Origin of the sequence: Herminiimonas arsenitoxidans (assembly GCF_900130075.1) — a bacterium.
GTDB lineage: Bacteria > Pseudomonadota > Gammaproteobacteria > Burkholderiales > Burkholderiaceae_D > Oxalicibacterium > Oxalicibacterium arsenitoxidans.
Window position 1 is genome coordinate 3,108,102 of record NZ_LT671418.1, and the last position, 57,671, is coordinate 3,165,772.

Genomic DNA, 57,671 nt, shown 5'->3' on the forward strand with positions numbered 1-57,671 from the left:
ACCTAGGCTCAGCTTATCGGTTTACATGCAAATAGCGGATGAATGGATCTGCTTGTGGTGCGCGATGGTGCGCATGCGCACTTTCCGGGTGCGTGTGATAGATGAAAAATATTGATCTGCACCGGCATTTGCACCGAGCGACTGATCCGTTACGTAGAATGACGGAGCCGGTATATTCCATATCGGCATTTGTTTTTGAGTGTTTCTTGCTTTTTCTTCAATCGAATTCTTCTTACTCCCTGTTCATGCTGAATACGCTACTTACCCTGTTGATTTTTCAAACGATGGGCGAAGGTTTGGTTTACGCCTTGTCGCTACCGGTTCCCGGCCCTGTCATCGGCATGCTTTTGTTGCTGCTCTATTTGATAGTGAAGAAGGGTGTGGCGACCAAGTTGGCACCGAACACTTCGCAATTGTTGTCGCACATGGCTTTGCTGTTTGTGCCGGCCGGCGTGGGGATTAGCGTGCATGTGCACCGGATTGCGGATGAGTGGCTGGCGATTTCGATCGCGCTGATTATCAGTACGGTCGTCTCCATCGTGGTGACGGCGGCCGTGATCAACAAGCTGAGAAAAAGGACTCAGCCATGATGCCGCACTTCAATACAGTCTGGGTTTATCTGGCCGGCTCACCACTGTTGTGGCTGACGGCAACCTTGCTGGCGTATCGCATTGCGACCACGATTTATGAAAAAACAAATCGCAGTCCCTTGGCGAATCCGGTAGCGATTTCGGTGGCGATACTGGTGCTGGTGCTCTACATCAGTGACACGCCGTACAAAACCTATTTCGACGGCGCGCAGTTTGTGCACTTCTTGCTCGGGCCGGTTACGGTTGCGTTGGCGATTCCCTTGTATATGCAACTCGATAAATTGAAGCGCAACTGGTTTCCCTTGCTGGCTGGTGCTTTGATAGGCGGTGCGGCAGCAATTACTTGCGGGATGGGAGTTGCGTGGCTGTTGGGTGCGTCGCCGTTGACGGTCTTGTCTATGGCGCCGAAGTCGGTGACGATGCCGATTGCGATGGGGGTGACAGAGAAGATTGGTGGCCTGCCGACCTTGACGGCGGTGATGGTGATGCTGACCGGTATTTTCGGTTCGGGTATCGCGCATTACATTTTCAAGGCGATGAAAATCACCGACGACATTACCTGCGGCTTTACCTTGGGCGCAGCGGCGCACGGCGTTGGAACGGCACGCGCATTTCAGGTCAATCAGGAAATGGGGGCATTTGCAGGTTTGGCGATGGGGTTGTCTGGAATTTTGACGGCATTGCTGGTGCCCTTCGTGCTGAAATTACTGGGCGTAATTTAGAAAATATTGCTAGCCGTAAGCGCCGCCGGTCAGAAACAGATCGGTGGCGCGCGCCATACTGATAATCACCGCAGTAAAACCGCAAGCGAAGGTCAGTACCAGCAGCAAAACAATCGGCCAGCGTGATGCAGATGTGCGCGCTGAGTGAGGGTTGTGTTTCGCATCCCACTTCTCATCTGACGTTAAACCTATCGTCAATGCTTCTATCCATCCGGCAAAAATTGAGAGCGGAAACAAGGCCAGCAAACTGATGATCAGCGAGTGCGGCGCTCGCGTCAAAACGACGGCGCCGACGAAAAGCGCAAACGCACACAAATAAATCCACGCCCAGAAGTCTTTCGCACCATACAAATAAAAACGATGCGCGCCTGTGCCACCGAGCAGGACCGCCAATAAAGTGGCGACAGTCTTGCCCTTGTGTTTGCTGCTGGCTGGGTGATTGATAACGGCATCCATTAGTAACTTGGCGCATTAGCGCGAGCGGTAGCGGTTGACATCGTTAGGCGAGACAGCCGTGCCCTGATTGCCCCACGCATTGCGTATGTAAGTAACGACGGAAGCGATTTCCTCATCCGTCATCGATTGACCGAATGGCGGCATGCCGTATGGACGCGGATTGCCGGCGGTACTCGGTGCGTAACCACCGTGCAAGACCATGCGTATCGCATTGGTTGCGATTGGTGTCGTGATGGCGCGACTGTTGGCCAGTGCAGGATAAATCGATGGCACACCTTGGCCGGATGCCTGATGGCAGCTGGCGCATTGATTCTCGTACAGCTTCGCGCCGGCTGTGATCATGTTTTTCTTGGTGTTGTCGCTTACGCTTTCTGCCGTTGCGACTGGCGCAGCGATTTGTTGCGGCAAGGACTTCAGATAAACAGCCATCGCATTGATGTCTTCATGCGTCGCATATTGCAAACTATTGAAGACGACTTCTGCCATCGGGCCGCTGACTGAGCGACGCGGTGCGACGCCGGTTTGCAAGAGCGCAGCAAGATGTTCTGTTTCCCAATTACCGAGACTGGATTCTGCATCGCTATTCAATGGCGGTGCGTACCAGTTCAACATCGGGATCATGCCGCCCCCCAATTCTGCTTTCAAGTCCATACCGCCCAGCGTATCGCGTGGCGAGTGACAGGCACTGCAATGACCCAGGCCTTGCGTCATATACGCACCACGATTCCATTCCATCGATTGTTTGTCGTCATTGACGTATTGGCCAGGACGGAAGTACAGGGCGCGCCATACATAGAGCGATGCGCGATTGTCATAAGGGAAGCGCAAATCCGGCGCACGATTCTTTTGACTGACTGCCGGTAATGTTTGCAGGTAGGCGAAGATCGCATCCGAATCGGCACGCGTGACCTTGGTGTAATTCGTGTACGGGAAGGCCGGGTACAAGAGGCTGCCGTCTTTCGATTTGCCATTGTGCATGGCTTGCCAGAAATCGCCGTTTGTCCATTTGCCGAGACCGGTTTCTGCATCTGGCGTCAGATTGGATGTGTAGATATTGCCGAAAGGTGTAGGCACGGTGCGACCACCCGCATACGACTCGCCACCGCGTGAGGTGTGGCAGCTCATGCAGTTGCCGACACGTGCCAGATATTCGCCTTGTTTCAGTTGTTGCGCAGGGTCGGCCGGTGGCACTGATGGCTGGTCGATATCAGGATTTCTGTTTGCCAGAAACAGCCACGCGACGAAGATGGCGATGACGGCCAGCAGCAGTGCGAATAGGCGCGATAAGTATTGTCGTTTCATGGGTATGCGTCTTCGTTTTTCTTTTTAAGGTGCGAGATTGCCGCACTCGAGAGGAAGCTTCGTGGTGATGGCGGGCGCGGGTGTCGCATCAGCCGGCACGCGCTGTTCGGATAACCATGATGCGGCGGCGGTGATATCCGCTGCGCTCATTTTCATGACGATATCTGCCATGCAGTCTGGTTTGGCAGCGTGACGTGTACCGATTTTCCAGGCACCGATTTGCCCCAACAGGTAATCGCGTGGCAAGCCGATCAGGCCGGGAATGGCTGGCGCTGTGCCGGTCATTTTTGCGCTATGGCAGGCGACGCAGGCGGGGATACCTTTTTCCTTGTCGCCGTGATGCACCAGCAGACGGCCGCGTTCCAGTTCGGCTGGATTGGACTGAGTGGGTTGCGGTTCTGGATACGGTGGATGCTGATCAGAGAAGTATTGCGCGATCTCGCGCAGATAGGCGTCCGACATGTTTTCCAGCATTGCGGTCATGACGGGATAAGTGCGCTTGCCGTCGCGGAAGTTGATTAACTGGTTATATAGATAGCCGGCTGGTTTGCCAGCTATGCGCGGGTAATAGCCATCACTGCCGGCGCGACCTTCCTTGCCGTGGCAGACCACGCAAGCGGCGACGCGTTGTGCGATGGTATCGGGAACCTTGCCTTCATCGGCGGCGCTGGAGATGCCGGCAGTGAGCACTAGGCAACTAGCGGTGAAAAGTCGGACGAAACGAAAACACTTACTGAGCATAGCGTGCAATGCACTCATTTTTATAGGTCTCTTGGCCGGTTAGCGTCGACGTACAGAGATGTCCTCTCTGTAACTTGTCGGAAGTTCCACATGATACTGCAAGGGTAAGAGCTAACCTCCGCTTTAGCCAGCATCAGAAGGCGGAGAAAAAACCGGAGCAGTTTGCAGAAGTGCAGAGAAAAACAGTATTGCGATGGTTAAAAGGGCAATGCAGGCATGAAATTTTTTCAAGCCATCTGTTTGGCCAGTTGTCCCAGCGTTGCCAGCGCGGCTTCCATGCGTGCATCCCAGATGTGACCGTAATTCAATCGGATGCAATTGGTAAAACCGTGGTGCGCAGAAAAAATCGGTCCTGGCGCGATGCTGATGCCTAGTGCCAGCGCTTGCCTATGCAATTCCAGCGCATTCACTTTATGTGGCAATTCGACCCACAGAAAATAACCGCCTTTAGGTCGTGTTGCCTGCGTACCGAGTGGGAAGTGGCGTGCAATCGCTTCCATGAATAGTGTTTGCTGCACCGACAAGGTGTGACGCAATTGGCGCAGGTGACGGTCATAACCGCCTTTTTCCAGATAGGCAGCGAGTGCGGCTTGTGCCGGAGCGGATGCGGCCAAAGTCGTCGTCAGTTTGTGGCGTGCGACGGCGCGTGTATAACGCCCGGGCGCGGCCCAGCCGACGCGATATCCGGGTGCGAGACATTTGGAGAAAGACGAACAGTGCATGACCAAACCTTTGGTATCAAAGGCTTTGGCCGGCATAGGGCGTTTGTCACTGAAATATAGTTCGCCGTAGACATCGTCTTCTATCAGCGGGATTTCATGCTGTGCGAGTAGTGCGACCAGGTCGCGTTTCTTTTCATCCGGCATCAGGCTGCCAAGCGGATTCTGGAATGTCGTCATCAACCAGCAGGCTTTTGGTTTATGACGCTCGATAGCACGTGTCAGCGCCGCCAGATCTATTCCTTCGCGCGGATGCGTCGGCACTTCTATCGCATGCAAGCCATTGCGTTCCAGCGATTGCAGCGCTGCGTAAAAAGTTGGCGATTCAACCAGCACCGCATCGCCGGGACGCGTTACTGCGGTTAGACAAAGATTCAGCGCATCGAGCGCACCGTTGGTGATGACGATTTCATCAGTATGTATATGCAAGCCATCGGTCAGATAACGCAAGGCGATCTGGCGGCGCAATTGCGGATTGCCCGGCGTCAGGTCATCGACGGCGCTCCACGGATCGAGTTGCTGCACGCTGGATGCCATTGCGCGTGCGAGTCGCGCCATCGGGAATAGCAAAGGGCTGGGGAAGGCTGAGCCTAGCGGGACGACGTCGCGCATCTTGGCTGACTCCAGTACTTCAAACACGCGCTCGCTGATATCGACTGGTGATGAGGCCTCATCCGGTTGCGATGCCTGTTCTGGCTCCGGCGGCAGCTTCTGCGCGCCGCCTGCAACGTAATAACCGGAGCGTTCACGTGCGCGTATCAGGCCGCGCGCTTCCAGCAGGTAATAAGCCTGGAAGACAGTAGACGGACTGACATTGCGGCTGATGCTGGCTTGTCGCACCGAAGGCAGACGATCACCTAAACGCAAGACGCCATCCTGTATGGATTGCGCGAGTTCGGCGGCGAGCGTTTCATACAATTTCATGTAATGGGTCTCTGCGTACGGGGAAAGTGGGGCGAACCTGTGAAATATCGCGCACGCGCATGATAAAACATTATTCGCGCTTCCTACTGCGTGGTGGACTACAATGACGCCTGAAGTAAGCCAAGACAACCGCTGGCTGTCATTTCGGTGATGGCGGGAGGAAGGTCCGGACTCCATAGAGCAGGGTGACGGTTAACGGCCGTCCGCCGTGAGGCGAGGAATAGGGCCACAGAGACGAGCGTATTAAGTTACGGTGAAACGCGGTAACCTCCACTCGGAGCAATTCCAAATAGGCACGCGTTGACGTTGCTCGCGGAGCGTGCGGGTAGGAAGCTTGAGCCGTGGAGTAATTCACGGCCTAGAGGAATGGTTGTCATAACGAATAAGCTTGCTTATTCGTCGTAACAGAATCCGGCCTATCGGCTTGCTTCAACTTCTTTCTAAAGCGGTGCGACTATCTGTCGCGCCGCTTTTTCTTTTTGTGCGCGATATTTTCATCGCAGCAATGTTGCTGCCTGAATAGGCATGTCTGCGCCTACGTTCAGCATGCAGATAATTGAATCTGTTCCAGCAGGCCCTCCGTATATCACTACGCAATCTTGCAAATAGCCTGTACCGAAAGGAACGATCATGCGCAAACTCTCTTACGCCTTGCTACTCTCTGCCTCACTCGCATCCGTATCATTCGCTTATGCCGCCGATGCTGTGATGGTTGGTGGTCAAAGCATGTTGCCTAGCAAGGATATTGTCGACAACGCTGTTAACTCTGCCGATCACACGACTTTGGTTGCTGCAGTTAAAGCCGCTGGTTTGGTTGATACATTGAAAGGAAAAGGTCCGTTTACTGTATTTGCACCAACCAATGCTGCCTTCGGTAAATTGCCAGCAGGCACAGTAGATACCTTGGTCAAGCCAGAAAACAAAGCAACGCTGACAAAAATCCTGACCTATCACGTCGTGCCAGGAAAATATGACTTCGCTGCATTGGAAAAAGAAATCAAAAAACACAAAGGCACAGCACAATTGGCAACTGCCAATGGCGCAAAACTGACCTTTGTGATGAATGGTAAACACAATATCAATGTGAAAGATGACAGCGGCAACACTGCCAGCATCAGCACATATGATGTTTATCAGTCGAATGGTGTGATCAACGTGATTGATACGGTGTTGATCCCTAAATAATGGGTGGTGTTTGATGGGTGAACGACTGCCGTCACAGTCGTTCAACGCGCGAGTCTTAGGCTCGCGCGTTTTTTATTGGTGCGCTGATTAGCATTGCATGTGTGGGTGACTATCTGTGTTGTATGGAGAAATGCTTCTTGCGTGAACTAGCTTGCATGCGGCACGATCTATCTTTTATCGTCATTCCACACAGGAGTTTGCAATGAATCTGCACATTACACTTGGTCCACTTCTCGCCTTGATCGCCGGCATCCTGATTTTGTTGATGCCACGTCTGCTGAATTTTATTGTTGCCTTGTATTTGATCGTGATCGGCTTGATCGGTTTGTTCGGAACGGGTTCATTTCTGAGGTAGAGCAGGGCACGCGCATACCCTGGACGGACATGCTATAACAGAACAAATCGCCCTCCCGAGACCAAGGCAAATCATGAAAAACAAGATAGCCGTCTTCATCAGTTGCGTCTTATTGACTTCAGTCGTGTATGCCGCAGATATCTACCGTTGGGTTGATGGGAATGGCCGTGTCTATTTTTCTGACACAGTGCCTGAACGCTACAAGGGCGTAGCAACCAAGGTCGATACCAGTGATTCTGAGCTGACCGCGAGCCAGCGCCAGGATGCCGCCGAACGTGCCGCGCGTGAGAAGGCCATTGTTGAGCGTGCTGAGGATGAACGCAGTGCTCCCGCAAGACCGAGTGGCGCAATCATGGGTGAACCAAGTAGCGTCTCCAAGAGGCAGTTCGATTGTGAGCGCATGCAGAGGGAATACCGGGAAAGTCAGGAGTGCTTTGCTCCTTATGTCATACGTGGGCGCAATGGCAAACGCCGTCCTGGTGCCGTGCGGGAAGAGGCTTTCTTGTACTGTAAATCGGTTCCCGATCCTTCAGTGCAGTGCGGATCGCAACCACAATATATTGGGCAGTAAGGGTTCAAGCCTAGTGCAGGACATGCGTTTGGCGTTCGGTGCTTTTCTGTCTCGGCTGTTTTCTTTCACCTATCTTCGGTACACATCTTAATCGCGCTTTTTTTCATGATTTGGCATGAAGTGAATTGTTAAAAACGAATCAATTTTGTAGCGTTTAACATTTTTCTGTCATCGCTTGCGTTTCGTCGGCACAGAATTTCCGACTTCTGCCCAGAAATCGTCATAAAGCAGAGCTTTCAGCGATATTGACGACAAGTCACACCAAAATCCCCACAGCTATTTCTCCCTTTGTGAAGCAGGTATTACTGGATAAACACATGTGTTTATCTGATGTGCCACTTTCACTATCAATCATAAGTGCTTAATTCTTAGAGATATTTAACAAATGTGTTGCGTTAGCGTAATGCGCTAAGTCATTGACTTCATTGAAAAAAACCTTGTTTTTACCCCTGAATATCGCTTGACCGGCAATGGTGCATCCTCTAAAGTGGGCAACAGTGTGAAAAAGTGTTTATTTGTGGGGTTTTTAACCGCGAATTTCACCCAATTCAGCATGTAAAACCTACAAAAAAGGATTTCAGGGTGTTTCAAGGCGCGTCTTCTCTCAATCTCGATGCTAAAGGCCGGATGACTATTCCAGCTCGGCATCGCGACGCATTGCTTTTGCAATGTGAAGGCCGCGTGACCCTGACCAAACATCCGCACGGCTGTCTTCTGTTCTTCCCGCGCCCGGTCTGGGAAAGTCACCGCGAACAAATCGCTGCGTGGCCTATGTCTGCGCGCGCGTGGCAACGTATTTTCCTTGGTAATGCTTCCGATGTGGAGATGGATGGCGCTGGTCGCATCCTGATTGCACCGGAGTTGCGCTCGGCAGTGGGCATGACACGTGATGTGATGTTGCTCGGGATGGGTAGTCATTTCGAAATCTGGGATGCAGCGAAATTGGCCGAAAGCGAATCGGAAGCGGTCGCTTCCGGCATGCCCGATGTATTAAATAATTTTTCTTTCTGACGCCGTGATGAGTGAAGAATCGGTGCCGCAATACCAGCACCGTACGGTGTTGCTGGATGAAGCGGTCGATGCGCTGGCGTTGGATGGTGAGCGTGCAAACGGCATATACGTTGATGGCACGTTCGGACGTGGCGGTCATAGCCGCAAGATTTTGCAGCAATTGGGTGTTAGCGGTCGTTTGCTGGCATTCGACAAGGATACGCAGGCGATAGCGAATGCCGCAACGATAGACGACAAGCGCTTCGATATTGCGCACGACAGTTTTGCAACGTTGGGTGAAGCTTTAGCAGTACGCGGTATCAAGCAGGTGGATGGAGTGTTGCTGGATCTTGGGATTTCGTCACCGCAAGTTGACGATGCGACGCGAGGTTTCAGTTTTCGCGCAGACGGGCCGCTCGATATGCGTATGGATACAACGCGCGGCTTGTCGGCAGCAGAGTGGCTGGCGACGGAAACTGAACAAAAAATCGAGAAAGTGATACGAGAATATGGGGAAGAACGGTTTGCTTTTCAGATTGCAAAGGCGATTGTTGCTCGCAGGGCAGTCGAGCCAATTTCAAGCACACGACAGCTTGCCGAGATCGTGGCACGCGTCGTTAAAACCCGCGAGAAAGGCAAAGACCCGGCCACTCGTACCTTTCAGGCTATCCGGATTTTCATCAATCAGGAGCTTGAAGAACTCGAAGTAGTACTGAACGAGGCATATCGGCATCTGGCCCCGCATGGGAGATTAGTTGTGATCAGCTTTCATTCTTTGGAAGATCGCATCGTCAAACAGTTCATGGCTAGTAAAGCCAATGTGCCGCAGCCAGACCGTCGCCTCCCGATTCGTGCCATCGATTTGCCGCAACCTGAAATGAAGCTGTTGTCCAGAATCAAACCTTCGGCCGCTGAAATTAGCGGTAACCCACGCGCGCGTTCTGCCGTCATGCGTGTGGCCGAGCGTCTGCAACCGACTAGCAAGGCGGCGCTATGAGCGGCCGCATCTGCTTTGTTCTCAGTTTTATCCTCGTGGTCTGCGCCTTGTCGGTCGTCAACGCGCACTATCAATTCCGTCGTTTATTCATCGAACTCGAACGCGCGCAAGCGCAAGCGCGACAACTCGATATCGATTGGGCGCAATTGCAGCTCGATCAATCGACGTTGGGCAAACACTCCCGTATCGAATTCAATGCGCGCCGCGATTTGCGCATGGTGCCGGTATCGCCAGCCAGTACGCAGTACTTAACGACGGGGGCTAAATGACGCGTAATACGTCACGCACCGCCGCATCGAAGGGCGTACCTTTCTCTTCCAATCCGGTCTTGGCGACCAAGTTGCCGGCGTGGCGTTCGCGTGTCGTGTTGTTCCTGATTTTTGCAGCCTTCCTGGCTTTGGCTGGCCGTGCGCTTTGGCTGCAAGGCATGTCGACCGAATTTTTGCAAAAGCAGGGTGCTTCGCGTTACGCGCGTACGCTCGAATTGCCGGCCACACGCGGCAAAATTACTGATCGCAATGGTCAGGTATTGGCATCGTCGATTCCAGTGCGCGCGGTATGGGCGATCCCGGAAGATGTACTGGAAGCGCCAGCGGATAAATTGCAGGCATTGGCCAAGTTACTGGATATGCCTGAGCGCGAGTTACGCCGCAAACTGGATTCGGATCGCAGCTTTGTTTATCTGAAGCGTCAAGTTGAGCTCGATACCGTCGACAAGATACTCAAGCTTGGCATTGCCGGCATCGATACTCGTAAAGAATACAAACGTTACTACCCTGAAGGCGATGTGATGGCGCACATCGTTGGCTTCACCAATGTGGAAGACAAGGGGCAGGACGGTATGGAGTTGGCGTACCAGAAGACCTTGGTCGGTGTTACCGGTAATCGTCGCGTGATCAAAGATAGACTCGGCCGCATCGTCGAGGATATCGAATCGGTGCGCGAGCCGCATGACGGCAAAGATTTGACCTTGTCGATAGATAGCAAGATTCAGTACATCGCTTTTTCAGCATTGAAGGAAGCGGTAGAAGTCAATAAAGCAAAAGCTGGCGGGATCGTTGTACTCGATGCCAAAACAGGTGAAGTGCTGGCATTGGCAAATCTGCCTACTTACAACCCGAACAATCGCTCGGTGCTGACTGGTGCGCAGTTACGTAATCGTGTGATTACCGATACGTTTGAACCAGGTTCCACGCTCAAACCATTCGCAGTTTCGCTGGCACTGGAAACCAATCGTGTGACACCGAACACGATGATCCAGACCGCGCCGGGAAAAATGACCATCGGTACTGCCACCATCGGTGATGCGCATGCATCCGGTTTGTTATCAGTGGCACAGGTGATTGAGAAATCCTCCAATATCGGCACCGCAAAAATCGCGCTGCAAATGGAACCGCATGAAATGTGGGACATGTTCACCAGCGTCGGTTTCGGTCAGCAACCCAAGATCAATTTCCCTGGCGCTGTTGCCGGACGCGTGAGGCCCTATAAATCCTGGCGGCCGATTGAGCAGGCAACGATGAGTTACGGGCACGGTATATCCGTGTCTTTGTTGCAATTGGTGCACGCGTATACGATCTTTGCGCGCGATGGCGATTTGATCCCAATTACCTTCCAACGCACAACGGATCAACCGATCAGCCAACGCATCATCAGCCCGAAAACAGCGCGCGAGATGCGCAGCATGCTGGAAATGGCAGCCGGCCCAACTGGTTCCGCGCCTAGATCACAAGTGCCTGGTTATCGCGTCGCTGGTAAAACGGGTACCGCATACAAAATTGAAAAGGGTCAGTACGTTAAAAAATACGTATCGTCCTTCGTTGGCTTCGCACCGGTTTCTGATCCGCGCATCATCATTGCTGTAATGATCGATGAGCCATCCGCCGGCAAGCATTACGGTGGTCAGGTCGCCGCACCAGTGTTTGCGACTGTCACTGCGAATGCCTTGCGTGCGTTGAACGTTGCGCCTGACTCCACCGTCACCAACATCATTATTCCGGCCGGGTCCGAGCAGGAGAATATGTAATGTCGGCCCTGACCATGACCGCACTCACGACCATACTCGACTGGTTGAAAACAAACGCGCCGAGAGCCGAGCTGGCATCCGATTCGCGCAGCATAGCCGTGGGTGATGTATTCGTTGCCTATCCGGGTGATGAGGCTGATGGTCGTACCTATATTCCGAACGCAATCGAACGCGGCGCACAAGCTATCTTGTATGAAGCTGCTGATTGCGAGTGGCATGCAGATTGGAATGTGCCACATCTGGCCGTAGACAATCTGAAAGCGCATGCAGGCGAAATCGCCGCTGCGTATTACGCACATCCTGATCAGTCCATGTTTACTGTTGCCATCACTGGCACCAATGGCAAAACATCCTGCGCGCAATGGTTGGGTAATGCCTTGTCGCGCTTGGGGCAACCGACTGCAGTGATCGGTACGCTCGGCGTCGGCATATTCACGAATGGTGGACATGGTGCATTCGATGCGACTGGTTACACCACGCCGGATGCAGTTTTGTTGCAACGCTCGCTGGTGAATGTACGCAATCTGGGCGCAACTGCATTGGCAATTGAAGCGTCTTCCATCGGTTTGCATCAAGGACGTTTGTCCGGCATGCATTTCGATATGGCCTTGTTCACCAATTTCACCCGCGATCATCTGGATTATCACGGCGACATGGCTGCTTATGAAGAAGCCAAGGCGATGCTGTTCGACTGGCCGGGTTTGCGTCATGCGGTGATCAATCTGGACGATGCGATGGGCATGCGTCTGGTTGATCGTTTGAAACGCACACAGGCAAATACCGGCATCACCGGTTATACCTTGTCGAATCAAAAAGTGGACGGCATTGCCATGCTGCGTGCCACCGATGTTCGCAGCAACCAAAACGGCACCGTATTCCAACTGGAATCCGAGTTTGGCAACGTACAAGTTAAAACGCAGTTGGTTGGCCAATTCAATGTCAGCAATGTGCTGGGCATTATCGGCATCCTGCTGGCAAAAGACGTTGCCTTGAGCAATGCTATTGCAGCCATCGAAGCGTTGACAGCGGTGCCAGGTCGTATGCAACAACTAGGCGGCGGCGAAGCACCATTGGTTGTGATCGATTACGCGCACACACCGGACGCTCTGGAAAAAACTCTGGCGACCTTGCGCAATGTCGCCAACGATAGAAGCGGTGAATTGTGGTGCGTCTTTGGTTGCGGTGGTGATCGCGATCCGGGCAAGCGTCCGCAAATGGGTAAAGCGGCATTGGCCGCCGATCACGTGATCGTCACAACAGACAATCCACGCTACGAAGAACCTGCCGACATCATCGCCAGCATTGTTGCTGGTATGGATGGTGCAAAACAGGCGCCGCACATCATTGAAGATCGTGCGACCGCAATTTTGTGGGCCGGTCGACATGCGGCGAAACAAGATGTCATTTTGCTGGCTGGCAAAGGACATGAAGCGTATCAAGAAGTGAAGGGTAGAAAATTACCTTTCCTTGATGCTGATCACGCTGCACTGGCTTTGTCTACACGCGTCATGCAGGGAGCGAACTGATGAAATCCTCATTAGCCCAACTCCAATCCGCCCTTAAAGGTGCGCGCATGACGGTTGATGCTGCATTCGACGGCGTGTCGACTGATAGCCGCGGCGTTGCTGCCGGCAATCTGTTCGTTGCCTTGCGCGGCGAACGTTTCGATGCGCATGACTTTTTATCGAAGGTTGCAGAACGCAAGGTGGCAGCAGTAGTGGCGGAAGAAATTCCAGCCGGATTGAACGTGCCTGCATTGATAGTGCCGAATACGCGTCTCGCACTCGGTGAAATCGCACATTACTGGCGTCAACAATTCAGTTTGCCGCTGATAGGCGTTACCGGTAGCAATGGCAAGACCACAGTCAAGGAAATGATCGCAGCGATTCTGGATGCAGCTTTTGGTGCAGACAACTATCTGGCAACGCGCGGCAACTTCAATAACGACATTGGTGTGCCACTGACCTTGATGCGTTTGGATGCTGCAAGCAAAGCTGCGGTGATTGAACTGGGTATGAACCATCCGGGCGAAATCGCCGTGCTGTCTGCTATTGCGCAACCAACAGTAGGACTGGTGAATAACGCACAGCGCGAACATCAGGAATTCATGGAAAGCGTGGAAGCTGTCGCCAAGGAAAATGGTGCAGTACTCGCCAACTTGCCGGCTGATGGTACTGCCGTGTTCCCCGCAGATGATGAATTTACGCCGCTGTGGCGTGACTACGCAGCGCAGCGCAAGACATTGACTTTCGGTTTTTCAGACGATGCCGATGTACGTTGCACTTATACCGCCAATGTTTTCGGCAACGATATGTTGGTAACTGCAGGAAAACAGCAATTCGCCATCGCCTTGTCGGCGGCTGGTGTGCATAACGTGCGCAATGCCTTGGCTGCGATTGCCTGCACCTTGGCTATCGGTATTGCGCCGGATGCAATCGTGCGCGGCTTGCAAGCTTTTGCGCCGGTCAGTGGTCGCTTGCAGCGCAAGATCTCGCCTAATGGCGCATTGGTGATCGACGACACCTACAACGCAAATCCAGATTCTGTACGTGCTGCGATCGATGTGCTGGCGCAAATGGCTGCACCGCGGATTCTGGTGCTGGGCGATATGGGTGAAGTCGGTAATGACGGTCGCCAATATCACGAAGAAATCGGTGCTTATGCACGCGCAAATGGAATTGAACACGTACTCACGCTGGGCGATCTGGCTCGTCATACGACTAGCGCCTTTGGTACGCACGCAAGTCATTACGACAGCGTAGAAAAATTAAACGATGCACTTGCAGCGATCTTTGCTGCAGATGCGACGGTGCTGGTAAAGGGATCTCGCTTCATGAAGATGGAACGTGTGGTTCAGCATCTACTCGGACAACAAACTCAGGAAGCTCACTAATATGCTGCTCTGGCTAGCACAACATTTTCAAGATGAAATCGGACCATTACGTGTCTTTAATTTCATTACCTTTCGCGCGGTATTCGCGACATTGACGGCGCTCGCCATCGGCTTGTTCTTCGGCCCGGCCGTGATCCGCATGCTGACACGTCTGAAAGTTGGACAAGCAGTGCGTACCGATGGTCCGCAAACACATTTGATCAAAAGCGGTACGCCGACTATGGGTGGCGTGCTGATCTTGCTGGCGATTGGTATCTCGACCTTGTTGTGGACCGATCTCAGCAATCGTTTCATCTGGGTGGTGTTGATCGTGACCTTGGGTTTTGGCGCGGTTGGTTGGGTCGATGATTATCGCAAGGTGGTCTACAAAGATCCTAAAGGCATGGCCTCCAAGGAAAAATATTTCTGGCAGTCGGTGATTGGTTTGTTCGCTGCGATCTATCTGGCTTTCTCGGTTTCTGCGCCTAGCAATTCACAATTTCTTGATTTGTTTATAGCGTGGGTGCAATCCGGTTTTAGTATGGATTTGCCACCTAAGGCCGATTTGATCGTCCCGTTTTTCAAAACCATCAGTTATCCGCTGGGTGTCTGGGGTTTTATCGCTTTGACTTACTTCGTCATCGTCGGCACCAGTAATGCTGTCAATTTGACCGACGGTTTGGATGGTTTGGCGATCATGCCGACGGTGATGGTGGGTACTGCGCTTGGTCTGTTTGCTTATCTGACCGGTAGCGCGAACTACGCTAAATATTTATTCATTCCACATATTCCAGGCGCTGGTGAGTTGATCATTTTCTGCGGCGCGATGGCGGGTGCAGGTTTGGCCTTCCTCTGGTTTAACGCACATCCGGCGCAAGTGTTCATGGGCGATGTTGGCGCGCTGGCATTGGGCGGTGCGCTCGGCACCATCGCAGTCATCGTGCGCCAGGAAGTCGTGCTCTTCATCATGGGCGGCATCTTCGTGGTCGAAACCCTGTCCGTCATGTTGCAGGTTGCTTATTTCAAATACACGAAGATGCGCACCGGGATCGGCAAGCGGGTCTTGTTGATGGCGCCTTTGCACCATCACTTTGAACAAAAAGGCTGGAAAGAAACGCAAGTTGTTGTGCGCTTCTGGATCATCACGATGATTCTGGTGTTGTTTGGTTTATCTACTTTGAAATTACGCTAATGAATTACGCAGGAAAACACGTTCTGGTTTTAGGGCTCGGGGAATCCGGGCTGGCGATGGCACAGTGGCTGGTCCGCTGTGGCGCATCGTTGCGTGTTGCCGATACGCGTGAACAACCGGATCGTTTGCCGCAATTGCGCGAGATCGCCGCAGATGCCGAATTCATCGGTGGTGCGTTTAATGCTGAATTGTTGGACGGCATCGACTTTGTCGCTGTCAGTCCAGGCTTGATGCCGTCGCGTGAGTTGGCCACCATCATCCCTGCTGCGCAAGAAAAAGAAATTCCGCTCTGGGGTGAAATTGAATTGTTCGCGCAGGCATTGGCTGCGTTGAAAGAAGAAAAAGATTACACGCCGAAAGTGATCGCGATCACCGGCACCAACGGCAAAACCACAGTTACCAGCTTGGTTGGTTTGTTATGCCAGCGCGCAGGCTTGACGGTGCAAGTGGCTGGCAACATCAGCCCGGCAGCGCTGGATCGTCTGCATCAAGTTGTCGCTGAGGATCAATTGCCGCAGGTGTGGGTATTGGAATTGTCCAGCTTCCAGTTGCATGCGACTTACAGCTTGCAGGCAGATGTCGCGGCTGTGTTGAACCTGACGCAAGATCATCTCGATTGGCATGGCGACATGACTTCCTACGCAGATGACAAGGAACGCATTTTTGGTAGCAACACGATACGCGTCTTGAATCGCGACGATGCGCTGGTGATGCAGATGGCAACACCGTTGGCGCGCGTCATTACTTTCGGCGCAGATGAAGCGGAACAGGCTGATTGCTTTGGCCTGGTTGATGAAAACGGTATGCGCTGGTTGTCCGTCGCGGTAGAGGAAGAAGAGCCGCAGAAAAAACGTCGCAAGAAAGATAACGTTGAGCTGGCCATTTCAACCAACAAGTTGATGCCGGTCGATGCACTCAAGATCCGTGGTCAGCACAATGCGATCAATGCCTTGTCGGCGCTGGCCTTGTGCCGTGCGATTGGTTTGCCATTTGCACAGTTGCTGCATGGCTTGCGCGATTATCACGGTGAGCCGCATCGCGTTGAACACGTGATGACTATCGGTGGTGTGGATTATTACGATGACAGCAAAGGTACCAACGTCGGTGCCACGGTTGCTGCATTGAATGGTTTAGGCGTAAGCCAGGATGGCGCTTCCAAACATCTAGTCTTGATTGCCGGCGGCGATGGCAAAGGTCAGGATTTTTCGCCGCTGTCTGATCCGATTGCCAAGTATGCACGTGCAGTATTGTTGATCGGTAAAGACGCCGACAGCATACGTGCAGCGGTAGAAGCGACAGGCGTTGATTTGATCAATTGCGCAACGCTGGAAGAAGCGACGCAAAAAGCCGCAGAACTGGCGAAGTCGGGTGATGCAGTCTTGTTGTCGCCAGCGTGTGCCAGCCTGGATATGTTCAAGAACTATGCGCACCGCGCGCAAGTATTTGTCGATACCGTACGTGAAATCGGTTTGTCGCGTGGTGAGGTAGCGGCATGAAATTCGCCTTCCCATCATTCTCCGGCGCATCGGCTAAAAAGGCCGTGAACAGTCTCGACCAGCGTTCGAAGATGATGGCGTACGACCAACCTTTGGTATGGGTCGTATTGTTGCTGATGCTGTTCGGCATGGTGATGGTGTATTCGGCCTCGATCTCTTTACCTGATTCGCCTAAGTATGCGCGTTACGACAATGCGCACTTCTTGACGCGTCAGGCGATGTTCATCAGTGTGTCGCTGATCGCTGGTTTGCTGACATTCCGCGTGCGGATAGAAACCTGGCAAAAACTCGCACCGTATCTGTTCGTCGCGACGCTGATTCTGCTGGTGCTGGTTTTGGTTCCTGGTGTTGGTAAAGGCGTCAACGGCGCACGTCGCTGGTTGTCGTTCAAGGTCTTTAACTTGCAGCCATCCGAGTTGATGAAGTTGTTCGTCGTCTTGTACGCAGCGGATTACACCGTACGCAAACAGCAAGTGATGCACAAGTTGACCAAAGGCTTTATGCCGATGACGCTGGCGATCGGTTTTGTCGGTTTGCTGCTGTTGCTGGAGCCTGATCTCGGCGCATTCGGCGTGATCGTGTGTATCGCGATGGGTATTCTGTTTTTGGGTGGCATCAACGGCATCTGGTTCGGCGGTATCGGTGCGACGCTGGTCGGTATTTTCAGTATGGTGATTTTGCTGTCGCCATGGCGACGTGAGCGGATTTTTGCTTATTTGAATCCATGGCAAGAAGAGAACGCATTGGGTAAGGCGTATCAGTTGTCGCATTCACTGATCGCATTCGGACGTGGCGAATTATTCGGCGTCGGTTTGGGCGGCAGTGTAGAAAAGCTGCACTACTTGCCGGAAGCACATACCGACTTTTTGCTGGCGGTCATTGGTGAAGAACTTGGATTCGTAGGTGTATTGGTCGTCGTCATGGCGTTCTACTGGATCATCAAGCGCGCATTTGAAATCGGCCGTCAGGCGATAGCGATTGATTTGACCTTTGCCGGTTTGACGGCCAAAGGCATCGGCATCTGGATAGGCGTGCAGGCCTTTATCAATATGGGTGTGAACCTCGGTTTGTTGCCGACCAAAGGTTTGACTTTGCCTTTGATGAGTTATGGCGGTTCGGGTGTGCTGATCAACTGTATCGGTCTGGCGATTTTGCTGCGTATTGATTACGAGAACAGAGTTCTCATGCGCGGAGGCCGGATATGAAAAAGCTGTTAATCATGGCGGCTGGAACGGGCGGACATATTTTCCCTGGTCTCGCCATTGCTGAAACGATGAAAGCGCGCGGCTGGCAAGTCACGTGGTTGGGAACCGAGCACGGCATGGAACGTGATCTGGTGCCGAAGAGCGGTATCGAGATGGATACGATAGCCTTTGCCGGTTTGCGTGGCAAAGGTTTGCTCCACACGGTGAAGGGTGTATTCCGTTTGGTTGCGAGCTTCGGCACTTGCTTCTCGATACTGGCACGACGTAATCCTGATGTTGTATTGGGTATGGGTGGTTATGTGACGGTGCCGGGTGGTTGGATGGCGAAATTGCGTAGCGTACCGCTGGCCTTGCTGAACGCTGATGCTGCCTTGCTGTTGTCGAATAAAACGCTGACGCCGATTGCACAGCGCGTGCTGTTCGGTTTCCCTGCGGATTTCGGTAGCGCTGCCGATAAAGCGTTGGTGACCGGTAATCCGGTGCGCAAGGAAATCACGGCGCTGACGCCACCGGCAGAACGTTATGCGCAACACACAGGTGCATTGAAAGTGTTGGTTGTTGGCGGCAGTCTCGGTGCGAAAGCATTGAATGATGCCTTGCCTGCAGCGCTGGCTTTGCTTCCTGTGGAGCAACGCCCGGTGATCACGCATCAATCGGGCAAAAAGAATATTGATGCTTTGCGTTCCAATTATGCGCAGGCGAATGTGGATGCAGAAGTGGTCGATTTTATCGATGACATGCCGCGTCGTTATGCAGAAGCCGATCTGGTGATCTGTCGTGCTGGTGCGATCACGGTTTCTGAATTGACGGCAGCCGGCGTCGCCAGCGTTTTGGTGCCGCTGTTGGTATCGACGACAACACATCAGCGTGATAACGCGCTGTGGATGGAACAACAAAATGCGGCGATACATTTGCCGCAAAGTGAATTAAGCGCGCAGGGTTTGGCCGATCTGTTGCAAAACATGACGCGCGAAAAATGCAAACAAATGGCCGAAGCAGCATATGCCAACGGTCGCCGCGATGCGAATGCCGCTATCGCCGATGTACTTGAAAAGTTAGTGAAGAACACATGAAGCACAAAGTCAAAAATATCCATTTCGTAGGCATAGGCGGCAGCGGCATGAGCGGCATTGCCGAAGTGCTGCTGAACCTCGGCTACACGGTATCAGGCTCAGATCTGGGCAGCAATGCTGCGACCCGACGCTTGATCGAGCTGGGCGCAAAAGTGACCTTGGGTCATGCAGCAGAGAATATCGACAAGGCCGATGCGATTGTTACGTCGACTGCGGTCAAGGAAGACAATCCTGAAGTGATCGCCGCTCGTGAGAAGCACATTCCTATCGTGCCGCGCGCAGTCATGTTGGCCGAGTTGATGCGTTTGCGTCGCGGTATCGCGATTGCCGGCACACACGGCAAGACTACGACCACTAGTCTGGTTGCCAGTGTTTTGGCTGAAGGCGGTCTGGATCCGACTTTCGTCATTGGCGGTTTGCTCAATAGCGCAGGCGCGAATGCCAAACTGGGTACCGGCGAATTCATCGTGGCAGAAGCTGACGAGTCAGATGCGTCCTTCCTGAATCTGTCGCCTGTGATTGAAGTCATCACGAATATCGATGCCGATCACATGGAAACCTATGACCATGATTTCGAAAAGCTGAAACAGGCTTTCGTCGAATTCACGCAGCGTTTGCCATTCTATGGTGTCGCAGTGCTGTGCATGGATGACGCAAACATACGCGAAATCATGCCGCGCATTTCCAAGCCAATCACGACGTATGGCTTCCATGAAGACGCACAAGTGCGTGCCATCGATGCCAAGGCAGTCGACGGTCACATGCAATTTACCGTGATTCAAGATGGTTATGCGCCTATGAGCGTGAGTCTGAATCAGCCCGGTATGCATAACGTACAGAACGCTTGCGCCGCGATTGCGATTGCACGCGAATTGAGTGTCGACGATAAAGCGACGCAAAAAGCGCTGACCGAATTCAATGGTGTTGGTCGTCGCTTCACACGCTATGGCGAAATAAACATTCCTGCTGTCAACGGCAAGCCTGCTGGCTCGTTTGCTCTGGTGGACGATTACGGTCATCACCCGGTGGAAACTGCAGCGACGATTTCTGCCGCACGTGGTGCGTATCCGGGACGTCGTCTGGTACTGGCATTTCAGCCGCATCGTTATACGCGTACGCGCGATCTGTTCGAGGATTTCGTCAAGGTGTTGTCGACGACAGACATGCTGGTGCTGGCAGAGGTATATGCCGCCGGCGAGCAGCCGATAGTTGCTGCAGACGGACGCACATTGGCGCATGCGCTACGCGTAGCTGGAAAAGTTGATCCGGTGTTTGTAGAACAAATTGCAGATATGCCGGCGACGATCATGAACATCATCAAGGATGGCGATGTAGTGATCACGATGGGTGCGGGATCGATTAGTGGCGTACCGGCCAAGTTGGCACAGGCCTGATTGAAGATGACGATGAATACGACAACGCAGGAAATGAAAAAAGAATTTGGCAAGGTCGGCGTGCTGTTCGGCGGTCGCTCGGCTGAGCGCGAAGTATCGCTGATGTCGGGCAAAGGTGTGTTGGCGGCATTGCAAAGCAAAGGCGTTGATGCACATCCGTTTGATCCGGCTGAGCGCAGCCTGGCAGAACTGGCGGCAGAGAAGTTTGATCGCGTCTTCATTGCTTTGCACGGCGCTTATGGCGAAGACGGTACTTTGCAAGGCGCATTGGAGCAATTGGGTATTCCGTACACCGGCCCTGGCGTAATGGCATCGGCGATTGCGATGGACAAGGTCATGACCAAACGTGTCTGCCTGAGTCATGGTGTGCCGACGCCAAGATTTGCAGTACTGGATACCGAGACGACAGATGCCGCGCAGTTGCAGGCAGTGGCACAGGAATTCGGTTTGCCTTTGATGTTGAAGGCGCCACATGAAGGTTCGACTATCGGTATCGCCAAGGTGGAAGCAGCCGATGGCATGCAAGCCGGTTTTGATTTGTGCGCAAAGTATGACGATGTGGTGCTCGCTGAGCAGTTCATCCGCGGACGTGAATTGACGGTGCCAGTCATCGGTAATGGTCGCAGTGCGCGTGCCTTGCCTATCGTCGAAATACGTGCGCCGCAAGGAAACTACGATTACGAGCACAAGTACTTCAGCAACGACACCGAGTATCTGTGTCCTGCGCCTTTGGATGAAGCATTTACCAAACGTGTTCAGGCCTTGGCGGTTAGCGCATTCAATGCAGTAGGTTGCACTGGTTGGTCGCGTGTTGATTTCATGGTGCGTGCATCGGATAACGAGCCGTTCTTGCTGGAAATTAACACCTCGCCAGGTATGACCAGTCATTCGCTGGTGCCGATGTCGGCCAAGGTGGCGGGTACTGATTATGAAGATTTGTGTGTCGAGATTTTGCGTTTGGCAAAACTCGGTTTGAAACCAGCGCAACACAAGTAAAACGGAACGATAGATAAAACTATGTGGCAAGACATCAGAACCTTGAACGCAACAGCCAATGCCTTATTCGGCCTGGTTGCGGTCGCCCTGATTTCTGCTTGCTTGTGGTGGATTGCGCAACGTCCGTACTTCACGCTGAAAGTGATACGGGTAGAAGGTGCCGAGCAGGCACAGTTGCGTCACATCAATCCATTGACGATACGTAGTGCAGCTCTGTCGCGCATCAAGGGTAATTTCTTCACCGCGAATCTGGATACGGTGCGTCAAGCGTTTGAATCGGTACCGTGGGTGCGTAAAGCAACAGTGCGTCGCGATTGGCCGAATCAGTTGACGGTCACGCTGGAAGAGCACACACCGCTCGGTACCTGGGGTGAAGACGGGCGTTTGCTGTCAACCAAGGGCGATGTGTTCACCGCCAATCTGGCTGAAGCGGAAGAAGATGCGGATCTGCTGGCGTTCAATGGACCGCTAGGTAGTGAAAAAGAAGTTGTCGCCAGATTGAATGATTTGAATACATGGTTTGCGCCGATGAATGTAACGGCTGAAGGTGTGTCTTTGTCTGGACGTTACGCGTGGACTGTGAAGTTGAGCAATGGCGTGACAGTGGAGTTGGGTAGGGAGAAAAGCAGCACCACTTTGAAGGAACGTGTAGATCGATTGGTGGGGATTTATCCGCAATTGCTCGCACGCTTGCAGGACAGAATTGAAAGTATTGATATGCGTTATCCGAACGGACTGGCTCTGAAGGCACAGGGCTTGAAAGTCGGATCGGACAGTAAAAAAAAGTAAGCGGAAAAACATGACAAAAGACGCAAAAAATCTGATCGTCGGTCTCGACATCGGCACCTCGAAAGTGGTGGCTGTAGTGGCAGAAGTAATGCCCAACGGTCGTCACGAAGTGATCGGTTTGGGACAGCATGAATCCAAGGGATTGAAAAAAGGCGTTGTCGTCAATATTGAGGCAACGGTCGAGTCCATCCAGCGCGCGCTGGAAGAAGCCGAGTTGATGGCGGACTGCAAGATACGCAATGTGTATACCGGCATCGCCGGCAGTCACATCCGTAGCTTCAATTCCAGCGGCATGGTGGCGATCAAGGATAAAGAAGTTACGGCAACCGATGTTGCACGCGTGATCGAAACCGCGAAAGCAGTCAACATCCCGACCGATCAGCAATTGCTGCACACCGTGCCGCAGGAATTCATTGTCGATAATCAGGAAGATGTGCGTGAACCAATCGGCATGAGCGGCATCCGACTCGAGGTGAAAGTTCACATCGTGACCGGCGCTGTTTCTGCAGTACAAAACATCGTGAAGTGCATCCGTCGTTGCGGGCTTGAAGTATCCGATCTGATTTTGCAACCGATGGCGTCTGCTGATGCTGTATTGACGGCGGATGAAAAAGAATTGGGTGTGGTGCTGATTGATATCGGTGGTGGCACGACAGATGTTGCGATCTTCACCGAAGGTGCGATCCGTCATACCGCAGTGATTCCGATTGCTGGCGACCAGATCACCAACGATATCGCGATGGCAGTGCGCACACCGACCGCAGAAGCGGAAGAAATCAAGCTGCGTTACGGCATGGCGAAACAGGTATTGGCCGATCCGGGCGAAACGCTGGAAGTGCCGGGCCTGGGCGATCGCGGTACGCGCTCTTTGTCGCGTCAAGCATTGGCTGCAGTGATTGAGCCACGTATCGAAGAATTGTTTTCGCTGGTGCATCAGGTGGTGCGCGAATCCGGTTACGAAGAAGTGCTGTCATCCGGCATCGTGTTAACCGGTGGTACCGCGATGATGCCGGGCATGGTGGAGTTGGCAGAAGATATTTTCTTGAAGCCTGCGCGTTTGGGTACGCCCGAATACAACGGTCAGTTGGCAGATGTAGTCCGTAGTCCGCGGTATGCAACGGTATTGGGTTTGTTGTTGGAAGCGAAAAAGCAGTATCTGCGTGGACACATCGTCACGCGTCAGGATGGATCGACGGTAGCAATTTTCCGTCGCATGAAGGAATGGTTTTTAGGTAATTTTTAATTTTATTTATTTTTTGCATTAACCCGCAGTTAGCAGTTGCTAGTTGTCACACCGCGTGAGAACTATCAACTGGAAACTGCATCTTCTTTAAGGAACTATCATGGAAATCGACATGCTCGAAAATGTGGCACAGGGAACCGTGATCAAAGTGGTGGGCGTTGGTGGTGCTGGTGGCAACGCTGTACAACACATGATCAATAAAGGCGTGAACGGCGTGGAATTCATCGTCGCCAACACCGATGCGCAAGCATTGCAATTATCGAAGGCACATAACATCATCCAAATCGGTGAAACCGGTTTGGGCGCTGGTATGAAGCCGGCGGTAGGTCGCCAATTGGCAGAAGAAACACGTCCACGTATCGAAGACGCATTGCGCGGCGCGCACATGGTCTTTATCGCAGCCGGCATGGGCGGCGGTACCGGTACCGGCGCTGCACCTATCATTGCGCAAATCGCAAAAGAACAGGGCGCGTTGACGGTGGCGGTAGTTTCGAAGCCATTCTCATACGAAGGCAAGAAGTGCATGGACATCGCCGACGAAGGTCTGGAAGCCTTGGGCCAGCACGTCGATTCCTTGATCATCATCCTGAACGAAAAACTGGAAGAGATCTACGAAGACGACAGCATGATCGAATGGCTGCAACACGCTGATGACGTATTGAACAATGCTGTTGCCGGTATTGCAGAAATCATCAACGTACCTGGCCATATCAACGTCGATTTCAATGACGTGAAAACGATCATGGGCGAACAAGGCAAGGCAATGATGGGTACCGCAACTGCACAAGGTATCGATCGTGCACGCATCGCTGCGGAACAAGCAGTTGCATCGCCATTGCTCGACGGCATCGATTTGTCCGGCGCGCGCGGCGTGTTGGTTAACGTCACTGCCAGCCGTGGCCTCAAAGGTAAAGAAATCAAGGAAGTCATGGCAACTGTGCGCGCTTTCGCCGCACCAGACGCATCGATCGCGCAAGGTATTGCGTACGACGATACGATGGGCGACGACATCCGCGTTACCGTGGTGGCGACTGGCTTGGGTCGTTCGCGTAAAGGTGTACAACTGGTGCAAACACCAATGTTGCGTACCGGCACACATAACGAACCGATGATGGCTAACACCGGCATGATGCAAGGTTCCGCACAGCCAGCAGCTTCGTTCGACGGTTTGAAAGCGCCAGCAGTATGGCGTCGTGAATCGGCGTCCGATACGGTACGTGCGCTGGAGAAAAATGGCATGGAAACTTACGATATTCCAGCGTTTTTGCGCAAACAAGCCGACTGATTTCCCTTTGTTCCGCGCAGGTAGGGCGACAGAAATTGTCAAACTACCTGCAAAATTGAACGGAACAAGGCATACTTCGGTTTCTACGCCGCGCCACGTGCGCGGCGTTTTCTAGTCGGCACTGCCGTTAAAACTAATCAAAGGAATTCGCAATGACAATCAAAGTTGGTGATCAGCTGCCAGAAGCGCGGCTCGCAGAATACGTAGACGTAGCAACAGAAGGTTGCTCCGTTGGCCCAAGCAAAGTCATGGTGCACGAAGCAACCAAAGGCAAGAAAATCGCAATTTTCGCGGTTCCTGGCGCATTTACGCCAACTTGCTCCGAAACACACGCGCCAGGCTACATCAAGGCTGCTGACCAATTCAAAGCCAAAGGCGTTGATGAAATCTGGTGCATTTCGGTTAACGATGCATTCGTCATGGGCGCATGGGGCCGTGATCAAAAAGCAGTCGGCAAAGTACGTTTCATCGCTGACGGTAGCGGTGCATTCACCAAGGCTCTGGGTCTGGAATTCGATCTGACCAAAGGCGGCCTGGGCGTGCGTTCGCAACGTTACTCGATGCTGGTTGAAGACGGCGTCGTCAAACAATTGAACGTTGAAGACAGCGGTCATCTGGAAGTATCGACAGCAGAAAAACTGCTGGAGCAAATCTAAGTTTCTGCTTTTGCAGGAATGACAAAAAACGGCGCCGAGTGCGCCGTTTTTTTATGCCTGAATGGACAGTGGAAGCAGCCGACAAGCCGGATTTCAGGTTTTCCCGCCTTGTTGTTTTAGATGTCATCAGATGTAAAGCGACAGGTGGTTTTCGGCTTAGGTTGCTATAATCACAGCATGTTAAAACAACGCACCATCAAACAAGTAGTCAAGTCCGTTGGCGTCGGTCTTCATTCCGGCACCAAGGTTGAACTGACTCTTCATCCCGCACCTGCTGATGCGGGTATCGTATTCCGTCGTGTCGATCTGGATCCTGTCGTTGAATTGCCTGCTCAGGCGACGATGGTCGGCGACACGCGCATGGCATCGACCCTGCAAATAGGCGATGCCAAGGTTTCTACCGTAGAGCATTTAATGTCGGCTTGCGCCGGTTTGGGCATCGATAATCTGTATGTCGACCTGACGGCGGAAGAAGTGCCGATTATGGACGGTTCCGCATCGTCCTTTGTTTTCTTGTTGCAGCAAGCTGGCTTGGAAGAGCAGGAAGCACCGAAGAAATTTATCCGCATCAAGAAAACGGTAGAAGTACGTCAAGGCAGCGGCGACCGTGAAATCTGGGCACGCCTGGAGCCGTATGAAGGCTTCAAGCTCAAGTTCTTCATCCAGTTTAATCATCCGGCAGTCGATGGCACTGGTCAGACTGCCGAAATCGATTTCAGCTTTGAATCCTATGTGAAGGATGTCGCGCGCGCGCGTACCTTCGGTTTCATGCAGGATATGGAAACCTTGCGCGGTATGGGCCTGATCCGTGGCGGCTCACTGGAAAATGCGATCGTGATGGATGAGTATCGCATCCTGAATACCGACGGTTTGCGCTATGACAATGAGTTTGTGCGGCACAAGATACTGGATGCGATTGGCGATCTGTATCTGGTCGGTCATCCATTGATCGCCAGCTACAACGCGCACAAATCTGGTCACATGCTGAACAATCTGCTGGTTCGGGCTTTGCTGGAACAGCCGGATGCGTATGAAATTGTTACGTTCGAAAAAGTCGAGTCCGCTCCCAAGGACTACGCTCGTCAAGCCAGTTTGGAGTGGGCGCTGAGTTAAGCCTGCTGTCCTGATTATTGATGTCGTGAGGCATCAATAATCATATCTGGCATTCATTTTGCATTCAGATGACGTTGCATCATCAAGGTGAGTGCAGCCTTCAATGTCTTGTTCCGTGGTGCATCGTCCAGCGATTCGCTGAGTTCGGCGAATGCTGAAAGTGCCTGTGTCGGCAGCACTAATTGCTTGGAAGCTGTTGATTTTATAAGGCTTTTGGCAACTTGCACTTTGAGGCGGATTGCGTTAACCTGCCATCCCCGCTGTAGTAGTTCATCTTGCAGTTTTGGTAACTGTTGTTTCAGTCTTGCGGCCAGTGCAGCATTGGGCGTAGACAGAACCAGCTGATTCGCCTCAAACTGCAGCACAGCGCAGTGTGCAAACATGGCAGGAAGCGCCGTTGCACAATCTTTCTGTAAAGATGCCATGCGCGTAACCGCCGGCAAGAGTGCAGCAAGCTTGTCGTGCGAACGCAAGAATTCCGCAGCGCCTTTCGCTGATTTTTGTGGAAAGGTGCTTTGCTTGAACGGGATAAATGAGGATGGTCGCATCGTCATGAAACCTTATCACACCTCGTCTTAAAGCGGCGAGTCTAGGGAGTCGCGATGCAGATTATTTTGTTGCACCCTCGTTTTACCCATGCCAAGTCAGTCACGCTGACGCGTCGGCATCTGGTACTTGCTCTGTTTGGTCTTTTGCTGGCGGTCGTCTTAGGCGCATCGCTCTTGTCTTATCTAGTGTTCAGCAATGCGGCGAGTATGCCTTCCCCTGTGCGTGAGCTGGTAACGACATCTTCAGGCAGTGACGAAACCAATAAAGACAAATTCCTCAAAGAAAATCTGGCGCTGATGGCGCGTCGTCTCGGCGAGATGCAGGCGCAATTGATGCGTCTGGATGCTTTGGGCGAGCGTGTGCAGGGCTTGGCTGGCGTGAAACCGACCGAATTCAACTTCCGTGAGATGCCGGGTCGCGGCGGTGTAGAGCCTATGGATAGCACGGGTAGCCGTGACCTCACCATGTCTGAATTCAAGGCCTTGCTCGATGCGATGGCGAACGATGTTGAACGCCGCGCTGACTATATGAATGTTGTCGAATCCACTCTGATGAGCGACAAGATCAAATCCAAATTGTTACCGACGATCCAGCCGGTCAACGTCAGTTATAACGCATCGACTTTCGGCCGCAGGCTGGATCCATTCTCTGGGCGTACTGCCATGCACGAAGGTATTGATTTCGCTGCGCCTATTGGTACGCCGATAGTGGCGGCGGCTGGCGGCGTTGTGACGGTGGCAGAATTCCACCCGCAATACGGCAATATGATGGAGATCGATCACGGTAACGACATGATTACCCGTTACGCGCATACCTCGCGCTTGTTGATGCATGTCGGCGATATCGTGCGACGCGGTCAGCATATTGCCGATATTGGTACTACTGGTCGTTCAACTGGTCCTCATTTACACTTCGAGGTCCGTGTCAAAGGTGTGGCGCAGGATCCGCATAAATTCCTGCTGGCTGGTGCGAATCAGGCCAGATTGGCCGCAAAGTAATGGCAGCGTCCGCATTTTCATGCAAAAGGGCGCTGTTATTTATCTCCATATACGAACAAATTTCCATTAGACAGGTCAGATCAGGCCCAGCTTTTTGCAAGTAGCTATTGTTTCCGGACTGATAAGCCCAATATGCTGGAAACGACATGATAAAATCCACAATTTAGCCCAAGCCCAATTCGATGCAGCGCAAGCGATAACGTGCTGTATCTGGTTGTTTCAAGGCGCCTTTTTTTAGAATCCAAGCATGTCATTACTGACTCAGATTTTCGGTAGCCGCAATCAGCGCTTACTCAAGCAATACCAGAAGACCGTTCGCGAAATCAATGCTCTTGAACCGGCGCTTGAACAACTGTCCGACGAGGCCTTGAAGGCCAAGACGCCGGAATTCAAGGAACGTCTCGCCCAAGGCGAAGACATCGATAAGCTCCTGCCGGAAGCATTTGCTGTTTGCCGTGAGGCCAGCAAGCGTATCTTGAAGATGCGTCACTTCGATGTGCAGCTGATCGGCGGTATGGCACTGCATTACGGAAAAATCGCTGAAATGGGTACGGGTGAAGGTAAAACGCTGATGGCAACCTTGCCGTCCTACTTGAATGCGCTGGCCGGCAAAGGCGTACACGTCGTGACCGTCAATGATTACCTGGCACAACGCGATGCCGAGTGGATGGGCACCTTGTACGGCTGGCTCGGTCTGACGACGGGTATCAATCTGTCGCAAATCGATCACGATGCCAAGCAGGCGGCTTACAACTCCGATATCACTTACGGTACCAACAACGAATTCGGCTTTGATTATCTGCGCGATAACATGGTCTACGACACTGGCGATCGCGTGCAACGTGGTTTGCATTACGCTGTCGTCGATGAAGTCGATTCGATCCTGATCGATGAAGCGCGTACGCCGCTGATCATTTCTGGTCAGGCAGAAAATCACACCGACCTGTATCACAAGATCAATGCAGTGCCACCGCTGTTGACTCTGCAAATCGGCGAAGAAACGCCAGATGGCAAAGGCAAGGTTGAAGTGCCGGGCGACTACACCAAAGATGAGAAATCCCATCAGGTGCTGTTGACCGAAGCCGGTCACGAAAAAGCCGAACAAATCCTGACCCGCATGGGCTTGCTGCCAGAAGGTGCATCGCTGTACGACGCTGCCAACATCAGCCTGATCCATCATTTGTACGCAGCATTGCGCGCGCATACGCTGTACCACAAGGATCAGCACTACGTTGTGCAGAACAATGAAGTCGTCATCGTTGATGAATTTACTGGTCGTTTGATGACTGGTCGTCGTTGGTCCGAGGGCTTGCATCAAGCGGTGGAAGCCAAAGAAGGCGTCAAGATCCAGAACGAAAATCAGACTCTGGCTTCGATCACCTTCCAGAACTATTTCCGCATGTACACCAAGCTGTCTGGCATGACGGGTACTGCAGACACTGAAGCCTACGAATTCCAGGAAATCTACAAACTGGAAACCGTGGTCATTCCGCAAAACCGTCCTAATCAGCGTAAAGACCGTCAGGATCAGGTCTACAAATCGTCGGAAGAAAAATACGGCGCGATGCTGAAGGATATTCAGGATTGCTACGAGCGTGGTCAGCCAGTCTTGGTTGGTACGACTTCGATTGAAAATTCCGAATTGTTGTCCGGCATTTTGACCAAAGCGAAATTGCCGCATAACGTGCTGAATGCGAAGCAGCATGCACGTGAAGCGGAAATCATTGCGCAAGCTGGTCGTCCGAAAGCAATCACCATCGCGACCAATATGGCTGGTCGCGGTACCGATATCGTCTTGGGCGGCAACGTCGCCAAGCAAGTACAGATCATCGAAGCCAATGATGCCTTGAGCGATGCAGACAAGGCAGCGCAAGCTGCAAAACTGCGCGAAGAATGGCAGTCGTTGCACGATCATGTTGTGAACGCAGGCGGCTTGCATATCATCGGTACCGAGCGTCATGAATCGCGTCGCGTCGATAACCAGTTGCGTGGTCGTTCCGGTCGTCAGGGCGATCCAGGTTCATCGCGCTTCTATCTGTCGCTGGACGATGCATTGCTGCGTATTTTTGCCGGTGATCGCGTACGTGCCATCATGGACCGTTTGAAAATGCCGGAAGGCGAGCCTATCGAAGCCGGCATTGTGTCGCGTTCGATTGAGTCGGCTCAGCGCAAGGTGGAAGCACGCAACTTCGATATTCGTAAGCAATTGCTTGAATACGATGACGTCGCCAATGATCAGCGCAAAGTCATTTACCAACAGCGTAATGAATTGCTCGAAACGACCGATGTTTCTGAGCTGATTACTTCATTGCGTCAAGGTGTATTCACCGATTTGTTCCGCACTTATGTGCCAGAACAATCGATGGAAGAGCAGTGGGATTTGCCTGCACTCGACGCGGTATTGCGCGATGAGTGGAAGGTTGATTTCTCGCTGGCGGATCTGCTGAAAGCCGAACCGAATATCACCGACGAAGAAATGCTGGAACGTCTGTTGAAATTCACCGACGATCTCTACGCGCAAAAAATCGACATCGTAGGCAAGGATGCATTTGCCGGTTTCGAGCGCAGCGTGATGTTGCAGGCTGTCGATTCGCACTGGCGTGAACATCTGGCGGCACTCGATCATTTGCGTCAAGGTATTCATCTGCGCGGTTACGCACAGAAAAATCCTAAGCAGGAATACAAACGTGAAGCGTTTGAACTGTTCGGTCAAATGTTGAATCTGATTAAGGATGAAGTCGTCAAGATCGTGATGACAGTGCGCATCCAATCGCGTGAAGAAATTGATGCAGCAGAAGAAAAACTGTCGCAATCGCATGTGGAAAATGTGCATTATCAACATGCTGATTTCGACGCTGATGCGGCACCGGAAGAATTGTTGGCGCCGACAGCTGCAGCCAGCAGTGACGCGGATGAACCCTATGTTAATGCCGTGCCTAAGGTCGGTCGTAACGATCCTTGTCCTTGTGGTAGTGGCAAGAAATACAAGCAGTGTCATGGTCGCTTGGCATAAAGCGAACTAGATGTACTGAAAAATGAAGGGCGGGCTATCCCGCCCTTTTGCTTTGGTAGTTCGGGTTTGTCCCCGTTTGTTGCGTGTCCGGATGTAATCGTCCGCTAACGATTACAATATTGATCTGATTTATTAACCCTCTGATATAGAAAACTTGCGATGGCCGTTAATCTTCCTCTCCCTATTCCTGAAAATCTGACCGCAGTTGCCGGCATTGAACTCGGTCATGCCGAAGCAGGCATACGCAAAGCCAATCGCAAGGATGTGTTGGTGATGAAGCTGGCACCGACGGCAACAGTCGCAGGTGTATTCACGCAAAATCGTTTTTGCGCAGCGCCAGTGCAAGTATGTAAAGAACATCTGGCTAAGCTGAAAGCCAGCGCGCCGATACGCGCCTTGGTCATTAATACTGGTAATGCAAATGCAGGCACAGGCGAAACCGGTTTGGCCGATGCCAACGCGACTTGTGTCGCATTGGCGAGTTTGCTCGATTGCGATGCTTCGCAAATCCTGCCGTTTTCGACAGGCGTGATTCTGGAGCCTTTGCCTATCGATCGCCTCAAGGCTGGCCTACCGCAAGCAATATCGAATTTGAAGTCCGACAACTGGCATAACGCAGCCTTGTCCATCATGACGACGGACACGCAGCCCAAGGCTGCATCGCGTCAGGTACAAATTAACGGTCAAACCATTACGCTCACTGGCATCAGCAAAGGTGCAGGCATGATCAAGCCAAATATGGCGACCATGTTGGGCTTCATGGCGATGGATGCCAAGGTCGCACAACCCGTGCTCGATCATTTGACCAAGGAAGTGGCGAATCGCTCTTTCAACTGCATCACGATCGACGGTGATACCTCGACCAACGATTCTTTTATCGTGATCGCAACCGGTGCTGCTGCAGTCGAAGTGAACTCCATTGATACACCTGAATATGCAGCGCTGGCCGCTGCTGTGCTGGGCTTGTCGCAAGAACTGGCGCAGATGATCGTGCGCGATGGTGAAGGCGCTACCAAATTCATTACAGTGACGGTAGAAGACGGTAAAAATGTGGAAGAGTGCCGCAAGATCGCGTACTCGATTGCGCATTCACCACTCGTAAAAACCGCCTTCTTCGCATCTGATCCTAACCTTGGCCGTATTCTGGCGGCCATTGGTTATGCCGGCGTCGACGATCTCGACGTAACGAAGTTGAACCTGTATCTGGATGATGTCTGGGTCGCCAAAAACGGCGGACGCAATCCTGTTTATCAGGAAGCGGATGGTCAGCGCGTGATGAAGCAAAGCGAAATCACGGTACGCGTCAAACTGGGCCGCGGTAATGCAGAGGCAACGATCTGGACTTGCGATTTGTCACATGAGTATGTGACGATCAATGCCGATTACCGTTCTTGATATCTGCAGTGCTTGCGCTGCCTATTCATTTAATTACGCTGAATAACGATGACACAACTCGAACAATTTTTAACACGCGCTGAAGCCTTGCTCGGACGGCTCGAAGCTATCTTGCCACCTGCGCTTGCTACGCCGGATTGGAATTCAGGTATTGCTTACCGCTGGCGCAAATCCAACGGCAAGGATGGTCGTGGCTATTTGCAACCGGTCGCACATCTGTCGCCTATCGCACTGACCGACCTGCATAACATCGGCCCGCAAAAGCAGCAGATAGAACAGAACACCAAGCAATTCGTTGAAGGCGTACCTGCCAACAATGTGCTGCTGACTGGCGCACGTGGCACTGGCAAGTCGTCTTTGATCAAGGCTTGTTTGAATCAGTTTGCAGATCAAGGTTTGCGTCTGATCGAAGTCGACAAGGACGATTTGGGTGATTTGGCAGATATCGTGGATTTGGTATCGGGCCGGCCTGAACGTTTCATCATCTTTTGCGACGATCTGTCGTTTGAAGAGGGCGAGGGCGGTTACAAGGCTTTGAAGGTGGCGCTGGATGGCAGTATTTCTGCGCAATCGGACAATGTCCTGATCTATGCAACATCGAATCGCCGCCATTTGCTGCCGGAACGTATGTCCGACAATGCCAGCTACAAGACTGACGACAATGGCGATTTGCATCCGGGCGAAACGGTAGAAGAAAAAATCTCGCTGTCCGAGCGCTTCGGTCTGTGGGTGACTTTCTACCCATTCCGTCAGGACGATTATCTGGATATCGTCGCGCATTGGTTGGGGCATTTCGGCTGCAATGCAAAGCAGATCGAAGAAGCCAGAACCGAGGCTTTGCAGTGGGCCTTGCAGCGTGGTTCACGCTCGGGCCGTGTCGCATGGCAATTCGCCAAGGATCATGCCGGCAAAATGCCAAAGTGATGCAGTGGTGCGCATGACGCCTGTCTGCGCACCGTTTTAGTTTGGTCCGATCCTCTTGAATATCCTTATCCGTTTAGGTTGTCCTCATGTCTGAAGTCAAATCCTCGCCTATTGATGTCGCAGTCGGTATTTTGATGAAGCCGAATGGCGATGTCTTGCTCGGTCAGCGCCCGGATGGCAAACCGTATGCCGGTTACTGGGAATTCCCAGGTGGCAAGGTCGAAGCGGGCGAAGCTATCCTCGATGCGCTGAAACGCGAATTTGTCGAAGAGCTGGGTGTGGAAGTCGTATCAGCAGAGCCGTGGTGTGGCGTTGAGCATGTGTATCCACATGCGCATGTACGTCTACATTTTTACATCAGCCAGGACTGGCTGGGTGAGCCGCAAAGCCTGGAAAATCAGGCGTTCGCATGGCAAGGCAGTGTGGGCGTCGAGCCTTTGTTGCCGGCTACGATACCACTGATTGAATGGCTGGATAAATTGCGTTACCCAACTGCCTCGGTTTAGTTGAACTGAATCAGGGTTGTGGCGGTGGTGGGATGTCTTCGTCCAGATCGTCCAGTGGATTAACGACTGGAATCACGTACTTTTCCTCGGCCCAAGCGCCAAGATCAATTTGTTTGCAACGGTTGGAACAAAAAGGGCGGAATTTGCTCAATTCCGTCCATTCCACCTTGGTGCCGCATGTAGGGCAATTAACTGTCGTAACCATAAACTCAATCTAGTTCAGAAGCTGCACAAGCTCAACTCGAAAGGTACATCACCTTCGAATGCTTTGGGCTTCATATCGCCATCCTGTGAGGTAAAGCGTATCCACAGCATGTATTTGTTGGCGGATATTTCCGGAATCGCACCCAGCGTTTCATCGATATTCAAACGCAGCATCTGGTAAGCCTTGCCTTGCAGCATCTGTTGATAGCTGCCAGCTTGCGCGATCATTTTGACGGGACGGCCTGATTCGCGCAGCAAACGCAAGACCATGCCGATTGCATCGAACAGCGGTGCCAGTGGCGTAAACCATTTATGAATATCTGCCAGGCGTTGTTCTGCTGAATCGTGCTGCCAAGCGTAATACGAAGGCAGATCGAACTCGCAAGCGCCGCCTGGGATGATGGTGCGTCCTCGTATGCTCATCAGCCATTCGTTTTCACGGATGTGCTGGCCGGTTTTTCCTTGTGATGCGATCAGTGCGGTACTAATGCGATCCAGATCGAACAGGATGGCATCGAGCATTTCTGCTTCGACATTCGGATTGGATTTAAAGCCGAGTAGGGTTTGCTTTTGACGTTCCAGCTCTTGCAGCAGATCCGATTTGAGGTCGGCGCGGCCTGCCACTTCCAGCATTTCGAACATGGTGGCAAGAGCAACGTGGTGATGCTGCGGATGGTCTTGACCGATAAAGAAAGCGAATTTCTCGTACAGGTCTTCTAGCCGCAACAACGTGCGAATACGCTCGTTGAAAGGGTATTCGTAGACAATCAAAGTGGCATCCCTTAAAAGTTAAAACCGGGCAATACGAGGTAATGATGTGATTCTGAACGAAGCGGAGACAAAATACAAATGAAGCAACGATTTTGTTTTACATTCGGCAAGACGGACTTCGATTTTATTCTGATTTCAGCGAAGGATTGCAGCTATAGACAGTGTGTCTGGCGCAACGTTCACTTGGCTTTTGCCATTGATACATATAGTTCGTGCAGGCGCAGCACTTGAGGCAATAACGCGGTGGTATCGCTCTCGTTGCTGATGACATCATCGGCAGCTTCCAGTCTGGCGGTACGGGTTGCCTGCGTCGCCATGATGGCGCGGACTTGCTGTTCAGTCAGCATATTGCGTTGCATTACGCGGCGTATCTGGACTTCTTCCGAGCAGTCGACAGTCAGTACGCGAGCAAGACGCTGCTTCCAAAAACCGGATTCAACCAGTAGCGGAATAACGAAGAGCAGATAGTCGCCCTGCGCTTGCTCCGCAGCTTGTTGGGTTGTGCTGCGTATCAGTGGATGCAGTATGGCCTCCAGCTGTTTTTTTGCATCAGGGTCGACAAAGACTCTTTCTCGCATAGCTGCACGATTCATTGCGCCGCTGGGCAAGATGACGCTGGCGCCAAAGGCTTGCTTGATAGGTGCTATCGCGGGGCCACCAACGGCGGTCAATTGGTGCGCGATCAAATCGGTATCAACGACTGCCGCGCCTTGCGCTGCAAACAGATCAGCCACGGTACTTTTGCCGCTGCCTATGCCGCCGGTCAAGCCGACGGAAAACCTGTCAAATCGGGCCAGTTCGTTCATTGCATTCAGTAAAAGCCGAGATATGCCTGTGCCAGCGGTTTACCGTACAGCAAAGTCAACAGGCCTGCAGCAGCGAGGTAAGGGCCGAATGGGATAGGGATATCACGCCCGCGCTTGGCAAGCAGGATCAGCGCGATGCCAACAATAGCGCCTACCAGCGACGATAGCAAAATGATGATGGGAAGCATCTTCCAGCCCAGCCATGCACCGAGCGCAGCCAATAGTTTGAAGTCGCCATAGCCCATGCCTTCTTTGCCGGTTAGCAGCTTGAACAGCCAGTAAATCGACCATAAGCTGAGATAGCCGGCGGCTGCGCCTATGACCGCTTCCGTGAGCGGGACGAAGGTACCATTCAGATTGATCAGCAAGCCCAGCCATAACAGCGGTAAGGTCAGGTCATCCGGCAGCAATTGCGTATCAGCATCGATGAAGGTCATCGCAATCAGTAAATACGTAAAGACCAAGGTGCTCAGTCCAAGCAAGCCACTACCGAAATGCCAGATTAGGAAGGCGGACAGCAAGCCGGTCAGTAATTCTATGATCGGGTAGCGGATGGAAATGGGTGTCTTGCAGGCCGTGCATTTGCCGCCGATAGCGGCGTAGCTGATGACGGGAATGTTTTCCAGCGCAGTAATCTGATGCCCACATTTCGGGCAGGCCGAACGTGGCACGACCAGATTGTAGCGATCCTCATGCGGCAAGGGCTTGCCGCTTTCATTGGCGACGTAGTTGTCTGATTCACGCTGCATCATTTTCGGGATGCGGTGTATCACGACGTTGAGAAAGCTGCCTATCAACAAGCCAAATACGCCCGCAATCACTGCAGGCAATACGCTGCCCGCAGGGGCAGACCAGAGTAAATCCATCATCAGACCACGGAACCCAATTTGAAAATAGGCAGATACATTGCAATCACCAGACCGCCGATCAGTACGCCAAGAATAACCATGATCAATGGTTCCATCAGACTTGAGAGTGAAGCAACGGCTTCATCGACTTCTTCTTCATAGAAGTCGGCGACTTTGCCCAGCATATTATCGAGTGAGCCAGATTCTTCACCGATCGCGACCATCTGCGTCACCATATTTGGGAAGACATCGGAGTTTTGCATCGCGACAGTCAGACTGGTGCCGGTGCTGACTTCGGTTTGAATTTTCTTCGTGGCATCGAGATAGACGGCATTGCCGGCGGCTCCACCGACGGAGTCCAGTGATTCGACCAAAGGCACGCCAGCGGCAAACATGGTGGCCAGTGTGCGGGTCCAGCGCGCTATGGTGGCTTTGCGTATGACAGCGCCAAAGATCGGTGTTTTCAGCAGCAGCTTATCCATGTAGCGCTGCATCTTCAGCGAGCGTCTCCATGATTGGAAGAATAGATAAAGGCCGGCAAACAGCACGCCGAAAATGATGTACCAGTTGGCGACGAAAAAGTCTGAAATCGCCATGACCATCAGTGTAGGCGCTGGCAAGTCTGCACCAAAGCTTTTGAATACATCCTTGAACGCCGGTACCACCCAGATCATGATGACAGCGGTCACGATGAAGGCGACTGCCAGAATCGATACCGGATAGAACATCGCGGATTTGATCTTGGCTTTGATCGCGAGGGTTTTTTCCTTGTAGATCGCGAGTCGCGTCAGCAAGTCTTCCAAAATACCGGCTTGCTCACCGGCACCGACCAGATTGCAGAAGAGCGGGTCGAAGTAGAGCGGGAATTTGCGAAAGGCCTGATTCAGGCTGGTACCAGTTTCGACATCGGCGCGTATATCCTGAATCAGCTTGGAGACTGACGGGTTGTCATTGCCCTTGGCAACGATATCGAAAGATTGCAGCAGCGGTACACCAGCCTTCATCATGGTGGCGAGCTGGCGGGTGAATAATGTGATGTCTTTTTCCGAGACTTTCTTGCCGCTGCGATAGCTTTTCTTTTTAACCTTGGTGACCAGCACGCCTTGGCGGCGTAGCGTCGCATTGACAACCGATTCACCGCCGGCACGTAATTCGCCGCGCACGATTTTGCCGGATTTGTCTTTGCCTTCCCAGGTGAAAACAGACTCTTTGGCGAGCGTCGTACTTCCGACCTTACGTGCTGATGTTGCCATCCATAGACCTCTTTGTTATACGTTTGTGCAGCCTAGAATTTCTTCCAGACTGGTCAATCCCTGTTTGACTTTTACCAAGCCTGATTCGCGCAAGTTACGCACGCCGTCTTTCTTGGCCTGCGCTTCTATTTCCAGGGAAGTGCCGTGGTTCAAGATGATGTTTTCAATTTCTTCGCTGATAGGCATGATTTGGTAAATGCCCAAGCGACCTTTATAGCCGCTGCCGCTGCAACGTTCGCAACCTACAGGTTTGTATGGCAACCAGGTGCCGTCCAGATCGTCCTCAGTAAAGCCGGCTTCTAGCAACACATCGTCCGGAATCACGGTGGTTTGCTTGCACGAGCACAAGCGGCGTGTCAGTCGTTGCGCGGTAATCAGAATGACGGACGACGCGATGTTGAACGGTGCTACGCCCATATTCATCAGACGCGTCAATGTGGCCGGCGCATCGTTGGTGTGCAGTGTGGAGAACACCATGTGACCAGTTTGCGCCGCCTTGATCGCGATATCTGCCGTTTCCAGGTCACGGATCTCACCGACCATGATGATGTCAGGATCTTGTCGCAAGAAAGCTTTTAGTGCGACCGGGAAGGTCAGGCCGGCGCGGTCGTTGACGTTGACCTGATTGACGCCGGGCAAATTGATCTCGGCCGGGTCTTCCGCGGTGGAGATGTTGATGCCGGGTTTGTTCAGAATGTTCAGGCAGGTGTACAGCGAAACGGTTTTGCCGGAGCCGGTCGGGCCGGTGACGAGCACCATGCCGTACGGACGCTGGATGGCATTCATCAGCGTTTCTTTCTGGTCCGGGTCGTAACCTAGTGCTTCGATCCCCATTTGCGCCTGCGAGCCGTCCAGAATACGCATGACGATCTTTTCGCCGAATAAGGTGGGCAAGGTGCTGACGCGGAAATCGATAGAGCGCGTCTTGGACATCACCAGCTTCATGCGGCCGTCTTGCGGTACGCGTTTCTCAGAAATATCTAGCTTCGAAATGACCTTGATACGCGAAGCCAGTTTTTCCTTGATCGCCAGCGGTGGCTGCGCGATATCACGCAGCACACCATCGACGCGAAAGCGGATGCGATAGAACTTTTCGAAAGGTTCGAAGTGAAGATCAGAGGCGCCGAGATTGATCGCATCGACCAGAATTTTTTGCAGGAATTTGACGACAGGTGCATCGTCGATATCGGCGGTCGCGCCATCGACAGGTGCAGCGAGATCTTCTTCGGCAAAATCGATGCTTTCGAGATCGTCACCGATCAACTCATTCAAATCCTGCTCGGCACTTTGCCCGAGTTTTTCAATCAGCTTAAGCAGCGTATTGTGATCGACGATGATGGGTTCAACCGCCAATTCGGTCTGAAACTTGATTTGATCCAGTGCTTGCGAATTGGTCGGGTCCGAAATGGCAATCGATACTTTATTGCCGCGCTTGGCCAAGGCGATGACGCGCTGACCTTGCATCAATTTCGCATCAATGATTTTTTCTGGCAGCAGGCTGCTGTTGAATGCCGCTAAATCCAGTAATGGATAACCAAATGTTTCAGAACAAAAAGCGGCGAGTCTGCCTGAATCGATCACTTCGCTTTTCAGCAGCATGTCGATAAACGGGCTTTTTTCGGTCGTGGCCTGTTTGGAAATGGTGTCGGCTTGCTGTTGCGTCAGCCTGCCTGCCTGCAAGAGCGCACGGGCGAGACCTGGCATTGCATTATTTGATGCCGAACTAGGGAGGACTGCAGCCATGTGTTTACGCCAGGAGCATCAAGAGGTGCTTTAGATAATGCCTCTAGGCATCTGTTTTGTAAAGATATCCTGCGGGAAATGTTACATTTCCTGTGGAAAATGCAACGTTGGCGGAGGCGTTAAACAATCCTGTGTGGATGACGCTTTTTATGATGTAAAAAATGCGCCATAACGTGCAGAAATGGCGCATTTTTGAAGATCGTTGCGATGGGTTTAGTGATTGCGGTGAACTGCAAACGCGCTGAGTTTGAGCAAGGCTTCTTTGAATGGCGTGTCGGGCAGTGTTGCGATCGATGCAGTGGCGCGCGCGGAGGCTTCTTCCGCTTTGCGTTTGGTGTAATCCAGCGCACCGGAAGTTGTCACGGCTTGCAATACTGCTTCGAAATGCTGTTCATCGCCGTTTTCTATACAGCTACGAACCAGCTCACGTTGTTCTGCTGTGCCGTGTTCCATTAAATAGATCAGGGGCAGCGTGGCTTTGCCTTCGCGCAGGTCGTCGCCGACATTCTTGCCGATATCGTCGGCTTGGCCGGAATAATCGAGTACGTCATCAATCAGCTGAAAGGCAGTGCCGAGCGAGCGGCCATATTCTGCAGCTGCTTCTATTTGTTCTTCGGATGCGCCGGCGATCAGGGTGCCGAGCTGGGCTGCTGCTTCAAACAATTTGGCTGTTTTCGAGCGGATAACCTGGGTGTAGCGTTCTTCCGACACGTCAGGGTCATGCATATTTAACAACTGCAGCACTTCGCCTTCTGCGATTACATTGGTCGCATCTGCCAGAATTTGCATGATGCGGATGTCGCCAACCGAGACCATCATCTGGAAGGCGCGCGAATACAGGAAGTCGCCGACCAGTACCGAAGCGGCATTGCCGAACAGCGCATTGGCAGTCTTGCGGCCGCGGCGCAGCGAGGATTCATCGACCACATCGTCGTGCAGCAATGTTGCTGTATGGATAAATTCGACTACGGCAGCCAGTTGGTGGTGATCTGTGCCGCGATAGCCATAGGCATTGGCCATCAGCAAGACTAATACCGGGCGTATGCGTTTACCGCCGGCGCTGATGATGTAGTCGGCGATTTGATTGACCAGAGCCACTTCAGAGTGAAGTTTCTGGCGAATCACGGTATCGACTGCATTCAAATCAGCTGCGATGGGTTGTATAAGCAGGTTTTGAGCGGAGGGTGCGGAAGCGGAAACCAAGTTGAGCCTGATCAATAAGCGTTAATTTATGGAATTATACGATGACAAGGGCTGCTAACGTTGCTTGTGCACCACGAAGTGCCCTAGGTATTTGTCTAAAAGGTCATCTTTTTAGTACTAATACACAGGCTTTGACCGAGTCCCTAAGTCCATGTATAATTGGAGGTTTTCCCGATTCCGTCTAGCAATTTTCGGCGGGGCGAAGAGAAAAAGTCCTTAAATCATTTGATGAGGTTTCACATGTACGCGGTCATAAAAACCGGTGGCAAACAATATAAAGTTGTCGCTGGTGAAAAATTCAAAGTAGAACAGATACCGGCAGACATTGGATCCGAAATCACCCTTGATCAGGTGCTCGCATTGGGCGCTGGAGAAACCATTAAATTTGGTGCTCCGCTGGTTGAAGGTGCTACGGTCCTTGCTACGGTTGTCTCCCACGGTCGTCACGATAAAGTGAAGATTTTCAAGATGCGTCGCCGTAAGCACTACCAGAAGCACCAAGGCCATCGCCAAAATTACACCGAATTGCAGATCGTTTCGATCAACGGCTAAGCCGCTGACTCGGACTAACCAGATACAAGGAGTCAGAAATGGCACATAAAAAAGGCGGCGGCACTACGCGAAATGGTCGTGACTCAGAGTCAAAACGACTGGGCGTTAAAGTCTACGGTGGTCAAGTTATCAATGCAGGCGGCATCATTGTTCGTCAGCGCGGTACCAAGATGCATCCAGGCGAAAACGTCGGCATGGGCAAGGATCACACCTTGTTCGCATTGACCGATGGCAAAGTAGCTTTCGTTACCAAAGGCGCATTGCAACGTCATTACGTTACAGTATTGCCAGCTTAAGTTACTGAAGTAAGCGAAGTAAGGCGAAAGCCTTCAATCGAAAGGCTCTGCCCCAGGTAGGGCCTTTTTAGTTTTATGGCGGCAAAAAATTATGAAGTTTATCGACGAAGCAAAAATCGAAGTCATTGCTGGCGATGGCGGCAACGGCGTCGCATCCTTTTGTCGTGAAAAATTCAGGCCGTTCGGTGGTCCGGATGGCGGCGACGGCGGCAAGGGCGGCAGTATCTATGCGGTTGCAGACCGCAATATCAACACGCTCGTTGATTTCCGCTTTGCCAAAATGCATAAAGCCAAAGATGGCGAAAATGGTCGCGGTGCTGATTGCTACGGCAAGGGCGCGGACGACATTATGCTGCGCATGCCGGTCGGCACACTGATCATTGATAACAATGATGGCGAACTTGTCGCCGATCTGACCGAGCACGGGCAAGAAGTGTTGATTGCAAAAGGCGGCGAAGGCGGCTGGGGCAATATCCATTTCAAATCGTCGACTAACCGCGCACCGCGCCAGAAGTCCGAAGGTAAAGAAGGCGAACGACGTGAATTGCGGCTGGAGCTGAAAGTGCTCGCCGATATCGGTTTGCTCGGGATGCCAAATGCAGGTAAATCCACTTTTATTTCGGCTGTGTCTAACGCACGTCCGAAGATCGCTGATTATCCGTTCACCACGCTGCATCCGAATCTGGGTGTGGTACGTGTCAGCCACGAAAAGAGTTTCGTGATTGCCGACATTCCAGGTTTGATCGAAGGCGCATCTGACGGTGCTGGTCTGGGTATCCAGTTCCTGCGTCATTTGCAACGTACACGTTTGCTCTTGCATATTGTCGATCTGGCACCGTTCGACAACGTCGATCCGGTCAAGGAAGCAAAAGCCATCGTCAAGGAATTGAAAAAATACGATGAGGCGCTGTTCGACAAGCCACGCTGGTTGGTCTTGAACAAGCTCGATATGGTGCCGGAAGAAGAGCGCAAAACACGCGTGAAAGACTTCATCAAGCGTTTCGGCTGGAAAGGTCCTGTGTTCGAAATTTCCGCACTGACACGTGAAGGTTGTTCTGAGCTCGTCACCGAGATTTACGACTACATCGCGCTGCAACGTCAAGCCGAACAACGTACCGAAGAAACGCCGCAAATGGTTGAAGCCGCACGTGGCATCGATTCCATCGATCCGGATGATCCGCGTTTCAAGATTATCGACTAATAGCTGTACCGGATTACTGATAAACAGTAATCCGGCATCATCACCGTTCCAGGTGAATCAAAACTAAAACAGAGCCGGGTTAAAAGCATGGACTCCGTCATTCAACAAGCCAAACGCGTCATCATCAAAGTCGGTTCTTCACTCGTCACTAATGACGGTAAAGGTCTCGATGCTAGTGCCATACAAAAATGGGCTGCGCAAATCGCTCAGTTACGGGCGCTAGGTAAAGAAGTGGTGCTGGTGAGTTCCGGTGCGATTGTCGAAGGCATGCAACGCCTTGGTTTCGAAAAACGTCCGGTTGGCATTCATGAATTGCAAGCCTGTGCTGCAGTTGGCCAAATGGGCTTGGCGCAGATTTACGAGACCAGTTTCCGCCAGCATGACGTGCGTACTGCGCAGATATTGCTGACACATGCTGATCTGGCAGACCGCGAACGTTATCTGAATGCACGCTCGACCTTGTTCACTTTGTTGCGCTTGGGCGTGGTGCCTATCATCAATGAAAACGACACCGTCGTCACAGACGAGATCAAGTTCGGCGACAACGATACCTTGGGTGCTTTGGTCGCGAATCTGATCGAGGCAGATGCCTTGATTATTCTGACTGACCAACGTGGCTTGTTCAGTGCAGATCCGCGCAAAGATCCGAATGCTGTGTTCATTCATGACGCCAAGGCTGGCGATGTGACGCTGGAAGCGATGGCAGGCGGCGCTGGTAGTAGTCTCGGTCGTGGTGGCATGTTGACGAAAATTCTGGCTGCCAAGCGCGCTGCTTTATCTGGTGCGCATACCGTGATTGCCTGGGGGCGGGAAGATAATGTGCTGACGCGCTTGGCTTCCGGCGAAGCCATCGGTACACAATTGACGGCACAGACGGCACAACTGACAGCGCGCAAGCAATGGATGGCTGATCATCTGCAAACGGCGGGTGCGGTGGTGTTGGATAGTGGCGCAGTACAAAAATTGACTGCCGAAGGCAAATCGCTATTGCCTATCGGTGTGACCGACGTGAGCGGTAATTTTGGTCGTGGTGACGTGATCACTTGTGTTGATCAATCCGGCCATGCGATTGCACGTGGGATCAGTAATTACGCCAGTTCAGATGCACGTCGCATCATGCGCAAACCTTCAGCGGACATTGCATCCATACTCGGCTTTGTCGAAGAGCCAGAACTGATACACCGAGACAATCTGGTTTTGCTGTAATGAAGTGTGCTGCAATAAAAAAGGGAGCAATTTAAATTGCTCCCTTTTCATTTATTCGCGCAATAAATCATCCGTCAGTGTTTTGCGGTATTTCATGCGCTCCAACATATCTTTTTCATTTCCGACTATTGTCAGATTGCTGCAAAAGTAATCCTGCGCCAATGCCGCATGCTGGCGGTTTACTTTGCTGCGAACGATGATTTCCCACTGACTGTTTCGTGCTCGTCCCCAACTGCCATCTTCGCGGCCGAAAGCATAAATCTTCTTTTCGAACGTTGCGCAGCGTATGCCTTCGTAACTGACATTTTTGGCGCCGCCCTGGCTAACTGCGACCAGCGTGTAGCGTATGACACCGTCTTTGCCTATCACTAGCGATTTTTTATCCAGTGCAAAGGTTTGAGTGGCGGTTGGCCCGACATAGAAGGGCTGCAGGTTTTCGACCTTGGGGGCGGGCGGCAGCTCTGCTTCTATTTCTTCCCATGGTTGAGCCTCTTCATTGTCAAAGCCTTTGTTGTATTCCGGCTGTTGCGCAATGGAAATGTGTGCCGTAGCTAAAAGCAGCACGCCGAGCAGCGTTTGCGCCAATTTGCGCGAGAGTAAGAAAGACTTATTCATTGTCAGGTTTGGTCTTTTCAGTAGGTGGCTCGTCGGTTCTGTGCGAGGTGTGAGTCTGCCGCAAGTAACGCGCCGTGTTGTGTTGTGGAGGGACGTGCGGTGCCGGGCGAGACAGAAAACGTGATAATTCCTGCAATGCGCGTTGATACACATCCCGTTTGAATTCGATGACGACGTCGAGTGGAACCCAGTAGTCGTGCCAACGCCAGGCATCGAATTCCGGATGCTCAGTCATGCGCAGATTGACATCGCAATCGCGTCCGACCATGCGCAGCAGAAACCAGATTTGTTTCTGGCCTTTGTAATGACCACGAATTTCCCGTTTGATGAAATGATCGGGGACTTCATAGCGTAGCCAGTCGCGCGTGCGACCGATGATTTTGACGTGCTCCGCCCGTAAGCCGACTTCTTCTTCCAGCTCGCGATACATCGCCTGCTCGGGGGTCTCGCCAAATTTAATGCCGCCTTGTGGAAATTGCCACGAATGCTCACGCACCCGCTTGCCCCACCACACCTCATTCCGGGTATTGATCAGAATGATGCCGACGTTAGGGCGAAAGCCTTCACGGTCCAGCATGTTGTACCTCAAAACTTTCTGCGACTAACGGCCCCTCAATCGAACATTGTCACCTGTGCGGCCTTATACCGTCGGCTCGCGCAATGACGCGCGAACAACGGAGAGTGCAATCAATTGTACGAAGAGTGGGTGCATCAGCCTGCTAATCCTTTAAAATTGAGTTGATTATAACCCTCTCTCTTTTTAAAAAGAATTCATCGTCATGCGCGCATCCCGTTTTTTCATTTCCACTCTCAAAGAAGCTCCTTCCGACGCAGAAATCGTCAGTCATAAACTGATGATGCGCGCCGGCATGATCAAGCGCATCGGCTCTGGTATCTATACCTATATGCCTATGGGTTTGCGCGTGATCCGCAAGGTGGAAGCGATTGTCCGGGAGGAAATGAATCGGGCCAATGCGATTGAGCTGTTGATGCCATTAGTGCAACCAGCTGAACTCTGGCAGGAAACCGGCCGCTGGGACAAAATGGGCGCGGAATTGATGCGCGTCAAGGATAGACATGGCCGCGATTACGCGATTCAGCCGACTTCGGAAGAAGTCGTGACCGATGTAGTGCGGTCGGAAATCAAATCCTACCGCCAGATGCCTATCAATTTTTATCATATTCAGACCAAATTCCGCGATGAGCGTCGTCCACGCTTTGGCCTGATGCGCGGTCGCGAATTCACGATGAAAGATGCTTATTCCTTCGACCGTGACGTCGATGGCTTGAAGCGTTCTTACCAAAACATGTTTGACGCCTACGTCAAAATCTTCAATCGCTTCGGCCTGCAGTTCCGCGCGGTGGCAGCAGATAACGGCGCGATCGGCGGTTCCGGTTCGCATGAATTCCACGTCATTGCCGATACTGGCGAAGATGCCATCGTCTACTGCCCGAATTCCGATTACGCGGCGAATATGGAAGCAGCAGAAGCTTTGCCTTTGATTACTGAGCGTGGCGCAGCAACTCAGGCCCTGACCAAGACGGCGACGCCGGGCAAGGCCAAATGTGAAGACGTGGCTGCCTTGCTGAATTTGCCATTGGCGCAAACCGTTAAATCCATCGTTCTGACGGTGGAAAAAGAAGAAAAAGGCGTCGTCAGCAAGCAAGTCTGGCTCTTGCTCTTGCGCGGTGATCATGAATTGAATGAAGTCAAAGCCGCGAAAATTCCAGGCATTACCGGTTACCGTTTCGCCAATGAAGCAGAAATCGTGGAATGGTTCGGCACGCCACCTGGCTACCTCGGTCCTATCAATACCAAAAAGCCTGTGAACGTGGTGGTTGATCGTACCGTTGCCAACATGCATGACTTTGTCTGCGGCGCGAACGAAGTCGATTTCCATTTCACCGGTGTGAACTGGGGTCGAGATTTGCCGGAAGCACAGGTATTCGATATCCGTAATGTAGTGGAGGGCGATCCTTCACCGGATGGTAAGGGCGTGCTGGCAATTCAACGCGGGATCGAAGTTGGCCACGTCTTCCAGTTGGGTACGGCGTATTCCGAATCGATGAAGGCAACCTACCTCGATGAAAATGGCAAGCCACAACTGATACAAATGGGTTGCTACGGCATCGGCGTGACACGCATTCTGGGTGCGGCAATCGAACAGAACTTCGACGATAAAGGCATCATCTGGCCGACCGCATTGGCACCGTTTGAAGTGGTCTTGTGTCCTATGGGATATGACCGCAGCGAAGCCGTCAAGGCAGAAACCGACAAGCTGTATGAAGCATTGCAAGCTGCAGGTGTGGACGTGATTCTGGACGATCGTGGTGAGCGTCCAGGCGCGATGTTTGCCGATTGGGAATTGATCGGCGTGCCGCATCGTATCGTTGTCGGTGATCGTGGCTTGAAAGAAGGCAAGCTGGAATATCAAGGCCGTCGCGATGCGGCTGCCACGCCGGTTGCGCTGGATGAAATGCTGGCCTTCGTTAAAGCCAAACTGGCTGCGTAACTGCTGCGATGCGTCAAGCGACAGTGAATACAGCAATGAGCCATTTCACGATGACTATCGATGAAATGGCTCATCGTTCGCTGCTTGTGCTGGCACCATCGTTGTCTGGATATCGGAAGTGTTTTCGTCTCATCGCTTGTGCATGTGCGCTCACGTTGATGAGCACAACGACAGTCTTTGCCGGTAATCAAAAAGAAGAAGCCATGGCGGATTCGGTACGTATCGCTTTATCGCGTGCGATCACCGATCCGCGTCCTCCGATTCCACAATTTTCCGATATCAGCGAACGCCTCGATTATTTGCATTGGCTGGGCGAGATGTCGGATCGGCTTTACAAGCGGATTCCAGATCAACAGGTGCGCATCGAATTCTTGCGCACGACTTGGTATGAGGCGCGACGTGCCGGACTTGATCCAGCCCTGGTATTGGGTTTGATACAGGTGGAGTCGGCATTTCGCAAGTACGCAGTGTCACCGGTTGGTGCACATGGTTATATGCAAGTCATGCCGTTCTGGACGCGTGTGATAGGTGATGGTGATCGCAGCAAGTTGTTCCACATGCAGAGCAATCTACGGTTTGGCTGTTCCATCTTGCGTATGTATCTGGATATGGAGAAGGGCGATTTATTTCTGGCGCTAGGGCGTTACAACGGTAGTCGCGGTCGTCCTGAATATCCGAACGCTGTATTGGCCGCCTGGAAAAAATGGGAGCATCAGCGCGAAACTTTGAAGACGGTCGCTGCAGAAGATAGCGCCGGCAGAAAGTAGGGCTGTGTCTTGCTAGTAGAAACAAAAACGCCCGCGCGATGCGGGCGTTTTTGTTTGCCACACGGACAAATTATTTCAAGTGACCCGAAATGAGTTTAGTCATTTCAAACATGGATACTTGTTTCTTGCCGCCAAAGACTGCTTTCAGCTTTTCATCTGCATCGATCATGCGTTTGTTGGCTTCATTTTGCAGCTTGAACTTCTTGATGTATTCCCACACTTTTTTAGTTACTTCAGTGCGAGGTGCTGGCGCGGCACCGATAACAGCGGCCAACAGAGCGGACGGTGTTACTGGTTTCATGAATGCTGCGTTAGGCTTGCGTGCAGTTGCTGGCTTTTTCGCTGCTACTTTTTTCGCTGCTGGTTTTTTAGCGGCTACTTTTTTTGCAGGAGCGGCTTTCTTAGCTGGCGCTGCTTTTTTTGCTGGTGCTGCTTTTTTCGCTGCTACTGGTTTTTTCGCAGCTGCTTTCTTGGCGACCGGTTTTTTGGCCGCTGGTTTTTTGGCTGTTGCCATCTTCAAACCTCCTTCACATTGTGTTGGGAAATTGCGCCAATTCACGCATCGTCAATAGTGGTGTGGTTTTTCTTGCCACGCAAGTGTTTTTTGTGCGTTTCCCTCTGTATTTGTAGGCTGGACGCCACGTATCGTGCATAGAGGGAAGCGCGGATGGTTTATTCGCTTCGTTCGGCTTGTTTTTGTGGTGATGCCGAGAAGGATAGCGGTGAGTTTTTTGGTGCTGAAAAGAGGGTGTCGGAAGACGATTGGATCGGTTTTTTTTGCGAGTTATCGCTCTCGATTTGGATGCGCTGATGCGCTATAAAGTGTTTGGACATAAAAAAGCCCGGTCTCTAGCGAGCCGGGCTTTCAGATAAAACGGGAAATTAGCGCATTCCTGGCAGCATGCCTTTCATGCCGCGCATCATTTTCATCATATTGCCGCCTTTGAGTTTCTTCATCATGGTCTGCATTTGATCGAATTGCGCCAGCATGCGGTTGACTTCCTGCACCTGAACGCCGGCACCGGTTGCGATACGGCGTTTGCGTGAAGCCTTGATCAATTCCGGTTTGGAGCGTTCTTGCGGCGTCATGGAATTGATGATGCCTTCCATGCGGATGACCTGTTTGTCAGCCATCCCCATATTGGCACCGCTGGCAGCCTGCTGCAGTTGCGCCGGGAGTTTGTCCATCAGATTGGACATGCCACCCATCTTCTTCATTTGCGCCAATTGGGATTTGAAATCGTTCAAATCGAATTTGCCGCCGACTTTGATCTTTTGCGCGAGTCCGGCAGCGGCGTCCATGTCGACGCCTTTGCGGGCTTCCTCGACCAAGGCCAGGATGTCGCCCATGCCGAGAATACGATCAGCCATGCGGGCTGGATCGAAGGCTTCCAGGCCGTCCAGTTTTTCAGCGACGCCGGCGAATTTGATTGGTTTGCCAGTGATATGGCGTACCGACAGCGCGGCACCGCCACGTGAGTCACCGTCCAGTTTGGTCAGGACGATACCGGTCAAAGGCAGCGCATCGCTAAAGGCCTTGGCGGTATTGATCGCATCTTGCCCCAACATGGCATCGACCACGAACAGGGTTTCGATAGGTTTGACTGCTGCATGCAAAGCCTTGATTTCCAGCATCATGGCTTCGTCGATGCCGAGTCGGCCGGCGGTATCGATGATCAGAACGTCGTGGTAATGACGTTTGGCGTAGTCCAATGCGGCTAGCGCGATATCGACTGGCTTGTCGGTAGGTTCCGACGGGAAGAAGTCGGCGCCAACTTGCGCGGTGACGGTTTGCAGCTGACCGATCGCGGCAGGGCGATAAACGTCGGCGGAAACGGTCAGGACTTTTTTCTTCTTTTGCTCGCGCAAATATTTCGCTAGCTTACCGACGGTAGTGGTTTTACCTGCACCTTGCAAACCGGCCATCAGGATGACGGCAGGCGGTTGGGTGGCGAAATTCAGTTGCGATGCTTCCGGGCCGAGATCGGCACCCATGATGGCGGCCAGTTCGCGTTGCACCACGCCGACCAGTGCTTGGCCAGGTGAGAGCGAACCGATGACATCTTCGCCCATCGCTTTTTCTTTGACGCGGCTGATGAATTCGCGGACGGCAGGCAGGGCAACGTCGGCTTCGAGCAAGGCCAGACGAACTTCGCGCAGCATTTCTGCAGTGTTGGTTTCCGTCAGGCGCGCTTCTCCGCGCATGGTTTTGACGGCTTTGGCTAGGCGTTGGGTGAGATTGTCGAGCATGAATGAATGGCTGAAATATCAAAGAGGGTGAAGCAACAGGCTGCTGTGGGGGAATACACACTGCGGCGGCAAGCCTCATTTTAACCGATGCGGTGGCGGATGCGCCTAGGCATGAGAGATAGTTGTCCGTTGAGCTTCTATATATAGTGCGTCAGCAGACATGTGGCTTCTAGTCGGAATGACAAGGTGCCGTGCCGGATGAGGCGATAGGTAAGGATTCTTGCAATGTGTTCATGTTGTATAAGCGTTTTTTCTCGGCTGATGGTAATGTCGCGAGAGCAATTCTTGCGATAAGCGCGCACCTAGGCAAAGAGGGCTGAGTATGGAAATTGCTAGAACATGAAACAAGGTGCGGGTGCGGTGTTTGGGCTTTTCTCCCGCAGGATGTTCGGATCACATGGTGTAAACTTAAATAATGTACACATACTTTTTTGTCTTGGCGGCTTTGTTCTATGCGGTTTGCGCATTCTTGCCGTCAAAAAATCGCATGGCGATTTCCATTGGCACCCTGATCGGTTGGCTTTTGCATGGCGGCGCGTTGTGGGTGGACGTGATCGGACATGATGCGCTGCGCATGGGATTTGCCATCATGCTGTCCGGCGCTTTGTGGATTTCTGTTGCGGCTTACTGGTTGGAAAATCGCAATTTCAGTCTGGACGGTTTGCGTATCCTGGTGTTGCCGTGTGCGGCAGTGGGTGTGCTGCTGCCTACGATTTTCCCCGGCAGCATGATTCCACTCGTGGGTAAGTCAGCACTTTTCCCTTGGCATATTGCGATTGCGATGCTGGCCTACAGCACATTAACGATTGCGGCTTTCCATGCTGTCCTGATGGCTTTGCAAGAATCCAAGTTGCATACGCGTGTGAGCGTGCAAAAAACAGGTTGGTTCTCGTTGGCGATAGATCGTCTGCCGGCGTTGTTGACGATGGAAAAATTGCTGTTTCGTCTGATCGGGTTTGGTTTCTTCCTGCTGACCTTGACGGTATTGTCCGGCGTCATCTTCTCTGAAGAGTTATTCGGCAAGGCTTTCAAATGGGATCACAAAACGATATTCACGATGCTGTCGTGGGTTTTATTTGGTGTGTTGCTGGCTGGACGCAAGTGGCGCGGCTGGCGCGGCAAGACGGCACTGAGTTTTACGCTGACGGGTTTTACGACCTTGTTTTTGGCCTATGTCGGCAGCCGCTTCGTGTTTGAAGTCATATTGCATCGGAGTCTTGCATGAAGTTGTTGTTGTGGGCCGTCGTCATTTTCGCGGTCATCTGGATACTCCGCAGTAAAAAATCATCGACCAAAGTTGATACTCCTCCAAGGAAACCGCAAGCTGCTGCTCTTGAAGGCGAGGCCATGCTGACTTGTGCGCATTGCGGAATACATTTTCCTGCCTCCGAAGCGGTATTCAATACTGCCAACACGGCGTTTTGCAGCGATGAGCATCGTCGCCTACATGTTGCACGCTAATTCATGAGCAGCATCAAACCTGTTCCTGAGGATACGCGGGCGACGTTCTGGCGTACCTTGCAGGCGTTTACCCTGACGCGCACTTTGATTGTGGGCGTTTTGCTCGGCTATTTCGGCATGAGCGCAGGCAAGTTATGGCTGCACAAAGAGCGCTTCTGGGACGCTTGTATTGTTTATCTGGTGCTGGCGCTGGTCTTTGTGTTGCTGTCTTTGTACTGGCGTCGTCGCTTCCTGTTGCAGGTAGTAGTACAGATAGCGGTTGATATTGCGGCTATCACCATGCTGTATTTGTCGGCTGGCGGCATCAAGAGCGGCTTGGCGATTCTGTATTTATTCCCGCTGGCGGGAGGGGCAATTCTTGCGCCGCTGGTGCTGGCATTGTTTTTTGTCTCGGCTGTCACTTTGGTGCTGCTGGCAGAAAACGGTTATCAGCTGCTGAATGAAAATGCGGACATCTCATCTTCGCAGGTGGGTTTGTATGGTGCGGCATTTTTCATCATCATCTTTGCGATCAACCGCTTGGCGGCACGACTGATCAAGCAGGAATCGCTGGCGCTGGGACGAGGTCGGGCCTTGCATGTGCAGCAGGTGATCAATCGCCTAGTCATCGCCGATATGGAAGACGGCATTCTGGTCGTCGATCGCAAGGGACGTGTGTTGACGAGTAACCCAGCAGCTGCGCGCATGCTGGGGCTGACATTTCCACATGAAAAAGCATACGGCAAGCTATCAGACATGGTGTGGCTGGCACCGATCGCCGCGGCTTATTCTTCCTGGAGTGCCAATTCAGGTTTGCGTGCGCCCACTCAGGCTAATACACAGGCGCCGACCTTTGTTTTCATCAAGCATACGGAAGACAATACCTTGCAAGGTGGTACGACGATCATGGGCGGCCGCCGCGAGTTGATGACGCATTTGAAATTGCGTTTTGCCAAAGTGGATGCAGACGGTGTACTGGAAGATCGCGTCGTGATCTTTTTGCAGGACGTGACTGAAATCGAGAACCAGGCACAGCAACTGAAGCTGGCATCGATGGGACGTCTGACCGCAAGTATCGCGCATGAGGTGCGCAATCCTTTGTCTGCAATTGGTCATGCCACTTCTCTGTTGATAGAAGACGAGCCGAAGGCAAGTCAGCGCCGCTTGCTTACCATCATCAGTGAGAATGTGGCGCGCTTGAATCGCATGATTGAAGACATCTTGAAGCTGTCGCGCAAGGCGCATCAGTATCACGAGCCACTTTGTCTTGGACTGCTGTTTGATGATGTTTTAGCCGAGTTGCGAGAAACACATGAACTCAAGGAAGACGTGATTGAAGTCGGTGATATGAAGCCGTATAAAGTCCGTTTCGATCCGTTGCATTTGCGCGAAATCGTCTTGAACTTGCTGACAAATGCGTTACGCTACGCGAGTGGTGCGCCTGGCAGTATCCGTATCTATATAGTGTCCAACATTGGACATAGACTGGAATTGCATGTGCAAGACAATGGATTGCAGATTAGCTCGGCAGTCCGCGCCCATTTATTCGAGCCGTTTTATACGACCTCTAATAAAGGCACCGGCCTCGGCCTTTATCTGGCGCGCGAACTGTGCCTGAATAATGGTGCGATGCTGAACTATGAATATAGAACGGATGATGGACACAATTCGCCATCCGGTCGATTTGTGATTACTTTTGCCACTAACGAAGCTGTTTAAATGTCGATCAACCGTAAAAGCCGCACGCAATGACCTCACCTCGCATCCTGATTGTTGATGATGAGGCAGATCTGCGTGAGCTGCTGGAAATCACACTCGTCAAAATGGGCCTGGATATCGATAGCGCCCAGAATCTGACTGTCGCGCGCGACTATCTTGCCAAGAATGAATACGCACTGGTCTTGACCGATATGCGCTTGCCGGATGGCTTGGGCATAGAGTTGGTGCAGGAAATTACCGCGCAATACAAGAACACGCCGGTTGCCGTGATTACTGCATTCGGTAGCGCCGACAATGCGGTTGTGGCATTGAAGGCAGGTGCCTTTGATTATTTATCCAAACCAGTAGGGCTGGAGCAATTGCGCGTGATGGTGCGTTCGGCTTTGCGTATCAGCCAGACTGGCACAGATCAAGCAATCGAGAAAACTGCCGCGCCAACTTCCTTGCGCTTGATGGGGCAATCGGATGCGATGCATGCCTTGCGCGTGCAAATCGCACGTCTGGCACGCAGCATGGCACCGGTTGCGATCAGCGGGGAATCCGGCAGCGGCAAAGAATTGGCTGCACGCGATATCCATGCGCAAAGTGCACGTAGCGACAAATCTTTTATCGCAGTCAATTGCGGCGCGATCCCGGAAAATTTGATGGAAGCGGAATTTTTCGGCTATCGCAAAGGTGCGTTTACCGGTGCGGTGGACGATAGAGATGGTTTCTTCCAGGCAGCTAACGGTGGCACTTTGTTGCTGGATGAGGTGGCGGATCTGCCGCTGGCGATGCAAGTCAAATTGTTGCGCGCGATACAGGAACGTCGTGTGCGCAAGGTTGGGGCGACGGTGGAAGAGCCAGTTGATGTTCGTATTATTAGTGCGACGCATCAAAATTTGCACGATTGCGTTGGCAAAGGAACGTTCCGGCAGGATTTGTATTACCGCCTGAATGTGATCGAACTGAATTTGCCACCGCTACGTGAGCGTCTGGACGATATCGCCTTGCTGGCAAAAACGATCTTGACGCGACTGGGTGCCGAGCAAACCACATTGACGCCAGCCGTGCTGGAAGCGCTGCAGCATTATTCTTTCCCGGGCAATGTGCGCGAACTGGAAAATATACTGGAACGTGCATTGGCATTTTCCAATGATGGCTTGATAGAGGTTGCTGATCTGGTATTGAAGGCGCCAAGTGCAGCGAAAGCCGTGGCTGTTGCTCCGCAAGCAGAACTTCTCGCGGTTCCGTCAGATGTGAAAGTGGCGGAGATGGCAACAAGCGTCACCTCTTCTGCACGTGACTTGCCGGAATCATTGCCGGATCATCTGGATGATGTCGAACGCGAAATCATTCGACGTGCATTAAGCAAAACACAATTCAATCGTACCCAAGCGGCCGAACTGCTCGGTATCAGCTTCCGTCAATTGCGTTATCGCATGCAGCGACTAGATATTAATGCACCGGAATAAGACCGTGCAGAACACACCATCACCATTTCAGATCGATGCGGACGGTTGGGCGGCAGACGTTGTACGGCTGCCGTCGCCTAATTTCGATGTGCGGGCTGAAGGAACAGAAATTGCATTAGTCGTTGTTCATAACATCAGTTTGCCGCCGGGTCAGTTTGGCGGTTCGTATATTTCTGATTTATTTTTGAATCAATTAGATTACAATGCGGACCCCTATTTCGATCAGTTGCGACCTTTGCGCGTTTCGGCACACTTTTTAATTCGTCGGGACGGCACAGTGTTGCAATTCGTTTCGGCGAATGATCGGGCATGGCATGCTGGCGCTTCTTCCTTTTGCGGGCAGGAGCGTTGCAATGATTTTTCGATTGGGATTGAGTTGGAAGGCACAGACTTTGAACCATTTGAAGATGGGCAATATGCTGCGCTGGCATCACTGACTGTTGCATTAAAAGCTAGTTATCCTTTAATGAACGTTACTGGCCATGAGCATATTGCACCAGGTCGCAAGACCGATCCAGGGCCGTTTTTTGACTGGCAGAAGTACGAAGCACGCTATCGTTCCTTGCAACGTACAGCGATCAATATGGGCACTGAATCGGCAGATTTGGCGTTCTGCATAATGTAAAAAATACCGCGTGGCAATCCCATATATTCATATAAAAAAATATATCGAAAACTACTGAAAAATTGATTGCATCCTCGAGTTTCGCGCACTAGAATTAGTGCAGATCGTAACTTTCGCACTAGATGTAGTGAATTTGTCGGTCCCACCTTCAGTTTGTTCAGTTATAACGCCTCAAAGTAATTTGTTAATTCATATTAGTAGGGAGTTCTGAACAGATGTCATATAGATAGTGTCGGTATTAGCGTTCAACGCAAGCATGCGTTGACTATATATGCGGCTCAGACGAATGATTTTCGCGAAACCGGTAGCACCGGTTTTCTCTCTTAAAACAAGTACGGCAATATTGCCGACAACCCTTATCGAAGGAGTCGTAATGCACTCTACGCAAGAAACTTTAGCCAAGTCGTCGACAGACATTGGCAATATCGCGCCCCTCGCGGTTGCAGCATCGACCTCTGACACGAATAGCGCAGCTTTAGGCGACTATCGCATCTTGCGCCGTAATGGCGCCGTTGTCGGTTTCGAACCGTCGAAAATTTCCATCGCTGTGACCAAGGCCTTTTTGGCTGTCAATGGCGGACAAGGTGCGGCATCCGCGCGCGTCCGTGAATTGGTTGAGCAATTGACTTCCAGCGTGGTGAACGCCTTGGTGCGTCGTCAGCCAGCTGGCGGTACTTTCCACATCGAAGATATTCAGGATCAAGTCGAACTGGCGCTGATGCGTTCAGGTGAGCACGATGTCGCGCGCGCTTATGTCTTGTATCGCTTTAAACGGATGGAAGAGCGTGCGCAGCAGCATGCAGCTAAGCCTACCGTTGAATCCGAGAACCAATTACACGTCACCGAAAATGGTCAGCGTCGTCCACTGGACATGAATCAAGTCCGTGATCTGATCAACGCTGCTTGCATCGGACTCGAAAAGCACGTCGATGCAGAAGCCATCCTGCGCGAAACAGTCAAGAATCTGTATGACGGCGTACCGGTTGAAGAATTGCACAAGTCGGCAATTCTGGCAGCACGTGCGCTGATGGAAAAAGATCCGGCTTACAGCACCGTGACAGCACGTTTGCTGATGCACACGATACGTAAAGAAGTCTTCGGCAGAGAAGTAGCGCAAGCTGCTGCACCGGCAGAGTACCTGGTCTATTTTTCGCAATTCATCCAAAAAGGTATCGCGGCAGAACTGCTCGATGCCAAATTGGGCGAATTTGATCTGAAAAGACTGGCAGAAGCATTGAAGCCGGAACGCGATCTGCAATTCGGCTACCTCGGCCTGCAAACCTTGTATGACCGTTACTTCCTGCACATTGCCGATCAACGCATTGAAATGCCGCAAGCGTTCTACATGCGCGTTGCAATGGGCTTGGCGCTGAGCGAAAGCAATCGCGAAGAACGCGCTATCGAGTTCTACAACCTGTTGTCGAGCTTCGACTTCATGAGCTCGACACCGACCCTGTTCAATTCCGGTACTCAGCGTTCACAATTGTCGTCATGCTATTTGACAACAGTGGGCGATGACTTGGCTGGCATTTACGATGCCATCAAGGAAAACGCATTGTTGGCGAAATACGCAGGTGGTTTGGGTAACGACTGGACGCCAGTACGTTCGCTCGGTGCACATATCAAAGGTACAAATGGTCGCTCGCAAGGCGTGGTGCCATTCCTGAAAGTAGTTAACGACACCGCTGTCGCGGTTAACCAGGGCGGCAAACGCAAAGGCGCAGTCTGCGCTTACTTGGAAACCTGGCACATGGATATCGAGGAATTCCTCGACCTGCGTAAAAACACCGGCGATGACCGCCGTCGTACGCACGATATGAATACTGCGAACTGGATTCCGGATCTGTTCATGAAGCGTGTCATGGAAAAAGGCGAGTGGACCTTGTTCTCGCCATCGGATACGCCAGACCTGCATGACAAAGTCGGCA

At 52.2% G+C, this 57,671-nt stretch carries 55 protein-coding genes and 1 other RNA gene (1 of these 56 only partly in view); 40 read left to right on the forward strand and 16 right to left on the reverse strand.

What is annotated here, in order from left to right:
- The first annotated feature begins 245 nt into the window (after positions 1-245).
- On the forward strand, positions 246-590 hold the full coding sequence (locus BQ6873_RS14765; protein WP_076593323.1) for a CidA/LrgA family protein: 345 nt from the start codon (positions 246-248) through the stop codon (positions 588-590).
- Positions 587-1,312 (forward strand): LrgB family protein, encoded by a 726-nt coding sequence (locus BQ6873_RS14770; protein ID WP_076593324.1) that lies wholly within the window; start codon positions 587-589, stop codon positions 1,310-1,312. Before BQ6873_RS14765 ends, BQ6873_RS14770 begins: the two co-directional genes overlap by 4 nt.
- Positions 1,313-1,321: 9 nt before the next feature.
- Here the strand turns inward: BQ6873_RS14770 and BQ6873_RS14775 are convergent, their stop codons facing one another.
- The 4 genes from BQ6873_RS14775 to BQ6873_RS14790 form a co-directional block, all read right to left on the reverse strand.
- Positions 1,322-1,768 carry an NINE protein gene (locus BQ6873_RS14775; protein ID WP_076593325.1) on the reverse strand — a complete coding sequence of 149 codons (447 nt, stop codon included), beginning with the start codon at positions 1,766-1,768 and terminating at the stop codon, positions 1,322-1,324.
- A 15-nt stretch (positions 1,769-1,783) separates the two neighbouring features.
- Entirely contained in the window at positions 1,784-3,070 is a 1,287-nt protein-coding gene (locus tag BQ6873_RS14780; RefSeq protein WP_076593326.1) for a cytochrome c, read from the reverse strand.
- Between the two features lie 24 nt (positions 3,071-3,094).
- Complete coding sequence (locus BQ6873_RS14785) at positions 3,095-3,811, reverse strand: c-type cytochrome (protein WP_076594161.1); 717 nt, start codon at positions 3,809-3,811, stop codon at positions 3,095-3,097.
- A 227-nt stretch (positions 3,812-4,038) separates the two neighbouring features.
- Positions 4,039-5,454, reverse strand: coding sequence for an aminotransferase-like domain-containing protein (locus BQ6873_RS14790; RefSeq protein WP_076593327.1), 1,416 nt, complete (start codon positions 5,452-5,454; stop codon positions 4,039-4,041).
- A gap of 112 nt (positions 5,455-5,566) precedes the next feature.
- On the opposite strand from BQ6873_RS14790, the gene rnpB reads away from it, so the two are divergent.
- The 21 genes from rnpB (at position 5,567) to lpxC (ending at position 26,892) form a co-directional block, all read left to right on the forward strand.
- Positions 5,567-5,889, forward strand: an RNA gene (gene rnpB, locus BQ6873_RS14795) — RNase P RNA component class A.
- 195 nt (positions 5,890-6,084) lie between these two features.
- Complete coding sequence (locus BQ6873_RS14800; protein ID WP_076593328.1) at positions 6,085-6,639, forward strand: fasciclin domain-containing protein; 555 nt, start codon at positions 6,085-6,087, stop codon at positions 6,637-6,639.
- 202 nt (positions 6,640-6,841) lie between these two features.
- The gene (locus tag BQ6873_RS14805; protein ID WP_076593329.1) at positions 6,842-6,994 is read left to right on the forward strand and encodes a DUF3096 domain-containing protein; all 153 of its coding nucleotides are present in this window, start codon (positions 6,842-6,844) and stop codon (positions 6,992-6,994) included.
- A gap of 73 nt (positions 6,995-7,067) precedes the next feature.
- Positions 7,068-7,565 (forward strand): DUF4124 domain-containing protein, encoded by a 498-nt coding sequence (locus BQ6873_RS14810; RefSeq protein WP_076593330.1) that lies wholly within the window; start codon positions 7,068-7,070, stop codon positions 7,563-7,565.
- Positions 7,566-8,147: 582 nt separating this feature from the next.
- Positions 8,148-8,576, forward strand: a complete 429-nt coding sequence (mraZ, locus tag BQ6873_RS14815; RefSeq protein ID WP_076593331.1) for a division/cell wall cluster transcriptional repressor MraZ — start codon at positions 8,148-8,150, stop codon at positions 8,574-8,576.
- 7 nt (positions 8,577-8,583) lie between these two features.
- On the forward strand, positions 8,584-9,552 hold the full coding sequence (rsmH, locus tag BQ6873_RS14820) for a 16S rRNA (cytosine(1402)-N(4))-methyltransferase RsmH (protein ID WP_076593332.1): 969 nt from the start codon (positions 8,584-8,586) through the stop codon (positions 9,550-9,552).
- Positions 9,549-9,821 carry a cell division protein FtsL gene (gene ftsL, locus BQ6873_RS14825; RefSeq protein ID WP_076593333.1) on the forward strand — a complete coding sequence of 91 codons (273 nt, stop codon included), beginning with the start codon at positions 9,549-9,551 and terminating at the stop codon, positions 9,819-9,821. The genes rsmH and ftsL overlap by 4 nt, the downstream gene beginning before the upstream one ends.
- On the forward strand, positions 9,818-11,578 hold the full coding sequence (locus tag BQ6873_RS14830; protein ID WP_076593334.1) for a peptidoglycan D,D-transpeptidase FtsI family protein: 1,761 nt from the start codon (positions 9,818-9,820) through the stop codon (positions 11,576-11,578). The genes ftsL and BQ6873_RS14830 overlap by 4 nt, the downstream gene beginning before the upstream one ends.
- Positions 11,578-13,104, forward strand: coding sequence for a UDP-N-acetylmuramoyl-L-alanyl-D-glutamate--2,6-diaminopimelate ligase (locus BQ6873_RS14835; RefSeq protein ID WP_076593335.1), 1,527 nt, complete (start codon positions 11,578-11,580; stop codon positions 13,102-13,104). The genes BQ6873_RS14830 and BQ6873_RS14835 overlap by 1 nt, the downstream gene beginning before the upstream one ends.
- Positions 13,104-14,471, forward strand: a complete 1,368-nt coding sequence (locus tag BQ6873_RS14840) for a UDP-N-acetylmuramoyl-tripeptide--D-alanyl-D-alanine ligase (protein ID WP_076593336.1) — start codon at positions 13,104-13,106, stop codon at positions 14,469-14,471. Before BQ6873_RS14835 ends, BQ6873_RS14840 begins: the two co-directional genes overlap by 1 nt.
- 1 nt (position 14,472) lies before the next feature.
- Entirely contained in the window at positions 14,473-15,642 is a 1,170-nt protein-coding gene (mraY, locus tag BQ6873_RS14845; RefSeq protein ID WP_076593337.1) for a phospho-N-acetylmuramoyl-pentapeptide-transferase, read from the forward strand.
- Positions 15,642-17,138, forward strand: coding sequence for a UDP-N-acetylmuramoyl-L-alanine--D-glutamate ligase (gene murD / locus BQ6873_RS14850; protein ID WP_076593338.1), 1,497 nt, complete (start codon positions 15,642-15,644; stop codon positions 17,136-17,138). The genes mraY and murD overlap by 1 nt, the downstream gene beginning before the upstream one ends.
- On the forward strand, positions 17,135-18,343 hold the full coding sequence (gene ftsW / locus BQ6873_RS14855; protein WP_076593339.1) for a putative lipid II flippase FtsW: 1,209 nt from the start codon (positions 17,135-17,137) through the stop codon (positions 18,341-18,343). The genes murD and ftsW overlap by 4 nt, the downstream gene beginning before the upstream one ends.
- Positions 18,340-19,416 (forward strand): undecaprenyldiphospho-muramoylpentapeptide beta-N-acetylglucosaminyltransferase, encoded by a 1,077-nt coding sequence (murG, locus tag BQ6873_RS14860; RefSeq protein ID WP_076593340.1) that lies wholly within the window; start codon positions 18,340-18,342, stop codon positions 19,414-19,416. Before ftsW ends, murG begins: the two co-directional genes overlap by 4 nt.
- Positions 19,413-20,810 carry a UDP-N-acetylmuramate--L-alanine ligase gene (gene murC, locus BQ6873_RS14865; RefSeq protein WP_076593341.1) on the forward strand — a complete coding sequence of 466 codons (1,398 nt, stop codon included), beginning with the start codon at positions 19,413-19,415 and terminating at the stop codon, positions 20,808-20,810. Before murG ends, murC begins: the two co-directional genes overlap by 4 nt.
- A gap of 12 nt (positions 20,811-20,822) precedes the next feature.
- Complete coding sequence (locus tag BQ6873_RS14870; RefSeq protein WP_076593342.1) at positions 20,823-21,806, forward strand: D-alanine--D-alanine ligase; 984 nt, start codon at positions 20,823-20,825, stop codon at positions 21,804-21,806.
- A 21-nt stretch (positions 21,807-21,827) separates the two neighbouring features.
- Positions 21,828-22,595: a cell division protein FtsQ/DivIB gene (locus BQ6873_RS14875; RefSeq protein ID WP_076593343.1), complete on the forward strand. Its 768-nt coding sequence runs from the start codon at positions 21,828-21,830 to the stop codon at positions 22,593-22,595.
- 10 nt (positions 22,596-22,605) lie between these two features.
- Positions 22,606-23,838 carry a cell division protein FtsA gene (ftsA, locus tag BQ6873_RS14880; RefSeq protein ID WP_076593344.1) on the forward strand — a complete coding sequence of 411 codons (1,233 nt, stop codon included), beginning with the start codon at positions 22,606-22,608 and terminating at the stop codon, positions 23,836-23,838.
- 100 nt (positions 23,839-23,938) lie between these two features.
- Positions 23,939-25,123 (forward strand): cell division protein FtsZ, encoded by a 1,185-nt coding sequence (ftsZ, locus tag BQ6873_RS14885; protein ID WP_076593345.1) that lies wholly within the window; start codon positions 23,939-23,941, stop codon positions 25,121-25,123.
- A gap of 152 nt (positions 25,124-25,275) precedes the next feature.
- A complete protein-coding gene (locus BQ6873_RS14890) occupies positions 25,276-25,779 on the forward strand; it encodes a peroxiredoxin (protein ID WP_076593346.1) in 504 nt (167 codons plus the stop codon).
- A gap of 177 nt (positions 25,780-25,956) precedes the next feature.
- Complete coding sequence (gene lpxC, locus BQ6873_RS14895; protein WP_076593347.1) at positions 25,957-26,892, forward strand: UDP-3-O-acyl-N-acetylglucosamine deacetylase; 936 nt, start codon at positions 25,957-25,959, stop codon at positions 26,890-26,892.
- A gap of 53 nt (positions 26,893-26,945) precedes the next feature.
- Here the strand turns inward: lpxC and BQ6873_RS14900 are convergent, their stop codons facing one another.
- Positions 26,946-27,446, reverse strand: coding sequence for a DciA family protein (locus BQ6873_RS14900; RefSeq protein WP_076593348.1), 501 nt, complete (start codon positions 27,444-27,446; stop codon positions 26,946-26,948).
- 48 nt (positions 27,447-27,494) lie between these two features.
- Here BQ6873_RS14900 and BQ6873_RS14905 point away from each other — a divergent pair, with 48 nt between their 5' ends.
- The 5 genes from BQ6873_RS14905 (at position 27,495) to BQ6873_RS14925 (ending at position 34,277) form a co-directional block, all read left to right on the forward strand.
- Positions 27,495-28,439, forward strand: a complete 945-nt coding sequence (locus tag BQ6873_RS14905; protein ID WP_076593349.1) for a M23 family metallopeptidase — start codon at positions 27,495-27,497, stop codon at positions 28,437-28,439.
- Between the two features lie 247 nt (positions 28,440-28,686).
- Entirely contained in the window at positions 28,687-31,452 is a 2,766-nt protein-coding gene (gene secA / locus BQ6873_RS14910; RefSeq protein WP_076593350.1) for a preprotein translocase subunit SecA, read from the forward strand.
- 159 nt (positions 31,453-31,611) lie between these two features.
- Positions 31,612-32,847, forward strand: a complete 1,236-nt coding sequence (gene argJ / locus BQ6873_RS14915; RefSeq protein WP_076593351.1) for a bifunctional glutamate N-acetyltransferase/amino-acid acetyltransferase ArgJ — start codon at positions 31,612-31,614, stop codon at positions 32,845-32,847.
- A 48-nt stretch (positions 32,848-32,895) separates the two neighbouring features.
- Positions 32,896-33,771 carry an ATP-binding protein gene (locus BQ6873_RS14920; RefSeq protein ID WP_076593352.1) on the forward strand — a complete coding sequence of 292 codons (876 nt, stop codon included), beginning with the start codon at positions 32,896-32,898 and terminating at the stop codon, positions 33,769-33,771.
- An 86-nt stretch (positions 33,772-33,857) separates the two neighbouring features.
- The gene (locus BQ6873_RS14925; protein ID WP_076593353.1) at positions 33,858-34,277 is read left to right on the forward strand and encodes an NUDIX domain-containing protein; all 420 of its coding nucleotides are present in this window, start codon (positions 33,858-33,860) and stop codon (positions 34,275-34,277) included.
- A 10-nt stretch (positions 34,278-34,287) separates the two neighbouring features.
- Here the strand turns inward: BQ6873_RS14925 and yacG are convergent, their stop codons facing one another.
- From yacG to ispB, 7 genes are all read right to left on the reverse strand, one after another.
- Positions 34,288-34,482 carry a DNA gyrase inhibitor YacG gene (gene yacG / locus BQ6873_RS14930; RefSeq protein ID WP_076593354.1) on the reverse strand — a complete coding sequence of 65 codons (195 nt, stop codon included), beginning with the start codon at positions 34,480-34,482 and terminating at the stop codon, positions 34,288-34,290.
- A 14-nt stretch (positions 34,483-34,496) separates the two neighbouring features.
- Positions 34,497-35,252: a cell division protein ZapD gene (gene zapD / locus BQ6873_RS14935; protein ID WP_076593355.1), complete on the reverse strand. Its 756-nt coding sequence runs from the start codon at positions 35,250-35,252 to the stop codon at positions 34,497-34,499.
- Positions 35,253-35,431: 179 nt separating this feature from the next.
- On the reverse strand, positions 35,432-36,058 hold the full coding sequence (coaE, locus tag BQ6873_RS14940) for a dephospho-CoA kinase (RefSeq protein WP_076593356.1): 627 nt from the start codon (positions 36,056-36,058) through the stop codon (positions 35,432-35,434).
- A gap of 5 nt (positions 36,059-36,063) precedes the next feature.
- Positions 36,064-36,924 (reverse strand): prepilin peptidase, encoded by an 861-nt coding sequence (locus tag BQ6873_RS14945; protein ID WP_157889230.1) that lies wholly within the window; start codon positions 36,922-36,924, stop codon positions 36,064-36,066.
- 2 nt (positions 36,925-36,926) lie between these two features.
- Positions 36,927-38,159 carry a type II secretion system F family protein gene (locus tag BQ6873_RS14950; RefSeq protein ID WP_076593358.1) on the reverse strand — a complete coding sequence of 411 codons (1,233 nt, stop codon included), beginning with the start codon at positions 38,157-38,159 and terminating at the stop codon, positions 36,927-36,929.
- Positions 38,160-38,174: 15 nt separating this feature from the next.
- Entirely contained in the window at positions 38,175-39,902 is a 1,728-nt protein-coding gene (gene pilB, locus BQ6873_RS14955) for a type IV-A pilus assembly ATPase PilB (protein WP_076593359.1), read from the reverse strand.
- A gap of 213 nt (positions 39,903-40,115) precedes the next feature.
- On the reverse strand, positions 40,116-41,105 hold the full coding sequence (gene ispB / locus BQ6873_RS14960; RefSeq protein WP_076593360.1) for an octaprenyl diphosphate synthase: 990 nt from the start codon (positions 41,103-41,105) through the stop codon (positions 40,116-40,118).
- A gap of 240 nt (positions 41,106-41,345) precedes the next feature.
- Between ispB and rplU the strand changes: the two genes are divergently transcribed.
- The 4 genes from rplU (at position 41,346) to proB (ending at position 44,360) form a co-directional block, all read left to right on the forward strand.
- Positions 41,346-41,657, forward strand: a complete 312-nt coding sequence (gene rplU / locus BQ6873_RS14965; protein WP_041322652.1) for a 50S ribosomal protein L21 — start codon at positions 41,346-41,348, stop codon at positions 41,655-41,657.
- Positions 41,658-41,695: 38 nt separating this feature from the next.
- Positions 41,696-41,953, forward strand: coding sequence for a 50S ribosomal protein L27 (gene rpmA, locus BQ6873_RS14970; RefSeq protein WP_076593361.1), 258 nt, complete (start codon positions 41,696-41,698; stop codon positions 41,951-41,953).
- A gap of 91 nt (positions 41,954-42,044) precedes the next feature.
- The gene (gene cgtA / locus BQ6873_RS14975) at positions 42,045-43,154 is read left to right on the forward strand and encodes an Obg family GTPase CgtA (RefSeq protein WP_076593362.1); all 1,110 of its coding nucleotides are present in this window, start codon (positions 42,045-42,047) and stop codon (positions 43,152-43,154) included.
- Between the two features lie 87 nt (positions 43,155-43,241).
- On the forward strand, positions 43,242-44,360 hold the full coding sequence (gene proB / locus BQ6873_RS14980; RefSeq protein ID WP_076593363.1) for a glutamate 5-kinase: 1,119 nt from the start codon (positions 43,242-43,244) through the stop codon (positions 44,358-44,360).
- Between the two features lie 51 nt (positions 44,361-44,411).
- On the opposite strand, the gene BQ6873_RS14985 is transcribed toward proB, so the two are convergent.
- On the reverse strand, positions 44,412-44,975 hold the full coding sequence (locus tag BQ6873_RS14985) for a CNP1-like family protein (RefSeq protein WP_076593364.1): 564 nt from the start codon (positions 44,973-44,975) through the stop codon (positions 44,412-44,414).
- The gene (locus tag BQ6873_RS14990; protein ID WP_076593365.1) at positions 44,968-45,552 is read right to left on the reverse strand and encodes an RNA pyrophosphohydrolase; all 585 of its coding nucleotides are present in this window, start codon (positions 45,550-45,552) and stop codon (positions 44,968-44,970) included. The genes BQ6873_RS14985 and BQ6873_RS14990 overlap by 8 nt, the downstream gene beginning before the upstream one ends.
- Positions 45,553-45,754: 202 nt before the next feature.
- Here BQ6873_RS14990 and BQ6873_RS14995 point away from each other — a divergent pair, with 202 nt between their 5' ends.
- Both BQ6873_RS14995 and BQ6873_RS15000 read left to right on the forward strand, forming a co-directional pair.
- Positions 45,755-47,488 (forward strand): proline--tRNA ligase, encoded by a 1,734-nt coding sequence (locus BQ6873_RS14995; RefSeq protein WP_076593366.1) that lies wholly within the window; start codon positions 45,755-45,757, stop codon positions 47,486-47,488.
- 158 nt (positions 47,489-47,646) lie between these two features.
- Positions 47,647-48,255, forward strand: a complete 609-nt coding sequence (locus BQ6873_RS15000) for a lytic transglycosylase domain-containing protein (RefSeq protein ID WP_076594162.1) — start codon at positions 47,647-47,649, stop codon at positions 48,253-48,255.
- Between the two features lie 70 nt (positions 48,256-48,325).
- Here BQ6873_RS15000 and BQ6873_RS15005 read toward each other — a convergent pair whose 3' ends face one another.
- Entirely contained in the window at positions 48,326-48,769 is a 444-nt protein-coding gene (locus tag BQ6873_RS15005; protein WP_076593367.1) for an SWIB/MDM2 domain-containing protein, read from the reverse strand.
- A 368-nt stretch (positions 48,770-49,137) separates the two neighbouring features.
- On the reverse strand, positions 49,138-50,505 hold the full coding sequence (gene ffh / locus BQ6873_RS15010; RefSeq protein WP_076593368.1) for a signal recognition particle protein: 1,368 nt from the start codon (positions 50,503-50,505) through the stop codon (positions 49,138-49,140).
- Positions 50,506-50,920: 415 nt separating this feature from the next.
- Between ffh and BQ6873_RS15015 the strand changes: the two genes are divergently transcribed.
- From BQ6873_RS15015 to BQ6873_RS15040, 6 genes are all read left to right on the forward strand, one after another.
- Complete coding sequence (locus tag BQ6873_RS15015; protein ID WP_076593369.1) at positions 50,921-51,730, forward strand: cytochrome C assembly family protein; 810 nt, start codon at positions 50,921-50,923, stop codon at positions 51,728-51,730.
- The gene (locus tag BQ6873_RS15020) at positions 51,727-51,966 is read left to right on the forward strand and encodes a PP0621 family protein (protein ID WP_076593370.1); all 240 of its coding nucleotides are present in this window, start codon (positions 51,727-51,729) and stop codon (positions 51,964-51,966) included. Before BQ6873_RS15015 ends, BQ6873_RS15020 begins: the two co-directional genes overlap by 4 nt.
- A 3-nt stretch (positions 51,967-51,969) precedes the next feature.
- A complete protein-coding gene (locus BQ6873_RS15025; RefSeq protein WP_076593371.1) occupies positions 51,970-53,664 on the forward strand; it encodes a sensor histidine kinase in 1,695 nt (564 codons plus the stop codon).
- A 29-nt stretch (positions 53,665-53,693) separates the two neighbouring features.
- Complete coding sequence (locus BQ6873_RS15030; RefSeq protein WP_076593372.1) at positions 53,694-55,118, forward strand: sigma-54-dependent transcriptional regulator; 1,425 nt, start codon at positions 53,694-53,696, stop codon at positions 55,116-55,118.
- Positions 55,105-55,743, forward strand: coding sequence for a 1,6-anhydro-N-acetylmuramyl-L-alanine amidase AmpD (gene ampD, locus BQ6873_RS15035; RefSeq protein ID WP_076593373.1), 639 nt, complete (start codon positions 55,105-55,107; stop codon positions 55,741-55,743). The genes BQ6873_RS15030 and ampD overlap by 14 nt, the downstream gene beginning before the upstream one ends.
- Positions 55,744-56,116: 373 nt before the next feature.
- Positions 56,117-57,671, forward strand: the 5' portion of a protein-coding gene (locus BQ6873_RS15040) for a ribonucleoside-diphosphate reductase subunit alpha (RefSeq protein ID WP_076593374.1). It continues 1,340 nt past the right edge of the window; 1,555 of the gene's 2,895 nt are visible here — the first part of the coding sequence; its start codon is at positions 56,117-56,119; its stop codon lies off the right edge, out of view.

Coding starts and splice junctions, on each gene's coding strand:
- BQ6873_RS14765 (WP_076593323.1), top strand. CDS start 246: ATGCTGAATACGCTACTTACCCTGTTGATTTTTCAAACGATGGGCGAA.
- BQ6873_RS14770 (WP_076593324.1), top strand. CDS start 587: ATGATGCCGCACTTCAATACAGTCTGGGTTTATCTGGCCGGCTCACCA.
- BQ6873_RS14775 (WP_076593325.1), bottom strand. CDS start 1,768: ATGGATGCCGTTATCAATCACCCAGCCAGCAGCAAACACAAGGGCAAG.
- BQ6873_RS14780 (WP_076593326.1), bottom strand. CDS start 3,070: ATGAAACGACAATACTTATCGCGCCTATTCGCACTGCTGCTGGCCGTC.
- BQ6873_RS14785 (WP_076594161.1), bottom strand. CDS start 3,811: ATGCTCAGTAAGTGTTTTCGTTTCGTCCGACTTTTCACCGCTAGTTGC.
- BQ6873_RS14790 (WP_076593327.1), bottom strand. CDS start 5,454: ATGAAATTGTATGAAACGCTCGCCGCCGAACTCGCGCAATCCATACAG.
- BQ6873_RS14800 (WP_076593328.1), top strand. CDS start 6,085: ATGCGCAAACTCTCTTACGCCTTGCTACTCTCTGCCTCACTCGCATCC.
- BQ6873_RS14805 (WP_076593329.1), top strand. CDS start 6,842: ATGAATCTGCACATTACACTTGGTCCACTTCTCGCCTTGATCGCCGGC.
- BQ6873_RS14810 (WP_076593330.1), top strand. CDS start 7,068: ATGAAAAACAAGATAGCCGTCTTCATCAGTTGCGTCTTATTGACTTCA.
- rsmH (WP_076593332.1), top strand. CDS start 8,584: ATGAGTGAAGAATCGGTGCCGCAATACCAGCACCGTACGGTGTTGCTG.
- ftsL (WP_076593333.1), top strand. CDS start 9,549: ATGAGCGGCCGCATCTGCTTTGTTCTCAGTTTTATCCTCGTGGTCTGC.
- BQ6873_RS14830 (WP_076593334.1), top strand. CDS start 9,818: ATGACGCGTAATACGTCACGCACCGCCGCATCGAAGGGCGTACCTTTC.
- BQ6873_RS14835 (WP_076593335.1), top strand. CDS start 11,578: ATGTCGGCCCTGACCATGACCGCACTCACGACCATACTCGACTGGTTG.
- BQ6873_RS14840 (WP_076593336.1), top strand. CDS start 13,104: ATGAAATCCTCATTAGCCCAACTCCAATCCGCCCTTAAAGGTGCGCGC.
- mraY (WP_076593337.1), top strand. CDS start 14,473: ATGCTGCTCTGGCTAGCACAACATTTTCAAGATGAAATCGGACCATTA.
- murD (WP_076593338.1), top strand. CDS start 15,642: ATGAATTACGCAGGAAAACACGTTCTGGTTTTAGGGCTCGGGGAATCC.
- ftsW (WP_076593339.1), top strand. CDS start 17,135: ATGAAATTCGCCTTCCCATCATTCTCCGGCGCATCGGCTAAAAAGGCC.
- murG (WP_076593340.1), top strand. CDS start 18,340: ATGAAAAAGCTGTTAATCATGGCGGCTGGAACGGGCGGACATATTTTC.
- murC (WP_076593341.1), top strand. CDS start 19,413: ATGAAGCACAAAGTCAAAAATATCCATTTCGTAGGCATAGGCGGCAGC.
- BQ6873_RS14870 (WP_076593342.1), top strand. CDS start 20,823: ATGAATACGACAACGCAGGAAATGAAAAAAGAATTTGGCAAGGTCGGC.
- BQ6873_RS14875 (WP_076593343.1), top strand. CDS start 21,828: ATGTGGCAAGACATCAGAACCTTGAACGCAACAGCCAATGCCTTATTC.
- ftsA (WP_076593344.1), top strand. CDS start 22,606: ATGACAAAAGACGCAAAAAATCTGATCGTCGGTCTCGACATCGGCACC.
- ftsZ (WP_076593345.1), top strand. CDS start 23,939: ATGGAAATCGACATGCTCGAAAATGTGGCACAGGGAACCGTGATCAAA.
- BQ6873_RS14890 (WP_076593346.1), top strand. CDS start 25,276: ATGACAATCAAAGTTGGTGATCAGCTGCCAGAAGCGCGGCTCGCAGAA.
- lpxC (WP_076593347.1), top strand. CDS start 25,957: ATGTTAAAACAACGCACCATCAAACAAGTAGTCAAGTCCGTTGGCGTC.
- BQ6873_RS14900 (WP_076593348.1), bottom strand. CDS start 27,446: ATGACGATGCGACCATCCTCATTTATCCCGTTCAAGCAAAGCACCTTT.
- BQ6873_RS14905 (WP_076593349.1), top strand. CDS start 27,495: ATGCAGATTATTTTGTTGCACCCTCGTTTTACCCATGCCAAGTCAGTC.
- secA (WP_076593350.1), top strand. CDS start 28,687: ATGTCATTACTGACTCAGATTTTCGGTAGCCGCAATCAGCGCTTACTC.
- argJ (WP_076593351.1), top strand. CDS start 31,612: ATGGCCGTTAATCTTCCTCTCCCTATTCCTGAAAATCTGACCGCAGTT.
- BQ6873_RS14920 (WP_076593352.1), top strand. CDS start 32,896: ATGACACAACTCGAACAATTTTTAACACGCGCTGAAGCCTTGCTCGGA.
- BQ6873_RS14925 (WP_076593353.1), top strand. CDS start 33,858: ATGTCTGAAGTCAAATCCTCGCCTATTGATGTCGCAGTCGGTATTTTG.
- yacG (WP_076593354.1), bottom strand. CDS start 34,482: ATGGTTACGACAGTTAATTGCCCTACATGCGGCACCAAGGTGGAATGG.
- coaE (WP_076593356.1), bottom strand. CDS start 36,058: ATGAACGAACTGGCCCGATTTGACAGGTTTTCCGTCGGCTTGACCGGC.
- BQ6873_RS14945 (WP_157889230.1), bottom strand. CDS start 36,924: ATGGATTTACTCTGGTCTGCCCCTGCGGGCAGCGTATTGCCTGCAGTG.
- BQ6873_RS14950 (WP_076593358.1), bottom strand. CDS start 38,159: ATGGCAACATCAGCACGTAAGGTCGGAAGTACGACGCTCGCCAAAGAG.
- pilB (WP_076593359.1), bottom strand. CDS start 39,902: ATGGCTGCAGTCCTCCCTAGTTCGGCATCAAATAATGCAATGCCAGGT.
- rplU (WP_041322652.1), top strand. CDS start 41,346: ATGTACGCGGTCATAAAAACCGGTGGCAAACAATATAAAGTTGTCGCT.
- rpmA (WP_076593361.1), top strand. CDS start 41,696: ATGGCACATAAAAAAGGCGGCGGCACTACGCGAAATGGTCGTGACTCA.
- cgtA (WP_076593362.1), top strand. CDS start 42,045: ATGAAGTTTATCGACGAAGCAAAAATCGAAGTCATTGCTGGCGATGGC.
- proB (WP_076593363.1), top strand. CDS start 43,242: ATGGACTCCGTCATTCAACAAGCCAAACGCGTCATCATCAAAGTCGGT.
- BQ6873_RS14985 (WP_076593364.1), bottom strand. CDS start 44,975: ATGAATAAGTCTTTCTTACTCTCGCGCAAATTGGCGCAAACGCTGCTC.
- BQ6873_RS14990 (WP_076593365.1), bottom strand. CDS start 45,552: ATGCTGGACCGTGAAGGCTTTCGCCCTAACGTCGGCATCATTCTGATC.
- BQ6873_RS14995 (WP_076593366.1), top strand. CDS start 45,755: ATGCGCGCATCCCGTTTTTTCATTTCCACTCTCAAAGAAGCTCCTTCC.
- BQ6873_RS15000 (WP_076594162.1), top strand. CDS start 47,647: ATGAGCACAACGACAGTCTTTGCCGGTAATCAAAAAGAAGAAGCCATG.
- BQ6873_RS15005 (WP_076593367.1), bottom strand. CDS start 48,769: ATGGCAACAGCCAAAAAACCAGCGGCCAAAAAACCGGTCGCCAAGAAA.
- ffh (WP_076593368.1), bottom strand. CDS start 50,505: ATGCTCGACAATCTCACCCAACGCCTAGCCAAAGCCGTCAAAACCATG.
- BQ6873_RS15015 (WP_076593369.1), top strand. CDS start 50,921: ATGTACACATACTTTTTTGTCTTGGCGGCTTTGTTCTATGCGGTTTGC.
- BQ6873_RS15020 (WP_076593370.1), top strand. CDS start 51,727: ATGAAGTTGTTGTTGTGGGCCGTCGTCATTTTCGCGGTCATCTGGATA.
- BQ6873_RS15025 (WP_076593371.1), top strand. CDS start 51,970: ATGAGCAGCATCAAACCTGTTCCTGAGGATACGCGGGCGACGTTCTGG.
- BQ6873_RS15030 (WP_076593372.1), top strand. CDS start 53,694: ATGACCTCACCTCGCATCCTGATTGTTGATGATGAGGCAGATCTGCGT.
- ampD (WP_076593373.1), top strand. CDS start 55,105: ATGCACCGGAATAAGACCGTGCAGAACACACCATCACCATTTCAGATC.